At 32.7% G+C, this 47645-nt stretch carries 44 protein-coding genes and 2 pseudogenes; 33 read left to right on the top strand and 13 right to left on the bottom strand.

Annotated features, from left to right (window positions below; translation table 11 throughout):
- The 10 genes and pseudogenes from CG11_RS30715 to CG11_RS27250 form a co-directional block, all read left to right on the top strand.
- Positions 1-246 (top strand): annotated as a pseudogene (locus CG11_RS30715) (hypothetical protein); the annotation flags it as partial.
- Positions 247-272: 26 nt separating this feature from the next.
- On the top strand, positions 273-389 hold the full coding sequence (locus tag CG11_RS31100) for a tyrosine-type recombinase/integrase (protein ID WP_197043999.1): 117 nt from the start codon (positions 273-275) through the stop codon (positions 387-389).
- A gap of 205 nt (positions 390-594) precedes the next feature.
- Positions 595-1263, top strand: coding sequence for a hypothetical protein (locus CG11_RS27290; protein ID WP_052600082.1), 669 nt, complete (start codon positions 595-597; stop codon positions 1261-1263).
- Positions 1264-1572: 309 nt separating this feature from the next.
- The gene (locus tag CG11_RS27285) at positions 1573-2835 is read left to right on the top strand and encodes a PD-(D/E)XK nuclease family protein (RefSeq protein ID WP_197043998.1); all 1263 of its coding nucleotides are present in this window, start codon (positions 1573-1575) and stop codon (positions 2833-2835) included.
- A gap of 250 nt (positions 2836-3085) precedes the next feature.
- Complete coding sequence (locus CG11_RS27280) at positions 3086-3775, top strand: hypothetical protein (protein ID WP_052600080.1); 690 nt, start codon at positions 3086-3088, stop codon at positions 3773-3775.
- 346 nt (positions 3776-4121) lie between these two features.
- Positions 4122-4529, top strand: a complete 408-nt coding sequence (locus tag CG11_RS27275) for an RDD family protein (RefSeq protein ID WP_052600079.1) — start codon at positions 4122-4124, stop codon at positions 4527-4529.
- A 552-nt stretch (positions 4530-5081) separates the two neighbouring features.
- Entirely contained in the window at positions 5082-6626 is a 1545-nt protein-coding gene (locus CG11_RS27265) for a lipopolysaccharide assembly protein LapB (protein ID WP_052600077.1), read from the top strand.
- A gap of 281 nt (positions 6627-6907) precedes the next feature.
- Entirely contained in the window at positions 6908-7945 is a 1038-nt protein-coding gene (locus tag CG11_RS27260) for a hypothetical protein (protein ID WP_052600076.1), read from the top strand.
- 43 nt (positions 7946-7988) lie between these two features.
- Positions 7989-9515 carry a hypothetical protein gene (locus CG11_RS27255; protein ID WP_052600075.1) on the top strand — a complete coding sequence of 509 codons (1527 nt, stop codon included), beginning with the start codon at positions 7989-7991 and terminating at the stop codon, positions 9513-9515.
- Positions 9516-9520: 5 nt separating this feature from the next.
- Entirely contained in the window at positions 9521-10075 is a 555-nt protein-coding gene (locus tag CG11_RS27250) for a GNAT family N-acetyltransferase (RefSeq protein WP_052600074.1), read from the top strand.
- A gap of 935 nt (positions 10076-11010) precedes the next feature.
- Here the strand turns inward: CG11_RS27250 and CG11_RS27245 are convergent.
- Complete coding sequence (locus CG11_RS27245; RefSeq protein WP_052600073.1) at positions 11011-14580, bottom strand: T9SS type A sorting domain-containing protein; 3570 nt, start codon at positions 14578-14580, stop codon at positions 11011-11013.
- A gap of 517 nt (positions 14581-15097) precedes the next feature.
- On the opposite strand from CG11_RS27245, the gene CG11_RS27240 reads away from it, so the two are divergent.
- Entirely contained in the window at positions 15098-16261 is a 1164-nt protein-coding gene (locus CG11_RS27240; protein WP_052600072.1) for a site-specific integrase, read from the top strand.
- A 100-nt stretch (positions 16262-16361) separates the two neighbouring features.
- Positions 16362-17057 carry a hypothetical protein gene (locus CG11_RS27235; protein WP_052600071.1) on the top strand — a complete coding sequence of 232 codons (696 nt, stop codon included), beginning with the start codon at positions 16362-16364 and terminating at the stop codon, positions 17055-17057.
- Positions 17058-17141: 84 nt separating this feature from the next.
- Here the strand turns inward: CG11_RS27235 and CG11_RS27230 are convergent, their stop codons facing one another.
- Entirely contained in the window at positions 17142-17699 is a 558-nt protein-coding gene (locus tag CG11_RS27230; RefSeq protein ID WP_052600070.1) for a hypothetical protein, read from the bottom strand.
- 566 nt (positions 17700-18265) lie between these two features.
- On the opposite strand from CG11_RS27230, the gene CG11_RS27225 reads away from it, so the two are divergent.
- From CG11_RS27225 to CG11_RS27205, 5 genes are all read left to right on the top strand, one after another.
- Entirely contained in the window at positions 18266-18922 is a 657-nt protein-coding gene (locus CG11_RS27225) for a DUF4279 domain-containing protein (protein WP_052600069.1), read from the top strand.
- Between the two features lie 355 nt (positions 18923-19277).
- Positions 19278-19679 (top strand): hypothetical protein, encoded by a 402-nt coding sequence (locus CG11_RS27220; protein WP_052600068.1) that lies wholly within the window; start codon positions 19278-19280, stop codon positions 19677-19679.
- A 117-nt stretch (positions 19680-19796) separates the two neighbouring features.
- Complete coding sequence (locus CG11_RS30710) at positions 19797-19991, top strand: hypothetical protein (RefSeq protein WP_197043996.1); 195 nt, start codon at positions 19797-19799, stop codon at positions 19989-19991.
- A 286-nt stretch (positions 19992-20277) separates the two neighbouring features.
- Positions 20278-21213, top strand: a complete 936-nt coding sequence (locus CG11_RS27210) for a hypothetical protein (protein ID WP_156039941.1) — start codon at positions 20278-20280, stop codon at positions 21211-21213.
- Positions 21214-21414: 201 nt separating this feature from the next.
- Positions 21415-21678: a hypothetical protein gene (locus tag CG11_RS27205; protein WP_052600065.1), complete on the top strand. Its 264-nt coding sequence runs from the start codon at positions 21415-21417 to the stop codon at positions 21676-21678.
- A gap of 167 nt (positions 21679-21845) precedes the next feature.
- On the opposite strand, the gene CG11_RS27200 is transcribed toward CG11_RS27205, so the two are convergent.
- The gene (locus CG11_RS27200; protein WP_052600064.1) at positions 21846-22205 is read right to left on the bottom strand and encodes a helix-turn-helix domain-containing protein; all 360 of its coding nucleotides are present in this window, start codon (positions 22203-22205) and stop codon (positions 21846-21848) included.
- A 126-nt stretch (positions 22206-22331) separates the two neighbouring features.
- Here CG11_RS27200 and CG11_RS27195 point away from each other — a divergent pair, with 126 nt between their 5' ends.
- Both CG11_RS27195 and CG11_RS27190 read left to right on the top strand, forming a co-directional pair.
- Positions 22332-22919, top strand: coding sequence for an NAD(P)H-dependent oxidoreductase (locus CG11_RS27195; RefSeq protein WP_052600063.1), 588 nt, complete (start codon positions 22332-22334; stop codon positions 22917-22919).
- 1 nt (position 22920) lies between these two features.
- Positions 22921-23439: a redoxin domain-containing protein gene (locus CG11_RS27190; protein WP_052600062.1), complete on the top strand. Its 519-nt coding sequence runs from the start codon at positions 22921-22923 to the stop codon at positions 23437-23439.
- Positions 23440-23946: 507 nt separating this feature from the next.
- Here the strand turns inward: CG11_RS27190 and CG11_RS27185 are convergent.
- Both CG11_RS27185 and CG11_RS27180 read right to left on the bottom strand, forming a co-directional pair.
- Entirely contained in the window at positions 23947-24795 is an 849-nt protein-coding gene (locus CG11_RS27185) for an alpha/beta fold hydrolase (RefSeq protein WP_052600061.1), read from the bottom strand.
- Positions 24796-24815: 20 nt separating this feature from the next.
- Positions 24816-26099 (bottom strand): acetyl-CoA C-acyltransferase, encoded by a 1284-nt coding sequence (locus tag CG11_RS27180; protein WP_052600060.1) that lies wholly within the window; start codon positions 26097-26099, stop codon positions 24816-24818.
- Positions 26100-26192: 93 nt separating this feature from the next.
- Between CG11_RS27180 and CG11_RS27175 the strand changes: the two genes are divergently transcribed.
- Complete coding sequence (locus tag CG11_RS27175) at positions 26193-26642, top strand: helix-turn-helix domain-containing protein (RefSeq protein WP_052600059.1); 450 nt, start codon at positions 26193-26195, stop codon at positions 26640-26642.
- Positions 26643-27409: 767 nt separating this feature from the next.
- On the opposite strand, the gene CG11_RS27170 is transcribed toward CG11_RS27175, so the two are convergent.
- The gene (locus CG11_RS27170) at positions 27410-28819 is read right to left on the bottom strand and encodes a T9SS type A sorting domain-containing protein (protein ID WP_052600058.1); all 1410 of its coding nucleotides are present in this window, start codon (positions 28817-28819) and stop codon (positions 27410-27412) included.
- 213 nt (positions 28820-29032) lie between these two features.
- Here CG11_RS27170 and CG11_RS30275 point away from each other — a divergent pair, with 213 nt between their 5' ends.
- The 13 genes and pseudogenes from CG11_RS30275 to CG11_RS31095 all read left to right on the top strand — a co-directional run.
- Entirely contained in the window at positions 29033-29266 is a 234-nt protein-coding gene (locus CG11_RS30275) for a hypothetical protein (protein ID WP_156039940.1), read from the top strand.
- A 289-nt stretch (positions 29267-29555) separates the two neighbouring features.
- Entirely contained in the window at positions 29556-30656 is a 1101-nt protein-coding gene (locus tag CG11_RS27165; RefSeq protein WP_052600057.1) for a serine hydrolase, read from the top strand.
- 150 nt (positions 30657-30806) lie between these two features.
- A complete protein-coding gene (locus CG11_RS27160) occupies positions 30807-31856 on the top strand; it encodes a sensor histidine kinase (RefSeq protein ID WP_052600056.1) in 1050 nt (349 codons plus the stop codon).
- The gene (locus CG11_RS27155) at positions 31837-32604 is read left to right on the top strand and encodes a LytTR family DNA-binding domain-containing protein (protein ID WP_052600055.1); all 768 of its coding nucleotides are present in this window, start codon (positions 31837-31839) and stop codon (positions 32602-32604) included. Before CG11_RS27160 ends, CG11_RS27155 begins: the two co-directional genes overlap by 20 nt.
- Before the next feature lie 167 nt (positions 32605-32771).
- Complete coding sequence (locus CG11_RS27150; RefSeq protein ID WP_052600054.1) at positions 32772-33410, top strand: helix-turn-helix transcriptional regulator; 639 nt, start codon at positions 32772-32774, stop codon at positions 33408-33410.
- Between the two features lie 105 nt (positions 33411-33515).
- Complete coding sequence (locus CG11_RS27145) at positions 33516-35186, top strand: T9SS type A sorting domain-containing protein (RefSeq protein ID WP_052600053.1); 1671 nt, start codon at positions 33516-33518, stop codon at positions 35184-35186.
- 220 nt (positions 35187-35406) lie between these two features.
- A complete protein-coding gene (locus tag CG11_RS27140; protein ID WP_052600052.1) occupies positions 35407-36123 on the top strand; it encodes a hypothetical protein in 717 nt (238 codons plus the stop codon).
- A gap of 256 nt (positions 36124-36379) precedes the next feature.
- On the top strand, positions 36380-37147 hold the full coding sequence (locus CG11_RS27135; protein ID WP_052600051.1) for an energy transducer TonB: 768 nt from the start codon (positions 36380-36382) through the stop codon (positions 37145-37147).
- A 252-nt stretch (positions 37148-37399) separates the two neighbouring features.
- Positions 37400-37942: a hypothetical protein gene (locus CG11_RS27130; RefSeq protein WP_156039939.1), complete on the top strand. Its 543-nt coding sequence runs from the start codon at positions 37400-37402 to the stop codon at positions 37940-37942.
- Between the two features lie 24 nt (positions 37943-37966).
- Positions 37967-38362, top strand: coding sequence for a hypothetical protein (locus tag CG11_RS27125; protein WP_052600049.1), 396 nt, complete (start codon positions 37967-37969; stop codon positions 38360-38362).
- A gap of 120 nt (positions 38363-38482) precedes the next feature.
- Positions 38483-38986, top strand: a complete 504-nt coding sequence (locus CG11_RS27120; RefSeq protein ID WP_052600048.1) for a hypothetical protein — start codon at positions 38483-38485, stop codon at positions 38984-38986.
- A gap of 13 nt (positions 38987-38999) precedes the next feature.
- Complete coding sequence (locus CG11_RS27115; RefSeq protein WP_052600047.1) at positions 39000-39458, top strand: NUDIX domain-containing protein; 459 nt, start codon at positions 39000-39002, stop codon at positions 39456-39458.
- Between the two features lie 498 nt (positions 39459-39956).
- Positions 39957-40151: pseudogene (locus CG11_RS31095) on the top strand (integrase core domain-containing protein); the annotation flags it as partial.
- A gap of 23 nt (positions 40152-40174) precedes the next feature.
- Here CG11_RS31095 and CG11_RS27110 read toward each other — a convergent pair.
- The 7 genes from CG11_RS27110 to CG11_RS27080 form a co-directional block, all read right to left on the bottom strand.
- A complete protein-coding gene (locus CG11_RS27110; protein ID WP_052600046.1) occupies positions 40175-41446 on the bottom strand; it encodes an HlyD family secretion protein in 1272 nt (423 codons plus the stop codon).
- 2 nt (positions 41447-41448) lie between these two features.
- Complete coding sequence (locus CG11_RS27105; protein ID WP_052600045.1) at positions 41449-43659, bottom strand: peptidase domain-containing ABC transporter; 2211 nt, start codon at positions 43657-43659, stop codon at positions 41449-41451.
- A 24-nt stretch (positions 43660-43683) separates the two neighbouring features.
- Complete coding sequence (gene gwsS, locus CG11_RS27100; protein ID WP_052600044.1) at positions 43684-44754, bottom strand: grasp-with-spasm system SPASM domain peptide maturase; 1071 nt, start codon at positions 44752-44754, stop codon at positions 43684-43686.
- A gap of 116 nt (positions 44755-44870) precedes the next feature.
- Complete coding sequence (locus CG11_RS27095) at positions 44871-45059, bottom strand: hypothetical protein (RefSeq protein ID WP_052600043.1); 189 nt, start codon at positions 45057-45059, stop codon at positions 44871-44873.
- Complete coding sequence (gene gwsG, locus CG11_RS27090) at positions 45056-46045, bottom strand: grasp-with-spasm system ATP-grasp peptide maturase (protein WP_052600042.1); 990 nt, start codon at positions 46043-46045, stop codon at positions 45056-45058. Before gwsG ends, CG11_RS27095 begins: the two co-directional genes overlap by 4 nt.
- 4 nt (positions 46046-46049) lie before the next feature.
- Positions 46050-47228: a hypothetical protein gene (locus tag CG11_RS27085; RefSeq protein WP_052600041.1), complete on the bottom strand. Its 1179-nt coding sequence runs from the start codon at positions 47226-47228 to the stop codon at positions 46050-46052.
- Between the two features lie 79 nt (positions 47229-47307).
- On the bottom strand, positions 47308-47526 hold the full coding sequence (locus CG11_RS27080) for a hypothetical protein (RefSeq protein ID WP_052600040.1): 219 nt from the start codon (positions 47524-47526) through the stop codon (positions 47308-47310).
- Between the last annotated feature and the right edge of the window lie 119 nt (positions 47527-47645).

The following is a 47645-nucleotide window of genomic DNA, read 5'->3' as shown; positions in this document are numbered from 1 at the left end:
TTGGAGAATTATCAAAAGATGGCTCGGGTCTTTCGGGTGGATTTTGTCAATCAGCCTGATCTAGCACTGCAGCCAACTTATGCAGCTCGTATTTTGGTTTATGGCATGATGCAGGGTTCTTTTACGGGGCTTGCTTTGAAGGATTTTATTAATACAAAACGCCAGGACTTTTATAAGGCGAGGCAGGTGGTCAATCGTTTGGATCGGGCTGGGAGGATTGCTGAGTATGGGAAGTTGTTGACTTGAATTGAAAAAAACGAACTATATATACATTGAGACATAGTTCTACCACCCATTTATTGGAAAGAGGCGTCAATTTAAGATATATTCAAACCTTACTAGGACATAATTCCATTAAAACTACTGAAATTTTATACTCATATCTCTAAACAAAATTTAAAAAAAATTGCTAGTCCTTTAGATTTTTTAATAATTTAGGATATCTCTTTTTTAGAAATAAACACAATAGACTATTGCGTTTAGCAAGTAGTTATGCGGAATTATCATAAACTCAGTTTAGCAAAATTCAAATATTATTATTACCTTTCTTAATCTTGATTTTAGATAAAAATGGTAAATAAGACCTCTTGCTAAATGAAAAATCATATCCCACTAAGAAGATCTCAAAGAAACGAAATATTCGCAATTATTAAAGAGACAAAGTTTTCTCCTACTGACTTTGAATTCATTGAAAACTCAAATCAAAGTGCTGTTATAGAATATAAAAAAGAAAAGTCTAGGTATTTCTATTTTAAACTTATAAACCAAGCCGATGGAAAAGTTGACTGTACGTGTAGTCCAGGCCAGAAAGAATGGAAAGATAACTATTCTGCAAAAGACATCAATCATGCTATAAAAATCATAAAACTCTGGATAGATTGGCTTGCTAGTGAAACAATCGTTCCCGATGAATGGGAAAACTTAAAAGAACAGGTTGGGAAAGTAAATATGAACATCCCTGATTCCGATGAACCGTTTACTCCTGATGAAATTTTAAAATTATCAGAGGCTGTTAAAGAAATCAAGAAAATGATAAATGAAACCTCACTTTCTGAATTTCAAAAAACTGAATTATCTAAAGATTTAGACGAAAGTGTTGAAAAAGCCAATAGTGAAAAGTTTACAAAAAAAGACTGGAAAATGTTATTCATTGGGTTATTCTTATCTAATGCCACAAGATTGGCTATTGATGAAAGTACATTTCATGCTATTTGGTCTTTTACAGTAGAAATATTCAGCAGTCTACCTCCCTTACTAAATTAAACCTTTGCCTAATAAAATAAAACTCCGCATAACAATGCGCCGATACGACCATGCTAGATATGGGGCTAAAGCTAAAACCTCGGCTTTTGTGAGACACCGCAAAATCGTAGATTTTGCTCAAGGGAATGCTTATATTCATTGCGCATAACATTCGCACAGGCGTATGCGCTGCCGTTATCGATAATTTCCCTCTCCCAAAACTTAGATAGTGAACTACAAGGTAAAAAGCTAAAAATCCACTATATTCATCAAAAGTTAAAAAAATTGATTTGCAACAATACATTGATTCGTTTAATCAATATGAAAAACATGAATTCAAAAGCATACACAGAACTTTTAGATTTTTCCGATGAAATATTCAACTTCCTAAAGTTGAAAACGAAAAACAAGTCCTTTGATTACAATATCTTAGAATCCTTAAAAGTTAATGAAAATGCTCACAGCATAATTCTGTCCAACATCCTCCAATACCAAGACTTTGGCTTCTACACCTTTCTAAAATCTTTCTTTGAGTATCTATCTCTAGATCTAAAAGTAGAAACGCCGATTATTACATCAGAAGAGAGCAGAATAGATATTCTAATAAAAGATTCAGACTATGCTGTAATAATAGAAAATAAAATTCATTTTGCAACTGACCAAGAAGAGCAAATTGATAGATACATACAAAAGGTTCAACAGCTCAATTATCCAAAAGAAAAAATCTATGTTCTTTATCTTACCAGAAATGGAGGCTCTCCTCCTATTTCGAGTTTTTCAACGAAAAACAGAAAAATATTTGAATCTCGTTATTTCGAAATAAACTACATGAAAGACATTTTCCCATGGATAAAAGATGAAGTATTACAGAAATGTAGGATAAAAGATAAAATTTTTGTTAACTCATTAACTCTTTATTTAGACTATCTTGAGAGGCTTCTAAACATTAGAAAAAAAGACAAAAAAATGAATAGTGAAATAAAAAATAAAATCAAAGAAAAGTTAAGCTTGAAAGGTAATTTAAAAGAAGATGAGATTATTCTTTCAGAAAAACTTGAACAATTATCTCTGTTAACAAACCATATCAATGATTTGCTATATTCAATTACTGCAAAATTACGTAAAAATTTTATTGAGGACTTATATCAAAAATTAAACTCTCAAGGCAATGATTGGGTCCCTGTCAAACTTGTAAACAAAAAAGCAACTATTGAAGATGCAAATCATAAAAACTTTGGTTTCAGGTATCAAAAACACCTACTTCTACATAACCAAACAGAAGTAAAACTTTCAATTGAAATTCAAGATTTTAGAAAATTCATATGTGGTGTTTTTACTCATAACGATAGTGATTTAAAAGACTTTTTATATGCAAAATTTGAAGAAACGAAGCTTCAAAATAGAATAGACTCTTCCAGTAATTGGATCTTTTTAAAGTTAGATGAGTATGATTACAACTCAACAAAAATTGGTTGGAATGTATATGAAAATAGTTGGAATCAATTCTATATAGATGATATGTCTGGAGTTGTAAATACTTTTTATGATAATATATTAGAAGTTAAGAAGGTATGGGATGAACTCTGTAAATAAATGATTTGGAATCAAAATAATGACTATCGATAACAAAGCGCATATGGCTATCCTAGCAGGTTGGGCTAAAGAAAAAGGCAGAGCGTATGTCTAACACCGCAAAATCACAGATTTTGCTAGTACCACGAAGAAAAAATTACTAGCAAAATCTGTGATTTTGCTTCGGGAAAAGCTATATTGTTCAGCGCATAGCTTCTAGCACATCATATGCGCAGCCGTTATGCTCAATTGAACCCCACAAAACTCTAAAATGAATCGTTTAATTTACATCTTCTTCCTAATAGTTATTCAATTCAATATATCTCTAGCCCAATCAAAAGATATTGTCCTCATAATTGACACTATCGTTTTCCAAAATTCTAATCCAGGATTATCTTTTATCATAAATATTAAAAACCAAGGTTTTGGAGGATTCGGAGAAAGGATTGAAGAGTATGTATTAGCGGAAAGAAGACCTATGTATTACTCCAGGCTTAAAATCGAAAGTGATTCTGCAGAAATTGAAATACCATTAAACAAAGATGGAAGCTTCATCTCCTTAAAAAATAGCTTTTACTTTGAAGAAGATACAATCCATATTAAAAAATTTATCCAAAGAAATAGCTGTGTAAATGATACGACCTATATGAAAAAGAAATACTATAAATCAATAAATGGAGTATCAGATGAAAAATATTATCGATTAGAAAGAAAAGTACTAATTGATAAAAAGAAGAGATGTAAGCCTCCTAAAAAAGACTCACTATTCCTCACCATCAATCAAATAAAATATGAAGTAAAACTTAATCTGATAAAAGACTCGCTTCCCCAAATTATTTCTGGACATGGTTATAAACCTAAAAAATACAGGAAAACTAAAAAAGGAAAAGGTATCTATTTTCATTATCACAAAAGCACTCTCAGCTATTATGAACATGGCAAAATAGTATTAAAAAACTGAGCATAACAATGTGCACAGAGCAATAGCGAGTTTCGTGCTTAGCCATGAAGCTTATCTTTTACTTCTGGGGTCGCAAAATCTGTGATTTTGCGGAAGTCATCTGAAGCAAGATATCCGCAAAATCACAGATTTTGCTATATTGTGGGAGCTTGACGAAAGAGCGCTGCCCTTTCGCTACTGTCTATGCACTGCCGTTATCGACAAGCAAAACAAAAATTCTAAGCTATGAAAAAACATATAATAGAAAATCAATAAATTGTTTATCTCTAAAGCTAGCAAAAAATTGTATCAAGAATGAAAGTGTTTTGCTACAATCCTCTGAAAAAAAACTTAAAGCACATAAAACATGAAAGAAACTTCTAAAAAGAAACGCCTTATAAACTTTATAATCGATGTTTTTACTATTCTTCTCCTCTTAGAAACTACTCTTTATTTAGAAGTTTTTTGGGGGGCTGAAAGATTTTGGGGAATATTAAGATTGGCTCTTGTTTTTGGTGGTTATTACATACCGCTTGAGTATCTTTTTGGAAAAACTGTTGGCAAATATTTTACTAATTCGGAAGTAGTTAATTATGACGGAAGCAAAATTAGTATAAAAACTGCAACAATTAGATTCCTATGTAGGTGGATTCCATTAGAATTTACATCCTTAGCCTTAGGCTATGATTCTAAAGCTTGGCATGATACAATTTCAAAAACTTATGTTATTGATTCTGAAACATGCGATACTTCCCAAATATTGGACAAATTTTAGTGTAGATTAAGATGTTGTATCTTTATTTTTTTGGCAAGGGGAAAATTCTAGTAATATTGCTCGTTCTTGAAAAACTTCTATTCCCTCCCCCGTTTTTAAATTTGTGTGAAATTGTTACAAAATTTCTTCGTTTTTCTATCTTATTTTTTGCTTTTTTGTGCCCTAAAACTTTGGAAAAAACACTAAGGCAAATTACAAAAAAACTACCCCATAATTCTAAAACGTAGCTTTAAAAAAGCTTAAGCACAGTGAAATAAGATTAAAAGTGGAGTCATTATTTATTGAGAATTGCCTAAACTAATCCAATGGAACAATTATTATAAGAAGCCAGTCGATAACAAGGCGCATATATTCATGCCACGTTCCAGGAACAGCTTTATAAGAATGAACGCATGTAAAGCACCGCAAAATCTATGATTTTGCCACTAGACGAAAATAAAATTTACTGGCAAAATCATAGATTTTGCTCGGGGAACGACTATATTTAGTGGTGCATGACTTGTGTCACGCTATATGCGCAAGCCGTTGTCTTCAATAAAATCTAAAATTACCATGATCAAAAATATTATCTTAGTATTATTCTGTTCAATTTCCACAAACTCTTATTCCCAAAATTTATTGGATAGTCTTAATAATATTGCTTGTAATTGTCTATCAAAAATAACCTATGATAACAAAAATTTAGATAGAGATTCTCTCACCAATCAAGTGAATAAGTGTTTTAAACTAAAAGAAGTCCAGTATTTATATAAGAAAGTGATGGATAAGAAAAAAACAAGTCTTATATATGATACAAATCAAGAGCAAAAAATTATAGATTATGGTCTTAATATAACCACTGAACTAAAAAAAGATTGTGAAGCATTTAACATCATTTCGGGATTCATGAATTATCCATTAAATCTTCCGCCTGTCATGGAAGAAAATGATAATTGCCAAAAATATTTTACTGGATTATATAAATTAGAATCTTCTATTGCATTCTTAAATGACTCTATTTTAGTAGAAGTAAATGAAATAGACCAATCTATAGTCTATTTCAAACTAAACTCTCAAGAGGTTTGTATTAAAGTTGCAGATTATATAAAATCTGTCGGTACAATACCTCAATTTAAAGAGGGAGATAGAATGCAACTGTTTATCACAAAAATAGATTCTACCACACTAAATCTTGAATGTGCCTATAAAGGGGTTATTATACCTTTAGATTATAAAAAAATTAATAACATTGATGATTTTCATACTTTCTTCCTTTATCTCATAAAAGCAGAGCAATATGATTTAGCTAAAAAGATTATAAAAGTCCTACTATTAAGTGATTCTAATAATCCTGAATATTTATTTATTATGGCTAAAATTGATTACGAGATAGATAAATATAAGGCTTACAAAACAATAGAAGAAATACTATCTATTGAATCTAACCTTACTTCGTTAGGTGAAAAAATAAGCACCTATTATGTCGTAAAAAAAGAGAAAGAAAAAGCCCTTGAAATACTTGATAGACTTATTGAGCTTGACAATTCAAAAAGCAGCCCTAAATTATTAAAAGGCAAACTATATTTTCACTTACAAGAATATAGAACCTCAGAAAAAATACTTCATCAAATATTAAAACAATTCCCAAATCTTATTGATGCATATATTTTTCAAGCCCTAAACTATAAGTTTCTAAAAGAAGGAGATAAATTAGTTGAAACGTGTACAAAAGCTATTTCTGTAGATTCCAGTAATTCAATTCCTCTAGATATTATTTCGTTTCATTATTTGGAAAATAACAAGCCAGACTCAGCAATATTCTTCTTTAATAAAATAATAAACTTGCAACCTGACGATGCTACAATCGGTAGAGCATATAATAATCGGGCCTATGCAAAATATCAATTAGGTGAGTATGATAAAGCCATAGATGATATAAAAGAATCATTAGCTTATTTCCCAAATAATTGTTATACATACAAGAATTTAGCATTAATTCAGATTGCTCAAAATAAAAAAGAAACAGCATGCATTAATCTGAATAAAGCTTTAGAACTTGGATTTACAGAATTATATGGAGATGAAGTCCAGATATTGTTAAAAAATAATTGCAAATAAATACTGAAGACAACACGGCGTTATATGTCAATAATACAGTTCAGGGCTAAAGCTAAAGTTCAAGTGGCGTGTCTAACACCGCAAAATCGCAGATTTTGCTCTTGGGAATACTTATATTTCTGTTCGCATAACTTGTGGCACGTTATATAGCCAGACATTATGCTCAATTCAACAAAATTGCGACCTCAGGAATAAAAGCCATAGGAATTCAACACCCATTGCAATAAATATACATATATTGGTGTTTTGTATATTTTATTGAATCATAAACCAATTTTTTCATGAAAAAAAAGTTCAAAGATGTTAATAGTATAAAAGGCTTTAAACATCCTCAATATAGAAAGTTATTGAGGGAGTTTTTAGGCAAAAATACAGGGGGAATTTGTGAGTTTATTTTAAAATTGGATGCAGAGTTTAAGGAGACAGATCCCATGCCTTTTGTATACTTGGGAGAAACGCCTCAAAGTTGGAAAAACTTTAAAAAAGAACAAAAAGCAGAAAAAACGTTTGTAGCTGGGCGTTGTTTTGTTGAGCCTTTAGGCGAGGGATTTACGATCAAAATGTTGCCAGAAGTGGGCAAAGGTGCCAAAGATAGTACCATCAAAGCAGTAAATAAAGAACTCAAAAAATCAAACATCTATATTGAGTTTGTTAGTGAATTGCCTGATTTAAAGACGGTCTCTGCTGAAGCTGCTACGGCTAGCCAAGTACCAGAAGAAGCTCCATTAGAAATGATTGAAAATGGCATAGAGAAATATGCCAAACTCTATGTTCAGCCCCAAAAAAATAAGGAAAAAGTAGAAGAAAAAGATCAAGCACTAAAGCGTTTAAAACGTCTATGTCGTCAATGGAGAGCTGCCCATGCCAACGGAGCTGCTCAGAGTGAGAAACATGCTAAAATTGAAAAGACGGTTCAACAGTTTGAAGCCTTTTTCGAGAAGCGGAAAAAAGCAAAAGAAGGGGATGAAAGTGAGGTGGATGGTCTAAAAGCAAGGGAAGAAAAGCTCTATGCTAGAACATTAAAACACAGAAATGGCTTTTATCAATCGCTCTCTAGCGGGGATATTCGGGATGTTTCTATTATTGAAAACCATCTGGAGGATATGAAAGAGCGAATTAGTGAATGGACCAAATTTGTCAAAGAACACAATAAGTCGGAGTTTGGGGAGATACTCAAACAAATGGTAGCGGATTATAAAGAAGCTAGCAAGACCTTTAATCAGATTAAGGGAGTATTGGAACAATTCTTTAATCAAGTAGAGGGAAGCAACCTAGAAAATGCTACCCAATTGGCTGCTCAAATAGAGGAGAAACTATAATCCAACTTATTTTATTCAAAGGCAAATTAAAACCAAGATATAAATGCAAAATAATGATATAAATTTTTCGGAGGCAATTAGAGATATGATAAGGCATCAATTAGAGTCTATCACAGGAGCTAATGCGACTAATTTATTAAAGGTAGATCCTAAAACAAAAAAAAATAAAATAAAGGGCGTTTATCAAGAATTAATGATTCTTAAAGCGAAGATAGAGTCAATAATAGAGGTAGAGACAAGAACAGGGCTTTTAGACCGTTGGACGTTATTAGAAAATAGATATTTGGCATTGTGTGAAGCATTTATTCAAATAGGAAACTTAAGAAGTTTAAGAGAGGTTTTTGACCCATCAAAGGAGCAAATGCAAGCAATTCAAGGTAATGAAAGAGCTTCTGATTTGATGAATAGTTTGCGAGGGGTCTATAACGATTTGAATAAGTTAATTGAAGCTTATAATGACTATTATCGTGACCATATTATTGGTCGTTTTGATGATATAAAATGTGAAATGTGTATTGACGAAGCTAATGCCACTTATGTTGGTCTTTTAGATGGAGAATGGGTAGAATACAGGAGGGAGGCAGATGACACGATTACCTTCATAGCTCAGATATATGATTACAATAGAACCCAATCTTATAAAGAAGACGCTAAGCAACGTTTTGGAGAGGAGATCGACAGTAGCACCGCAGAAGATGCTGAATTAGTCGAAAACCGAATGGATGAGGTTGAGCGGGATATGATTGAAAAAATGGGTGATTTAAAAACATTCCCTCATGATGGTAAACACTTAAGAAAAAAGGATGGCTCAACAGGTATTTTAAAATCTGCCAAAGTAGATTCTTCCAATGGTGGAGCTGCAAAGTATGACTCGACAGATCCTATTGAGGTCAGAAAATTGGAACATTATGCTCGTACTTATGGTTGGGTGACAGCAGGCAATGAAAATATACATAAATTTCCGTTTGTTGTTGGCGCAGATAGGGGAGAAGAGACACAATGTGTGCGTATAGATGGAGATCATGGGCATCCTATTGTTGAGGATGATTCAACGATTAATACAGCTTTTTTATCTTATCTAAAGAAGGATTGGGAACATCAAGATACCCAAAAAAGTGAAGAAAGGCAAGAGGAGTTTAAGCGCTATATGAAGCGTATTGGATATGGAGGGTTATTTTTTAAATGGAAAAATTTTACTTGGGATTCGGCCATTGATGTTAATGGGGAATCGTTTATCGTTGGATCGGCTAGTGGGGAAGGATTGAATTGCCTTATTGATTCTATTCGTATTGCACTTGGTTTAAATACCTCCGCAGAGCGAATTGCTGAAATTCGACAGGCTTTGATTGATGCTGGCTTGGCGCAAGCAAATCAGTTTTTGTATAATGATCAGCGAGTTCTAGAAGAAATTTTAGTAGCGTTAAATCAAGATCCTAATGATGTGAATATCTTTTTTACACAGGGAAATTTAATGGATAATTGGACGTATAATTTTGGTGGGGGAACAACCATTTATATCCACAATGCCAATAATGTTCATTTTAGTCCAATGAGTAAAAATGATGCTTAGGAAAAATGCTTTATGAGGTTTATTTAAAAAAACTACAAGTGCAAACAGATGCTGAGCATCTATATCACCTTATTGCCACTTCTCAAACTGTACTAGAGGAGTGGCTTCCTTCTTGGGGCAAGATAGCTTCTATTGCTGCTTCAAAAGAGCATATTGCCCAGCATGAACAAAGTGATTTTTATTGGGGAGAAGAGCAGTATGGCATTTGGTTAAACCAACAACTCATTGGGCAAGTTAGTTTGCATAGTGGACAAATGGAAAATCAAACGGTCAAATTATCTTATTTTTTGGGGATAGGAGCACAGGGGAAAGGCTATATGACAAGGGCTTGTTCTTTGCTTATTTCCAAGGTCTTTGAAGAAGAAAAAATCCAGTCTGTTATCATTGAATGTGAGCCAAGTAATATTTCTAGCCAAAAACTAGCTAAGCGACTAGGATTTGAATGTTTGTCTTCTCATTCAGAGATCGTCTTATTTATAGTCCATCAGTCAGATTGGATCGTCCAGAAACATATTTCTTTGTACTTTCTTTGGTTTTTAGATGTAGAGGAGTCTTGTTGATAAATATCCATGTATGAAAAGCTTTATTTTTAAGATGAAGCCAGCAGCTGTACTTTACTTAAACCAGCTAGAGAAAGGGCTTTTTTATTTTGAATTTGATGTTGCTCTTAAACCTTTATATTTAAATTTCAAAGGCTATTTTTAAATGCAAAAATATACCAGAGGATTTGCCTACTGGCAATTAGCTATTTTAACATTAGCTGATGGACATCCTCTGAGATTCACTACTAAATATAAAAATGTAATGAAGTTGTTTTCTGATTTTAACATAAATCATTTCTCCAACTCATATGAAAAACTCCGTATTGATGGAAAATAGAGTAATAAAGCAGCAAAATATGCGCTATTACACATTTGTTATCATAAAAGCCAAAGCTTTATCAATTAAAATACGGGTAAAAATTATAAAAAAACAGGCTACAACAATTAGCGATCAAAATTAAGTGGGTCCATGAGACCCCACTAATTTTATCGTGTTGTTGCACTGAACACCCCGAGTACAGTTCGTAAAATAGCTCTTGTGTAATTTCAATAAATTAGCGCTTAGTCGCCCATTGTTCTAGAAGGCTCTTTTTTTGAAAAATAGATCCAATTCCATCCTTATTGATATCTTTTTTGCCATATTCATCGCTCTTTGGTTCTTGGTAAAATCATGTTTCCCCCCTTTTTCTTCCCATAAGGATATAGATAGCCCTCCTTGTTTATAGACAAGGTTTTTTAGAGTAGTCTACCAACTAACTTTTAAGAATTACTATCAAAAAGATGATTTTTTAGGAGCTTTCTTGCAATATTAATAAAAGATCTAACTACGAACTTATATTTTATTAAACCACGAATAATAACCGAACTTATAATGCCCCCAAATTTGAGAATAGTTACTAAAAAGGAGTCATACCTTCAAGACAAGACTCCTTCTGTATTGTAACTATTACTAATTAAAATTTTAGCACTTTTAAAATGATTTCTTCGTTATTATCCAAAACTACTTTTATAAAATAAAAACCTTGTCTACCCTCAATATTTAATTGAGTTGATTTTAATGATGAGAGTTTTTTTATCATTACCTGTTTTCCTGTAACATCCAAGATTTCAATAATTAGGTCATCATACTTTTTATCAAAAACTATATTAAATCCACCTTCAGTAGGATTAGGAAAAAGTACAACTTTATCGGTAGTTTTTTGCATGAATGATTGTGAACTTGTAATGACAACATTTATACATTCTGATGTATCAGAACAACCATTTACTTCTATAATAACTGCATAATAACCATTTGATAATGGCGTAAATAGTTGATTTGTTTCTCCAGGAATAGGAAGATTACCATTCTGACAATCTATCCATTGGTAATTATAGTTTCCTGTAGCTGCTAATAGTGAAATACCTGATTGAGTAACTAGAGTATCAATAACAGGTGGCAAAAGCAAATCAATTGATACAATACTATCACATCCCAAACTATTTGTTATTGTATCACTATATGCCCCTGGTATTGTATAGATATTTCCACTTGGTCCTGTAAAATAGGTTCCTTCACATAATGTACTTGATATATTTGCTGTTGTTACCGCAGATTGAACATTAAATAAAATAATACTATCACACCCTAAGCTATTTGTTATTGTATCATTATATATACCTGGAGTTCTGTATATGTTACCACTTGGTGCTATAAAACTATCACACATATCTACAAATATATTATTACTTGTAGTCTCTAATTTTGTAAAATCAATTGATATAATACTATCACACCCTAAACTGTTTGTTATTGTATCATTATATATACCTGTTGTTCCAAGTAAACTACCACTAGGAGTCATAAAACTATCACATTGACTAAGTGTAATACGACTATTAGTTGGAGGCAAAATAGACAAATTTAGATAAACAGTACTATCGCACCCTTCTAATGTTTGATAGATATGTAAATATGTACCTGTAGTATCATAACTGTTATTATTATATATATAGCTAGAACAAGACGAAATATTAATTATAGAGGAATAGACAGGCAAAGTATCCAATATGATATTATGTACAGTATTAGTAATTATTGGGTCATTAAAATCAAAATAAATCGCAGCACTATTACTTAATAGAGTACTATTAGGTATTGTTTGTAGTGGATAAACTTCAAAAATAATAAATCCATGACTATTGTTTTCATTAGTTGTAGAGTCTGGCAAATTAATCTTTTGAAATTCAAATCTTAAAACATTTCCTGGTAATACATGAGTAACTAATTTGGGATGACTTTTTCCTACTATCCGAACAGAATTTACATCCAATGCCCCTGAAAGAGTATCTAAGATGTTTATATCTATGGCAGGTGCATTCCCCGTATTTTGAAATTGAATAGTATATGTTAATTTTTTGTTTTTTTGCACATAACCAGAATTACAAAGACCTTTAGGGTAAACTCCTTTCGTGTTGGGATCGTAACTGTTCACCACATCGAAAGAATATTTTTTGTTATTATTGGTAACATCATTATCACCTAATTCAGGGCTCATTTTCAACAAAAGGCATATGTTATCACTTATTTGAGCATTTGTAGATGTCGTTACAAAAATCTCTGGTTGGAGGTGGGATGAATCATACATCAATGCATTAAAATTCCAAATTAATGTGTCACCATGAATAAAATCAGGGTTTATTGACGCACTATCGTAATTAACTAAAGGACTTAAAACTAACGATAACTGCCCATTTACAGGTTGACAACCATCATTAAATGCATCTAGCCAAATAGTTGTTGCCTGTCCTGGACGAAATCCTGTAGCTACCAAATTAGCATTTAAATCAAACAATGTAGACGTTGTTAATGAAGGACCATTCAATAGAACAGAACTAGTTCGGATGCACCCTAATCCATCCTCAACGGTCACAGTATAAACACCAGGAGTACTTATGGATAGTACTGAATCTACAGTTATAGCAGTAGTATTCCAAGTATAAATATGAGGCGCTACAGAACCTAATGCCTTAAATTGGATTAAGCCTAAATTTCCACAGGTAGCATCAATAATTGTATCTATAACTAGTCCCATACTTGAACAACTATCCTGAAGTATTTTCCCTATCGCAATATCATCACCTCCAGAACTAGAGATAGAAATATTTGTACCATCATTTTTAGGCCAATAAGTTCTACGCCTATAAAATCCGTTAGTATACAAAGTAGCATCACTGCCAATTGTCATATCCGTAGAGTAATAATAATCGACAGAACGAATATGTTGTACCCAAACAAAGTTTCCATTAGGATCTAATTTTTGAATAAAACCATCTGAGCCATAACTATTAAACCCATTATACCAAACTAAATTATATACTCCATAACTTGGGTCAAAATCGACTGTTTGGCGAAAAGAGCCTGCGGTGTAAATATATTCTGCAGAATCGACGACTATAGAGCTTGCAATATCATCTCCTACTCCTCCAAACGATCTTCCCCAGACAAAATTTCCGTTAACGTCTAGTTTTAGTATAAATATATCTTTCCCACCTTTAGCTGTCTGAACACTTGGTATTATTCCTGTGGGATTTAGATTCGTACTAGTATGAAAAGTCCCAACTGTGTAAATTTCTCCTGACTCATTAGCAACTATTGAAGGATTATCATTATTTACATTATAAGTTCCTGTTCCTTGGCTAAAATGATGCACCCAATTGTAGCCACCTATTGAATCTAGTTTTAATATAAAATAATCTACATTAATTGCTGTTATATTTTGAACTCCTACTCCTGGATCAAAATCTTTTGTACCTGAAAATTTCCCTAAAAGGAATATATTATCAGATCTATCTGTTGTAGTAGATATAATATCTAAACTCCCCACCTCATGAACATCATTAACATCACCATTCGGGGTAAGTTTTAATATAAATGAAGTAGCCCCAACATTATTTACACTAGGTCCAAAATCGAAATCAACTGTATCCGTTATTTCTCCCGAAACAATAATATTACCTTCAGTATCTAAAGTTACAGTTGGATTATATTGGTTGCCTAAGCTCGCTAATGCTTCCGCCCATAGAAAATTCCCATTAGAGTCTAATTTTTGAATAAAAATATTATTTACATTACTTCCCGAAGTAAGGTTATGCACCCCTGCTCCTGGATCAAAATCTTTTGTACCTTTAAAAAGACCAACACTTACGACATTTCCTTCAGAAGACACAGCCATATCAACAACTTCTAAGTCTGCTAATGAAATAGCTATACTTTTTGTCCAAATAATATTTTTATCATTATCTGATTTTGTAAGGACAAAACCATTTAAATTAGTTGCTCCTGCTCCTCCTGTATTATAATAAGTTGAATTGTGATAAATATTATTTGCTGTATAAATATTATCATGAGAATCTGTCCCTATAGCAACAGAATATTCACCATGAGCTCCTGAGCCTCCTAATCTAGCTACCCATTCAAAATGTTGGGCTATAACTATATTCTGAATTAATAAAAAAAATAATATAATATAGATTTGTTTCATGAGTTAAATATTAATGAAGATGTTTAAAATATTATTAGCTTTTAACAAGTTTATTTATGCCAATTTTACTCACAAAAATATTATTTTAAATAATGAACAACGAATACGGATAAAAAATAATACACAATATGCATCTTTATGTATTAAGAAATCCACCTACAAATACCTAATATTAAAGCCTATTAACAGCATGTTACTTTAGTACAAAAAGGAGATTTATTTTTTGCCCTACTTTAGTACCCGAAATAAAACAATTTTCTTATCTTATTCGTTCACAGAGTGATATAAAATGCATTACTCATACTGTTGTGGGCGCTACTCAGACTGTCAAAAGTCTACATTTAGCAGTATAAAACATAGGCTATATCGCTGTTTCAGCCGTTTAATGCTGCTTTTGTTTTTTGTTCGCTTTTCTCTCTTTTACATCTGTTAACATCTGTTTACAGGGCTTTTTGTTCTTCGTTTGTTCACCAAATAGAAGGCTTTTTCCGTAGCTTTCTATAAAAAAGAACAAACTATGATTCAATTTTCTGTTGTCCACAACTACAAAAACAAACTCCGAAAGAACGGAACTGGACTGATTCAAATCAGAGCTTACACAAAAGGCCAATGTAAATTCTTCTCTACTGGAATTTACGTTACCCCCTTTCAATGGAGCAAACGACTCAAGCAAGTTATTGATCATCCCAACACTTTTCAATACAATGCTGAAATTAGAAGACAAATTAATGCACTAGAAGCCTTTGCTTTGGATTGCATCAAAAAGAACGGCGTCATTACTATTAACCAGGTAGAAGATTTCTTTCGTTATGAAGATGTAGAGTCTTTTACTGACTTTTGGCGTTGCGAACTTGCTGCAGATACCAAACTATCTAAAGAAACGAAGGGGAAACACAAAGCTGCGCTCAATCATTGGACTGACTTTCGAAAAGATGTTCAATTCTCAGAATTGAATTTTAACTTGATTCACGATTTTGATACCTTCTTATATAAAAAGAATTTGCACACCAATACCGTATTCACACATCACAAACAAGTACGCAAATACATTAATTTGGCTATTAGTAAAGGAAGTTTTGAAGCGCATAAAAATCCATACTTAAAATTTAAGCCTAAAACGGTCGCTACTGAGCGCCTAGTATTGGTCTGGGAGGAAGTCGAGCGCCTAGAAGCCTTGAGTTTTTCTCCCAAAGAGTCTTATCTGGAGTTAATTCGAGATATGTTTTTGTTTTCTTGTTATACAGGTTTGCGTTTTTCAGATGCTTGTAATATTCAACACCAAAACATTGAACAGGAAAAAGAAGGTCTGCTCCTAAACATCATTGCCCAAAAGACAGGCAAGCAACTTTTACTTCCTTTGTACAAATTGCACTTGAAGAAACCTGAGCAGCTCATCCAAAAACATTTGATTTCTGGCGCAGCTCCTCATGTCCTAGTTTTTCATCAATATACCAATCAATATTTTAATCAAACGTTGAAATTGTTGGCGGCTCGTGCTGGGATTAATAAGGCAATTAGCAGCCATGTGGCTCGGCATACCTTTGCGACTCATTTAGCTTCTAAAATTCCATTACATGTTCTGAAGTCGATTTTACAGCATTCTAAGATTGAAACAACTATGATTTATTTGCACCTTTCCAATAAGGTGGTGAATGATGCTTTGGATGGGGTGGATTGGTAAAACTCATCTTTTAGGGTAGGTTAAATTTATCCTAAGTAGGGTAGCTTTATTCTTTTTCACAGCTACCCTAACTATTTTTGTCCACCTAAATAATAAATCTATGTTAATTATTATACTTCTTATGTCTTTGATGTTGTCTATCAATACTGTAACGGTAGGACAATCCACTAAAGTAGGAATTATTGATACTGCTTACGTCAATAAAAATATAGTATTGCAAACATGGATAAAAGAAGATTTACAAAGCCTTGTCGATTACCTAGAGGATTCTGTTCTTCTCCCTCAACGTAAAGAAATAGAAGATTTTTATCAAGATGTTTTAGAACAGAGTGATAGATGTGATTTGGGGGATCCTTTTCTCTTAGTTGATTTAGAACGTCAACTCCAGGAGTGGCAAATAACCTTTAACTCTTTGCTTCGGGCGTGTGATACTACCTTGATAAACTATGAGAAAAAATTGCTCAAGATAAAAGAGGATAAACTAAAACAAGCTGTTAATGCTTTGGTTGATGAAAATGAATTAGAATATATCGTTTATTCTGAAGGTCTGTTATTTTCTAATATTGAAGTAGATAAATATCATTTCTCAGCTCAGATTTCCATAAGACTGAATAATAACTTGGACTACGATGAATGGGAGCAAATGTCAACTGTTTTAAAGGATGAACTTATACAGAATTTGCATTCAAAAGGACACTTTTTATCTGTTAAAACCAGGCTATCCGACATTTATACTTATGCCTTACTTACAAAAATGTTCTTTGTTTTATGCCATTTCTACAATTCACCTAGATAAGCAAAAAGTAGGCAGTCCTCAATATTACGATAACCTAAAATCAAAACAACCATGATTGACCTACACCATCTGAATAATATAATACTAATATTTAACACTTACATTTATAGTATTTGACTCCAAAACATCCCTAAAATAATGAAGTGTAAACTCATACTCTCCTTTCTTTTTTCCTATCCAATTTAATTCTACTCTTCTTTTAAAGGTACTTCCTGGCATTATATCTATTTGCTCAGTATACTTTTTATACATCTTATACACTCCTGGATCCATATAATAAGACATAGTGAATTTATGCCATAGATAATCACCATTTTTCTCTTTTACAGAGATATTGAGGCTTAACGGAATTTTATTTTTAGCATAATTAAAGTTATACCAATAAGCTGTCCGATGTGAATCTGTTGGATTGTGAAATGTTATATCCAAAAAAGTAAGAGAATCATTTTCAGGAATGTATTCTTCGATTTTCAATACTAATCCTTTTGCTTCTTTTACATTAATCTTTATAGCTCTTTGGCGCTCTGTGCTATGCTCCCCAATATAGCAGGAATTCAATATTCCTGTGATGAGAATCAGTGGTGAAAAACGAATGATTTGGGAAAGGTTGATTGCTATGATATATATAATGGCTTTTTTCATGGTAGATAAGGTTTATAACTCAATATCAAAAATATCAAATTATTGCCAATTTTAACATACTTTTTCAGTCTAAAAAAATAAAGGATAAGCTTCAATGAAACTTACCCTCTATTATCTAAAATTAAGCTTAACGACTACTTTCGAGTTAATTTCAAATAATTTACTTTTGCAACAACTTCCTCTCCTTTCTCATTCGTGTATTTCATTTCTGCTAGGTGGCGACTGTCATCCAGACCAACAACAATGCCTTCTATTGAAATTCCTACAAAAAAGCAGCTTAATCCATAAGTTTCGATTATTATAAAATCCCGATAGAACAACTAAAAGCTCTAAATAAGGATTCCTCCTAATAAATGAAAATCTGTACATAACAATATGTTTATGTTCATGGGGGGCAGGGAATACCCTAAAATTCAGTCTTTGCTCTTGGGGGCGAAAAATCACAGATTTTTCGAAAAGCGTCAAAAAATTTATCCGCAAAATCTGTGATTTTGCTATATTGAGTACAGAATACGGGCGGGTTTTGCCCTTCTCTATGCCATAGACACTCACGTTCTGCTCAATAAATGAAAAAAGAAAACCAATATATCGAAAAGGCTATTGAGGAAATTCTCAATCCAAAATTTGAGACTACAAAGCAGTATCTCAAAGTCTGCGAAATAAAAATGGAGAGTGGAAAGCCGAAAGTCGCCAGAGTAAATGAAAATTTTTTCGAGAATAAAGTAGTAGTTTATATCGAAGTAAAAGACGAAAGATATTTCATAGAAATCCATTTAACGAAAGAACCCGAAATAGAAGTGGAATTCGTTTGGACAGAATCGGGACATAGAGTTTACCTGACGGCAACATCAGAAAAACTGTCATTTAAAGAACTTTCAAAATTCATTAGAGAGTTTAAGCCATTACAGGGTTGGTCAAAAGGAGATTTTAGAAAGAATGGAAAATTAAAATACGATTTCAGCCGAGTAAATTTCGAGCCGATAAAGAATGAAGCCTATGGGTTAGACGAAAAATTGGAATTGCTTCTTGATGAATTGGAAAAGGATATTGAAGGAGTTCTAAAACTTAGTGAAAATTCAAATGCATATATTTCAGTTTGCCGACATCAATACATAAGTGGAAATGCAGGAGTTGGATTTGAAATTGAGACAATAAATAGGTTGAATAAATTGAATTTAGGAATTGATATTGATACCTATATAATTGGAAATGAAATTAAATAAAAAGAAAAAATACTAAGCAGAACAACTGTATGTGTTCATGTCGGGTAAAAGCCCGCCACGAACATACACAAGACCGCTGTGCATCATTAAAAGCTAAAATTTCATGAAACCCTTTTTTAAACTTATGATTTTGCAATATCTAAATTATTATACAAAGCAAAAGAATATCCAAATGCTATATACCACCTACAACAAACAGTTGAAAAACTTTCTAAATCTTTTGGTTTATTAAATGGATTTATTGATGTAGAAAATTTTGAAAAGAAGATTTCTCACAATTCCGAAAAAATCTTCAAAAACCCTGTCTGAGAGCATCAGGGAGAACTAAAGAAATCAATAAAATGAAACCTTAAATATGAGAAATATAACAATTTTTTTAAATGTATTGATCCTACTAATATCATGCTCTAAAAAGAAAACTATTTCTAAGATTGGATACAAGGTTATTCAATATAAAAAAACTCTTTCATTTGATTTTACAGATGAAAGAGCGCACGTTTCAGGCTTCGTGGATTTTGTTATTGGAGAAACACTTCATGAATTAAAAATTAAAGACTCCCTTCGTTTGGAAGTAAAGCTTCCTGGACAAAATATTGTTATAAACTATCCTTATACAAAAAAACAAATACATAAAAATAGAGAGTTACATGAAAGCAAAGACAGTGCTTATATTAAAACTACAAGGTTTATCTTGGATAGTTTATCTGCTACTGAACTTGAAACTATAAGCCTTTTTGTTAAAAGTAATTACGAATAATTTGAACAAAAATATAGACTCCCTAATCTACCAAAGAAAATTCTTCCTATTACTCTTAGCTGCTTTCAAGAAAGGTTTGGACTCTCAACTGATGCATATTATCGGCTTCTAATGCTCATGATTTCAGAGAATATTCGTATAATTTATAGACCTAAAAATCCAATGCCTGAAGATGACAAAAAAAATCAATTAGGTATTTATTGGAACATAAAAAAACTCCTGTTGCTCTCATTTCCAAAACCTGACATAAAAGAAATAGAAGATAGTTATCTAAAGTATTTTGATAATTGGAAAATAAAGCAAGAACAGTAAAAAGAAATGAGAGTAGCCAACAATGTGTATATTTTTATGGTACGAATCGAGAATAAGCCTACAAGAATGAACGCATGTACAACACCGCAGAATCGCAGATTTTGCCACTAGATGAAAATAAAATTTACTGGCAAAATCTATGATTTTGCTTCAGGGATTAGCTACATTTAACAGCGCATAGCTTTCCGCACATCACATATACCAATGTTGCCTGTAAGCAAAATAGCCTGATTTATAAGAAATGTCACCTTCCTCAAGAAAGTGTGTTACTTTTAATAAAAAACCTATGAGCCTGAAAATTCCACTTCTATTCTTACTTACTTCGTGTATTTTTATACACATATCTTGCACGACTAGTGAAAAACATAATAATTCAGATGTGTTTAGAATTCCAGTTATCATAAACTCTGCACAACATCCTAAACCTGTTAAAAAGATATTCAAAGAAGATCAAATCACTTATGCGCGTCCTTTTCTATTTGGAATATATTCATTTAAAGATACTGTTGATATAAATAAAAAGTACTTTGATGAAAATATTAAAATTACTGATAAAAATAGAGATAGCTTAATCTATTCCTGGGGCTATTTCTCGCATGGAGATGACATAAAATATAAAGTATATGATACTGTAGATGTAAATGGGATTGATATCATCCCAAATTATTCTCAAGATGTATTTTTTAAAAAAGATTATGGCAGTCCAGATTCAATTTTATTTCCATATTACCCTGTCTATCTTGTTAATTACTCTCAAAGCCCAAAGTTGATTCGGGGAAAAGAGGGATATACCTATGGGATTCAGGAAGCATTTGATACAACTCAAGGAAATGATTGCTGGTATCCTATTGAAAGAGATGCAAACTTTGGTTGTGGAAATGGAGCTTTTGCAATTTTATTAAAACCAAAAGAATTTGCTATTGCCCTTTTCCAAAAATATGAAGGTTCACAAAAAACTAAAATGAGGGTTCGATTTAAGGCAAAGGAAAATCTTTATGTCAGTAAATCTTTTGAGGGAATCATAAATCCAAAGCAGTTCAATCTAAAAGACTCATTCTTGTTACGTGATTTAACAAATGCAAATAATCAGTTAAACATATTTACATCACAATTCTACCTTAGTCTTCCTAAAACATTCATTGAGTTGCAAAACGAATACTATGAAAAAAACAAGACAAAAATTATTGACTCTATGCGAAATGTAACAGGTCCTCTTGAATAAAAATGCTAGCAGGCAACAAAGTGTACAGAGCCATGCGAGAAAAAAGTACAATTTATACGGTTAACACATGTATAACACCGAAAAATCGCAGGTTTTGCTTTGAGATTAGTTATATCCATAGCGTACAGGGATAGACAGTCGTATTGTGGCTAATTAAAACTTGCCGAAAATGCAACATAAAAAAGATCTTCCTTGATATTTATGAAAACTTTACTAAACGATACCCTACTTTTTACAGTACTATCAGTCTTTTTAGGTTGCACAAATACTAGAATAACATCAAACTCTATTTTAGGTGATTACAGATATACTGTTTTTACACATCACAAGCAGGGTAGAAAATACATCAATTGGGGCATTAAAAACGACTTGTTTGATTTGGACTTATCGAATAAGTTGGTCAATGATGCTTGGGATGAGGGATTGGTAGGTTGTAACAAAATAAGTTGCTCTGTTGTTGGGTGACTTGTTTTGTTTTTAAGAACCCGTGTATACTCCGTGACAGAAGTCATGGAAATATAAATATAGTTGTTCTCTGAGCAAAACCTAAGGTTTTGCATTGTAATACATGCGTTTATTCTTCTAAGGTTATTCCCACAACGTGGCATAAAAACATGCACATTTATACGCTTTTATATTTCTATTATTCTACATTTTTCAAAGTTTATATCTGGATAACTTAATTCTGTCCAAGCGCTCAACATCTTTAGAGCAGGTAATAAGCCTTTTGCTTTTTTAGATAATGAATATTCAACACGAGGAGGTATCTCTGCAAATGATTTTCGATTAATTAATCCATCAGCCTCTAACTCTTTTAGTTGACTTGTAAGAACTTTTTTAGAAATAGTAGGAACTAATGCATACAATTTCCCAAATCGTAGAGGACCATTAGATAGTAAATATATAATAATGGGCTTCCATTTATTTCCAATGATATTCATTGTATGTACAAGAGTACACAAATTGGGGTTGTCAATATATTTTCGTGCCATAAGTTACTTTTAGGTTACCACTTCTTAGGTAGAGTTTTTAAACAATAGTTTCTAAAGTAAACTATTATTAGTTCCTTTATGAAATAAATGTAATGATTTTATAATAGAACTAGAAAAATCTTTAAAATGAAAAATGTATTTATTATCAATGGACATCAAAAATATCCTTTTTCAGAAGGTAAATTGAATGCAAGTTTGACAGAGAGGGCGGAGCTTTTTTTTAAGGAAATGGATTGTGAGGTACAAATAACGAGAATGGAAGATAGTTATAATGTTACTGAGGAGATTGATAAATTTAAGTGGGCTGATTTAGTATTTTTCCAGACTCCATTAAACTGGATGGGAGTAAGTTGGTCTTTTAAAAAGTATATCGATGAAGTTTTTTCAATGGGGATGATGGGCGAAATGTCAGAGGGAGATGGGAGAAGTAAAGCTGCTCCAAAAAAGAATTATGGAATGGGGGGGAAGTTGGAAGGAAAATATATGATTTCTGTTACTGCTAATGCTCCGAAAGAGGCATTTAACAACCCAGAAGAGTCTTTTTTTGGAGGAATGAGTGAGGACGATTTACTTCAACCAATGCATCTAAATTTTAAATGGTTTGGTTTAGAACCACTTCCAACATTTATGGCTTATGATGTAATGAAAAACCCAGCAATTGAAAACGATTTTAAACGTTTTGATTCTCATTTAGAAAATTCTTTTAAAAAATAGGATGATGCGACCAACACCGAAACAAAAAGCCCCAAGATTAAATTTTCCTTTAATTGATGGAGAGAAATGGAGTTTAGAAGAGCAGAAGAGTGAGAATTTTACATTGATAGTTTTTTACAGGGGGCTACATTGCCCATTGTGCAAGAAATATTTAGAAACATTAGAGAGTCTTTTACCTGAGTTTGAAAGTAGAGGAGTTGAGGTAGTAGCAGTAAGTATGGACACTAAAAAAAGAGCCTCCTTTTCAAGGCAAAACTGGGAAATATTTAATCTTCATTTGGGATATAATTTGAGCGAAGAGATGGCAAAGAACTGGGGGCTTTATCTAAGTCAAGGGGTAAAACAGGGCGAACCAGAAGTATTTAGTGAACCAGGTTTATTTTTAATTGATAATAAAAAGCACGTGTATTATGTAGGAATTAATAGCAATCCATGGGGACGACCATATCTTCCAACATTTATAAAAGCAGTAGATTATATTATATCTTCTGAATATCCAGCTCGTGGTGAAATCTTATAAAGGGGGGATATGCCTTGGAAAAGGAGGGTAAAGAAGCTAAGGTTGTGCAAAATCAAGCTCAGAAACATGCATTGGAGCAATGCTATTGAAGCTTGTTGAGAATGGGAATGCAAATATAAAGATGGCTTTTATTTGAATGGCCAATGTCAAAGTGATCCTATTGTTACTTCTTATGGTCAAATATTGAGGTCTAACTACCACGACGTGAATGGTTAGTCTATGCTCTCTTACTGATATAGAGGTTGCCTTTGGTAATAGAGGGCAACCTTTTGTTTTGCAATATGCTAAGGTTCAAACACAAATTTGTTGAAATTACACAGAGGCTATTTTACCAACTGTATTTCTAGTGTTTAGTGCAACAACACTAGAAAATTAGTGGTATCCTATGGTTAGTATAAAAACAGTAGCGGATATAAACGCTCTTATTTTTAGGTTAGTAAGATACTTAATTCAACATAAAAACGGTTCGGAAATAATCCCAAACCGCTATTCTTTTTATACAATGTTCTATGTTGTTTTTTCTTGACGACATAAAAACCTTTCAACTTGCCCGCCAAATTCATCTGGTAGTTGATGATGAAAAGCATGAGCAGCATTTGAATACAGAATTAATTGGCTATTAGGTATTTGTTTATACAGTAGAAAAGAATTTTTACTTGAAAAAGCTATATCTTCCTTTGCTCCAGCAACTAGAACTGGTTGGGAAATCGATTTTATTTTTTCAAAGTAATTTTTTTCACTAGAAAAGTAATTTTTAGTGGCTGTTCCCTGAGCAATCCAAGTTTCTGGTTGTGTTGGCTTAACTTTAGTCAAGTAGTTATCAATACGGGATAGTGATTCTTTAGTAGCATGTAAACCTTTTTGATCATCTGTAAAAAACACAGTTTGATGATGTTCAGGTTTCATATTGTAAACTTTAGTGGCCACATTCAAAAAGCGTTCTGTAGGATATTCAGTGTGTTCACTAGCGCCTAATCCAGTACCTACTAAAACCACCTTTTGAACAATTTTGGGATAATTCAAAACAAAAGCTTGGACTACGAGACCTCCCATGCTCCAACCGAGTAAGTTCACTTTATCATATCCTAAGAAGATAATAAATTCATACGCTATTTCAGCCATGCCTTCTATTGAATTTGGACTTGTACCAGAAGAGTTTCCAACACCAAGATTATCAAAGACGATAACTTTATTTTTTTTTGCAAGCCTTGTTATAAAGGCAGGATCCCAATCGTTAATTGTCCCTCGAAATCGATTGAAAAGTATTAGCGGTTGTCCATTTCCAAAGGTACGATATGCTATCGTTTCATTTTTAATAATTGCGAATTTAATTTCGCTTTTTAGGATTTCATTCATTTTTTCGAATTTTAATTTAATTATTTATCTAATATTAGTGCAAGACCATTTCCTCTTGCCGCACAAATTGAGACTAGCCCAGAACCTTTACCTTCCTGATTCAAAAGTTTTGAGAGGGTTGCAATTATTCTTGCGCCTGTTGCTGCAAATGGGTGACCGGTAGCTAAACTGCTGCCAACCATATTTAATTTAGAAAAATCAATTTCCCCTTTTATGGAGTCTAAATTTTGCTTGCTCCAAAATGGATCACCTAAACCTTTATTGTTCAATATTTTAATAGTTGTTAATGCCTGAGCAGCAAATGCTTCATGAATTTCAATAAAGGAAAATGAATCCAAATTTCTATTACTCTGTTTTAATGCTTTTTGAATCGCAAGTATTGGTGCTAGTAGTAGGTTTTGTTTATTGTTGATATATTCAATTCCAGCTGTAGCGGCAAAACTTAAAAAAGCTAGAATTGGATAATTATGTTTTTTTGCCCATTCTTCTGAGGCTAGAAAGATACCCGCAGCTCCATCCGAGAAAGGAGTTGAATTAGCTGCAGTAAGGCTTCCAGAGTTCAAATCAAAAGCCGGGCTTAAGGATCTCATTTTATTTAAAGAAGGGTTCTTTCTTAGTATTGAGTCTTCCTTAATTTGCCCGATGGGTTCAATCATATCTTCAATAAATCCACTTTGATATGCCCTTGTTAGCTTTTTGTGACTGTTAAATGCAAAATGGTCTTGTTCTTCACGCGTTATTTTATAATATTTAGCCATTATCTCAGCATGTTCACCCATTGAAAGACCAGTTTCTGGCTCATTATTGTTCGGGATTTCAGGGAGCATCAATTCTAAATTTCTCAGATTTTCTTTTGTAAAATCAGAAAGACTCAAATGTTGATTTAGAAATTCTTTTCTGAATAATTCATTTAATACTATTGGAGAATCACTTGCACTATCTGTACCGCATGCTATGCCATTTTCTATTTGACCTAATGCTATTTTATTTGCAATAATTATAGCTGCTTCCGCAGAAGTTGCACATGCTTTTTGAATATCAAATGCTGGTGTTAAAGGATGAATGTCAGTTTTTAGTAAAGATTCTCGTACTAAATTTCCTTGCGAGCTGTGTTTTATAACAGCCCCTCCAACAACTTCACCTAATATTTTATCTTTTAAAGCATACTTGTTGCTTATGGATTGAAGGGTAGTGGTCAAGAGTTCGTTTGCTGAATAGCTTTTCAAATATGTGTTAGCCTTACTAAACGGAGTTCTACTATGCCCTATAATAGCCACTCTTTTTATTAAATTATTTGTATTCATTCTATTATTTTCGTAACCAATTAATAAATAGTTTTATTTTAGAACTCAAATATATGTACATAAGTTCTAAAAAAGAACCCAGATAGTAAAAAAATGAAAAAATTTCAAAAAACTGAGACGAATAGATTGAATTGTCCAATTCAATTAACTGCTAACTTATTAGGTGAAAGATGGGTGTTGTTAATAGTTAGAGAGCTTTTTCTAGGCAACTCCAAATTCAGCGAATTTCAAGACAATCTGAAAATTTCTAAATCAGTTTTGACTAGCAAATTAAAAATGTTGGAAAATGCAGGTTTAATCGCGAAAAAAGAATACCAAGAAAACAACAAACGAGCTCGAAATGAATATTTCTTGACAGAAAAGGGAGGAGATTTAATCAAAATAATGAGTGCTATTTTAATTTGGGGCAACTCAAACTTGGTAGACAAAAATGAACCATTCCTCAAAATAGTAGACAAAAGTGGTGCTCCTGTTAAAATGACAATTGTTAATGAGGAAGGAAATTCCCTTAATTTAAATGACCTACAATTTATTTTATCATAGACCTTCTCCTATTTTGGAATGCCCTATAACTCTCTTATAAACACAATTGCGCGCAACCAATTATCTATGAATTGTTATCTAAGACCAAACTGGACAACAATCATCCTTTTATTTGAATGGTCAATGTCAAGGTAAGCCTATTGTTAGTGCTTAAGGTCAAGTAATTGGGACGAGCTACTACGGCTTGAATGGTTGGTCTAAGCTCTCTTACTGATATAGAAGGTTGTCTGGTGTTAGGCGACCTTTTGTATTGTTGTAGCATTCTAACATTGAAGTAATGATGATTTATTTCGATCTGCCTAGTAAGTTGGTGGATGATGTTTGGGATAAGGTGGTAGGAACATAGAAAACAAGTTGCTCTGTTGTTGGGAGACTTTTATCTTGTCCTAGTTGATGCAAAAGTATGAGTTGGCTCCAACCCAAATTCGGATTTGGAAGAAACAGTTGCAGGATGGTGCAGAAGATGTTTTTTAGAAACCAACATCTAAAAGGTCAGAAGAAGAAAAATATCTAATAAATTATTAATGAGCGGAAAATGCTCCTAAATATGAGATAGACTTCAGCTCAGTGTAAAAACGCCAAACCTATGATTTTTCTTATTCGGCTTAAAAATTTGCGAGCAAAAATCGTAGGTTTAGCTTAAGAACGGGGCTCTTACTGTTAAATGCTAGGTTCTCAGAACAGCATATGCATATGAAAGAGCCGTTACCTGCAATGAAAAAGTGCATATTATGATAATTAATAACACCCGCCCAAAGCTGTCCATCTTATTTATTCAAAACTAATTTCTCTTGAGAAATTAAACCCTTATTAGAATTTATCTTTAAAAAATAAATCCCTGAACTTAGACTTGATAAATTAAATATAGAGAGTCTTTTATTAACAGTATAATTAGAAACAAGCTGACCTATTGAATTATAAATTTCAAGCGTATAATTCATTGAAGGATTAAAATCTTTCATTTGCACGTTTAATACTTCATAAGTAGGATTAGGATAAAAATCTACTCGTTTACTCTTAATGTTATCTATTATAGAAACGGAAGTCAGTGCCAAATCTAAAGAATCAAAAACTACCACATATTGACTAGGAACATTATAAATTGTATAAGGAGGTTTTGCCTGAGCCAAAGTAACAATTCGACCATCACTTGCTTCTATACTTTTTGTTGCTGCTGCTGGTTTTGTTAAAGTATGTGTTCGACTCCACAAAGAATCTCCATTAGGACTCACAACAATCACCTTCAAATCATCACTAAAAGTTCCTGTTATAACATAGTTTCCTGAAGAGTGATGCAAAACATCGATTCCTTTCATAGGAAAAGTTCTTGTCCAGTCTGGTGTTCCAAAACTATCTGTCTTCATTACTGTAGTAGTACCAACTCCAGGAGCATAAGGATTGGAGGCAACTATTATAAAACTATCTTCATTCACCTTGCAAAAATCGTTAATATACACTGGATAAGTATTTGCTGTTTGCCATACAATATTTCCTCCTAAATCCAATCGATGCAAAGAATCATGTTGAAGTAACCAATAACCATTAATATTTTTTTCAATTCTACCTGGAGTTGAAAGCCCAGGAGGGAATGGAATTGTTAATAGCTGTCCATTAGGCAATAACTCTTTTATGGTATAATCATACATTGATCCTATTGTTATTGGATTTCTAGAACCTTGTACTGTTGTGATACCTCCTTCATCATTTTTTAGATAATTATCAATGGAGTTTTCACAATTATCAGTCATCACGTTAGTATTAAGTATTGAGCCACTTGAGGAATATCTATAGGTACAATAATCGTGAAATGGGATAGATTGACCTATAAACCCACACGTGTAATTTTGTCCAATGTTCCCTAATGTCAAAAAATCATTATTAGCACTCTCAATTACATTACACCTTCCATAATGACTATGGTCATGATAGCTAGTCCATACTGTATCTCCATTGAAATCAATACGAACTAAATATTTTTTTAATGTATAATTCTCAACGATTGGAGCTGTTAAATTAACATTCCCGACAATAAAAAAATCTCCGTTTTGAGTTTCAATAATATCGCTAGGATAATGATGATACAACGAATCCCACCCGTAATAATGGATAGTTTGCGCAAAAAGTAAATTTGCACAGAAAAAAAATGCTATTAAAAATTGTAATTTAAGCAAAACCATAACATATCATGTTTTAAGATGTAAAAAGTGTTTTCTTTAAGTATTCAAATTTATTCATTAAACGAAACATTTGAGTATGTTGTGATTTTGAATTTAAAATAAATAAAAGACAGTAGGTAACACAGCAATATATCGCCATAGGGGGAGTTTATGAACTGTCTAAAACTCATTCTCTGCCGATAGAGCTAATGCATAATTATTTAGCATCTTTAAATGAAGTTAATAGCAATAAAATTGGAGCGTTGGGTGCATGTGCTGGTGCTATGTATAGTATTACCAAGCTACACCAAGAAGTTTTTTAATGACATTGCCAAAGCTGACAAAAAATTATATTGGATGAATACTGAATTGGAATCGCCTTTTCACCAATTTAATTATTACGACCAAGATGTTGAAGTAAATGAGTCTATAGCACAAGCAAGTAATTGGTTCAGAGAAAAAATGTAAAAAGTACGACATATACTATGTAGCTCGGCATACTTTTGCTACAGATTTAGCTGCTAAGGTGTTGATTCATTAAACTTGAAAACTTCTTAATTAAACAGGGAATAACCCGCATTCGACAAAAGTCGGTTTACTAAAAAGTAAATCACTTCTACCTTTGTCTAAAACAAAATTAGGTAAATGGAGGCGTTAAGTAGGTGAGATGTTTTTTTCTTTTGTAAAAATATTCTTGAGGGATAGTAATCCTAAGTTTGTCTTATTTTATATACATTCAAAATATAAATTATACAACATGATTAAAACACAAAGTTTATTTTGGGGAATTTTCGTTATTTTATTGGTACTATCTAGTTGCAGAGATGAGTTTGATTTAGAAATTCCAAATGGTGCATCAGAACAAGAAAAGATTGAATTGGTTGATTCATGGCTTAGTAAACTACAAAAAGACCAAAAATTCAATGGTTCCGTATTACTTATAAGAGATGGGCAATCGATGCTTGCCAAAGGGTATGGTTTTACCAGTCACGAAAAAAATGAACAACTAACAGCCAATTCTTCATTTCGGCTTGCTTCGGTATCCAAACAATTTACTGCGGCTGGTATTATGCTATTAAAAGAGAAAGGAAGCATATCTTATGACGACTTAGTGTCCGAATATATTGAAAATTTCCCTTATGAAAAGGTCACCATTCGTAGCTTATTAAATCAATGTTCAGGTATTCCTGACATCTATATTGAGCTTGCGCTTGAGAATAAAGATAATATTAATGTGCTTACCAATCAGAAAGCCACCGAGCTGATCATAAATGAAAACCGTTCAGCGAAAAAAGAACCTTTTGAAAAGTTTGAATACTCGAATACAAATTATATCCTTCTGGCAAGATTGGTTGAAATTGTCTCTGGTAAAAGTTTTGAGGATTATATGAAGGAGGAGTTATTTGAGCCATTGGGAATGGAAAATACGAGAGTTTGGAATTTGCTCTCTGCAGAGACAGATTTTACAAACAAATGTGGCGGATTTAAGATTGAAGGTGGTGTTTATAAAGAAGTACTGCCTGATTTTGTGGATGGTGTTGCAGGTGATGGAGCCGTATTTAGTAGTATAAACGATTTTTTAATTTGGGATAAATTCTGGTATGAAAATGATTTATTAAGCAGCTCTAATTTGGCAGAAGCATTTAAAAAGCCACAATTGAATAATGGAAAATCATCGGACTATGGGTTCGGATGGGTTGTAACAGACGATGGTGCTTGGCACAATGGAGGTTGGCTGGGAGCACGTACTTATTACAGTCGAAACACTAAAAATGGAACAAGTATTGTCGTTTTAGATAACTCCTCTAATTCTGATTTGTATGAGATAGCAGAAGAGATAGGAAATATTTGGTTATAACCGATCATCAATCACATAGTAGCAGCGCAGCTAATCAACGAACTACTACTATCATAAGAGACAACATTTAATTAATAACACCTGCTTTGAATTGACCGGCAACACTTATAGTGTTGCCGTATTGATTTTCTAACCCAACCAGAATAAATTATGGCAGAGGAAAATTTACGATTGTACAAATTACAAAAAGGAGATAAGTTAATATTCATTTTGTTTTTCTGGATTTTTTCGCTTTTGCTAATTTTATCTAGCGAAGACATGGGAGAAAAATGGATATATGGTTTGTATACGGTTATGGTGTTTGTAGGGAATGCTGTTTTAGTTGTATATTTTATAGTGTTTAGGTGGTTAAAGCAACTTAATACTCGCAAGCATTATTTACTTCTTATCTTAAAAACGATTTTATTTACCGTTTTTCTATTGGCTTTTCAGGGGCTTGTATATTATTACTTTATTGAAGTGACGCCAGACGAAGAAGGTGTTACCTTAGGAGATTTTATAAATGTATCTATTATTATTTTACTACTGAGTAGTATACTGTTGGGAATTATTATGTTAAAAAAAGGAGTTGGATCTCAGATTCAGATGCTTAAAATCGAAAATTTGCAAAAGACTTATGAGTTAAAAGCCCTCAAAAAACAAATCGACCCTCATTTCTTGTTCAACAACCTCAACACCTTAGATGCTTTTATTGAAACAGATGTCGGAAAAGCCAAACCTTATATACAAAGGCTTGCTAAGCTTTATCAATATTTGATTAGAACGCAAGATGAAGATACCGTCAACTTAGAGGAGGAAATGAATTTTGCCAATGATTATATTTATCTTATAAAAGAGCGGTTTGGAGAAAATTATCAATTTAATATTATAAATAAAAGAACAAAAAAGGAAGAAAGGCTCATTCCGCCTTGTGCTATTCAAACAGTTTTTGAAAACATAGTAAAACATAATAATGCTTCGAGAGGCAAGCCTATTATCACGAAAATTATTGTGGAAGATGAGCAGATGGTCATCAGTAATAACATAAGATCTAAAGAAGAACTTGTTGTATCTTTTGGTGTTGGTTTAAGTAATTTACAATCTCGTTACCAAATACTTTGTAATCTTCCTCTAATCGTAGAAGTTGATGAAAATTATACCATAACATTACCTCTTATTCTAAAAATAAACGACCATAAGTATGAACGTTATAATAATTGAAGATGAAAAACCTGCTTTTAATAAACTTTCAAAATATCTTTTGGAGCATAGGGCAGATGCTCAGGTTTTGGAATGGTTTGACTCTGTGGAAGATGCCCTAAAAGGCAAAGAATTATTCGCTCAATGCGATTTATTACTTTCTGATATACAATTATTAGACGGAAACTGTTTTCAGTTATTTCAACAATTAAAAATAAATTGTCCAATCATCTTTTGTACTGCCTACAACAAATATATGGAGAATGCTTTTGAAACAAATGGTATCGCATACCTTATCAAGCCCTATTCTCAAGAAGCATTTAATAATGCAATGCAGAAATATGAACATTTTTTTGAACAAAAGAATACTGTCCAAACCAATAAAGACACCATCCATTTAATTGAAAAAATGTTTCAGCATAATAACAAAAGCTACAAACAAAGATTTAGCATAAAAAAGAAAAACGGGATTATCATTAAGAAGGTATCAGAGGCCTATTACTTTCAAGCTTCAGGAGATTTTTGCATTCTTGTAGATGTTAATGGAGAAAAACATATTGTAAACTATAAAATATCCGTATTAGAAAACTTGCTAGACCCTCAGTTATTTTTCCGAATCAATAGAAGCGAAATCGTTAACATTGAATATATTTTAAAGATTGAACCTCACTTCAAAAACAAGATGCAAATCCTTTTACCCAAGGGCATCGAGCTTTATACAAGTGGTGCTAGAACCCCTGAATTTAGACGGTGGTTGGAGGGGGAATGAATTTTGTGTAGGGAATAGCTATATTTAGATGTGCATGGTTTGCGCCACAGAATATACCTGAGTCGTTTTTTGTTATGCGGACAAAGGTACCTCAAAAAATATGGACTCAAGATTAGTTAAAGATTTTATTATCTTTGTAGTTTATTGTATCATTTCAAGGTGGAAGAATGCATAATAAATTAATTGACAGGGATTTAGATAGAGTGGCGCAAAGTATTGTTGGGGAGATGAAACAAAAAGGGTTAATTGTTCCCGAACAAATAGATTCTGATGAAACATTAAAAATTATTAACCAATCATCGTATATGGTTGCGATAGTTGAAGACGATTTTCTTAGTGCAACTTTAGTGAGTGATAATATGCTCACCAATTTTATGGGAACATCGTGCAACCGATTAACAGATTTTGACTTACTTTCATTTGTAACAACAATGGATTCTTCGTTATTTAATCATATCCCAAAAACTCGTGCTTTTTTTAAGAAAAATAAAAATACGCCCTATTTTTTTCAACTAAAAAATAAAGATTTTAACCAAAATACCGTTTGTTTTAATGGTGTCTATGTTCTTTTAATAGAAGAACCTACGCGTTATTTAGCTGTTGTTAAAAAAACAGACCATATTCCCCAAGAAACTCTCACGAAACAGGAACGAGAAGTTGCTTTACTTCTACAAAAAGGCTACACACGAAACGAAATTGCTAAACGATTATATATTAGTAATAATACCGTACACTACCACACTAAGAACATTTTTAAAAAACTTGGAATCAATAGAAAAACACTACTGCCTACTATAATTTTGTGATTTGCCTTAAAAAAAGTGTAAAAACTACCCAAATGGGTAGTTGATTGAGAAGCTTATTTCATAGACCTTTGCGAAAACTTTTTTTTAATTAAAAAATTATGCAATATGGCAAAAATTACATTTTTTTTATTAGCAATGATTCTTTCATTTTTAGGAATGAATGTGCAAGCACAACAAATACCTACGCAAGATTTAGTCGTAGAGTACCTGTTTGATAACAACCTTTTAGAAACGAGCGGAAGTTCCTATAATGCTGGAGCTTTAACATCAACAAATAGTGTTAATTATGTTCAAGGAATAGACGGAAATGACGCTGTGTCTCCAAATGGAGAAGTATTGAGCAATGTAGGAAATATTGCTTTTTCTAGTAATGTAAAGGAATATGTAGTAAGTTTTTGGTTCAAAGCAAATGCTAGTGCTAATACCACACCATTTAAGCTGTTAGAGTTAAAAGACCAAAATAACAGTAATATAGGCTTAACCGTTGAGGTAGCAAATAATGGCCAACAATTAAATGTTACACAAAATGCTAGTGGTTTAACTAGTCTGGGATCATTTAACAGTTTTTTAGGTTATTTAGACAATAATTGGCATCATATAGCAGTAAAACTTGTTTATTGGCCTGGAGGACAAAAATATTATTTACGTACTTATCTTGATAACGCAGAAATTATTGATGATCAAGCACAGGTTTCTTTAAGTAACGTTTGGGTTTTTGGAGGGTTAAATATTTATATTCCTTCACAAGTTATGGGAACAGGCATTGCTCAAGATTTGAAAATAGATAATTTCCGTTTTTACAAAGCTCCGATTACCCTAACACAAATAGCAGCATTATATAACGAAAAAAACAGCGGAGGTACTTGTGCAATTGTAAACATACCAGATGCTAACTTTAAAAATGCCTTATTGGAGCACGGAACAAATATTGTTGGAACAAACATTGGCATAATAGATACAGATGGTGATGGTGAAATTTGTCAAAATGAAGCACAAGCTTACACAGGATGGATTTATGCGCAAAATAAAGGTATCAGCGACCTTACAGGAATTGAAGCTTTTACTGCTTTAACAGGATTAAATTGTTCTGTAAATCAGTTGACTAATTTAGATGTTTCAGCAAATACTGCTTTAACAAGATTAATATGTGATGATAACCAGTTAACTAGTATAGATGTTACAGTGCATACCGTTTTAGATTACCTACAATGTGGACATAATCAGTTAACGAGTTTAAACATTTCGACTAATACAGCTTTAACACAGATATGGTGTCAAAATAATGGGTTAACTCATTTAGATATTTCAACAAACACAGCTCTAGAAGTATTAAATTGTAATAATAATCAGTTAACCAGTTTAAATGTTTCTAACGGAAACAATACCAACTTAATGAGTATGTCTGCGTTTAATAATCCAAGTTTAACTTGTATTCAACATGATGCTGGTTATACACCTGTACCGTGGTATCAAGGTAATGGTTGGCTTAAAGATGCTACTGCAAATTGGAGCTCAAATTGTAATGTTGTAGGTATTGAGGATATTGAGTCTTCTGAGAATATTTCTCTTTACCCCAATCCTGCAAGTAATATTGTAATGATTGAGATGGATAACCTACAATCGGTAAAAGTGGTCGATGTGCAAGGAAAAGAAGTGCTAAAAAGCACCAATAGCAAAATTGATATTTCTGCATTGAAAATAGGAATGTACTTTGTACAAATAACAAGCAACAATGGAACTATTGCCACTAAAAAGCTATTAAAAAATAAACTCTAGATTTTATTGGAAAATATTATTCAACATATAAAATAATTCGTTCGGTTGTTCCTTTTTAATAGTAAGGAAGAAATGACTGTAAAAAATAGTGTATATGCAAAAGGCGAAAAAGCATTAGTGATAGTTGCCTTTGCATATACACTTAATCGTTATCTGTAACAAAATAGCCGATTAGCTATAAAACTAAATTGACTACCAATTATCAAAATCCACCCATTTAATGACAAAAATTAGCTATCTCATAATTTTATTCTTTTTTCTAAATTTAGTAACCTTAACTGTGGGATGTACGAATAAAGAAAACATAAAAAAAGAAGCTAAAACGTTGTCCGAGGCTACAACTAAGTCTAAAGCTCCTGCCGTTCAAAATGTATATGATTTTAAAGCAGATTCAATAGGGTTTGACTCTCCTGAAGAAGTTGCAAAACAAGTTGTTGAGTTTTTACAAAATAGGGATACAGCCAAATATCTGAATGCAATCATTCCTCTCGAAGCTCAAAAATATCTTTTTTCTCAAAACTTTGAATATAGACCTGACATTAAAGATCAAGCTAAGTTTATGAAACTCCTCGAATCAAGATTTGAAAGGAGAATGAATAACTTTTTAATCAGATCGGAATATATTACAGAAATAATGGAAAGAGATAAAGGCTTCCAAATAAAAAATGCCACAATTGATACTATCACGATAGAGGAAGTACGAATAAAAAATTATGGTGGCTTTAATAGATTTATTGTTGGAAAATGGGCGGATGTCACTGTCAAAATGAAGTTTAATAGACAAGATTATTTCTTTGAAATTCCTCAAATAATAGAACTTAAAAACAAGTGGTTTTTATATTATCCTGAATATTATATCAGGACTAAAAGGGACTTAGAGTTTATTAAAAAGAGAGTTAAAGAAATCAATGCAAAAACTGATGAGTTTTGGTTATAGATAGAAAGGAAAATTTCTTATGTATATGACCATGTTAACTATGAGGTGAAAGCTCAATTCTTAGATTGGGTAAGACTCCGAAAAGCCTATAATTTTGCTGGCAGTTTAAAACAAAATATGAGCAAAATTGTAAATTTTGCTCTTGAGATTACTTATCTTCATTATACATAGCCCCTAAGATAGGCAAAGTGACCAATGACTGTAGTTTAAAATGAATTTGAACCTTAAAAGATAAAGTAGTATAAACCATGAACTTATGAAAAATAAAATGCTTATTTTTTCCATTATACTATTCTTTAATTTAAATACCTTTTCTCAAAGGTTATATTTTGAAGGTCTATATATGGCAGTTGTTGATTCAACAAGCTTGTCGAAGGAGAAAAAATACTTAAAATTTTATAAAAATAGAGATGTTGTAAGTGCAACATCTATAGGAACACCTCAGAAAGTAAAAAACTGGTTATTAATAGAAAGTGAGCATGTTTCTAAGGGTAAGTATAAAATCAAAAATGAATATATTTCCTTTTACTCAAAAAATAAATATGGCAAAGTAAAATATTCAGGGAAAATTAAGGCAAATGGCTCTTTAGAACTAAATAGCAAGAGTATGATAAATGGGCATGAAGCTCTTTACCTTTATAAATATATCGCTCCAAGTGAACTTCAAAAAGAGGAAAAAGTTGTAAACAAATCTCCTGTAAAAATATTTTCATATGAAGAGGTTGGTATAAAACCTAATTTTATTGGAGGAGAAGAAAAAATGTTACAGTTTATCCGTGAAAACTTATTATATCCGCAGGAAAGTATAAACAATAAAGTAGAAGGGGTTGTTTATGTCCGATTTGTTGTGGAAAAAGATGGAAAATGTTCAAATCCTGAAATCATAAAAGGATTAGATGAAAATTGCAACCTAGCTGTTTTAAAGATAATTGATAAAATGCCCCTTTGGAGCCCTGGAAAAGATAAAGGAGTGAGAATAAGGTGCTATTATGTTTTACCAATAAAATTCACTTTACCTCAATAAAAATAAAAGACTACAGCGATTAAGATTTATATCTTCATCTTATACTCAGATTTTATTTACTTTAAACAGACTCTCTACTATTATCCAATTTTTTAAGTGTTTTAATTCCTCTGATCAATCAGAATACTTAATTTGTATTTTGGCTTGCCTGATTTGATTTTGAGCCTTTCATATTCTGTGGATTTAAAGGTATAGCTTGAAGTGGGATTAAAACAACAGCTCATACTCGCAATAAAAAAAACAAAAATTCCCATGCTAGATTGGTTTAAAAAAGATAAAAAAACAACTAAAAAGGATACACTCATCTTTTTAAAAGAGTTAAGACTTCCTAAAATGATTTTAGAATTATTTATAGAATCAGACATTGCTAAAGAAAGTCCGTTGTCAAAATACTTTAGATTTCCATTTGAGCTATATGATATGGATAAAAAAAATCAAGAGGCTTGTCACATGAATATCTTTATACCGATTTTATGTGACATGAACTTTTACCAAATTTATGCTTATGATAAAATTAGAAAAGGATTCTTTACCTATGATATAGAAGCTCCTAATAAAGATTGGAGAAACGATGCACCAAGATATGCGTGGGAAGGAATTTTTATTCTTGATATTTTGTTTTGGTGGGAATGTGAAATACCAAATGAAGAAATTATTGCTTGGGGAGAAATGCTTAATTTAAAACATACCAAAGAAATACTCTGGAGTATTGAAAATGAATTAGAAAATTCTAAACCTGATACTACGAGAGGTTGGGAGAAAAGAATAATTAGAAAATTTAAATTTGATCAATAAATTCATGTAATTAAAACAAAAAAAATGGCTAGAGAACTTATCTTTAAAAAATCTGGAATGGATATTAAAAAAGCGATATCGTCTAGACTAACTTCTCTTCAAGAAAGACTTGACGCAAGAAATATAGAACTTGAAAAATTCTTGCAGCAACCTGAAAAAATTAGATCATATATTTTACGAAATACTCAATACAACTATGGTGGGCATAGACATGGATCTCCTAGTAGGCTATTTGGTAAAGAACATATTTCAGTTGAAGAAGTAGAAGAAATAAACCAAATGTGCAAAAGGATAATGGAGCTTGAAAATGAAATTAACAGTCTAAAGCTTGTTGCTAAACATCTTAATCATGATCAAAGTTTCGATTTAGGTTTTGAAGATCTAATAAAATATGGCTTTTCTATTGATGCTAAATTATAAACAAGAAAAGCATAGAAATACGAAAAAGAGACCAAGCAAACTAATTATTTTGCTACGGAAAAATATAAAAATTTTGTGCAAATGTTATCTGAAGATGAATAAAGATTTAAACTTTGAATAATGCCTAAATATCTACTATTTATCCTTGTGTTTTTTGTTAGTAAAGTATCTAATTGTCAAGTAGATACGGTTTTTGTTCTAAAGAAAGTATTAGAAGATAGTCAAACTATGATTGATGCTTTTCAAGCAAAAGATATTGATACTTTTATGGATTTTATACATCCTAAAATCATAGAGTTATACGGTTCTAGGGAAAACTTTAAATACGAGATGACTAAAGATTTACCATTGGAGATTATAGAAACAAAACTTTCATTTCCTAAAACTTTATTGGTTAATGAGTATAATTACCAATGTGTCCTTGAACAGAAACAAACGATTAAAGTTGATCTTCAAAAGATGTATACAATTAGTTCATTAGTTGGGATTTCTTATGATAAAGGCAAAACTTGGTACTTTATAGGAGTTTCAAAGAACTCATTTGAGCAACTTAAAAACACATTTCCAGAACTTGATAATAGATTAAATATTATGAGACAAACAGCCCCCATATTGATCGATTAACTATTTAGATTAAATGAAATTAAGCTCAGGTATTATACTTTATCGAAAAAAGAACCATAAAGTTGAATTCTTTCTGGTTCGCCCAGGTGGACCATTCTATAAGGAGCATCAAAATAACATTTGGACCTTCCCTAAAGGAGAAAAAAATGAAAATGAGTCTGAAGAAGAAGCTGCGAAACGAGAATTTAAGGAGGAAACGGGAATTGTTATAAATCAAGATATTTACCCATTGGGAAAAATAAAACTCAGAAAAGGAAAGTTAGTTTGTGCATTTTATTGTGAAAGAGATGTGAATCCACAATTAATCTCTAGTTCATTATTTGAAATGGAATACCCCAAAGGCTCAGGAGTAAGAAAGCGCTTTCCTGAAATTGCAGAAGCTAGATGGTTTATATTTGATGAAGTAAAAGAGAAAATTCATCCTAAATTACTCCCATTTATTGAACAGCTTGCCAAAAACTATATAGAATAGAGAAACGTGTGTGCTCACTCTCAAGTTTAACCATTTGTTGTATGGAATTTAAAAATAAGGCATTTTGTAACTGATTGTTAGGGTTTTAGTAATAATATTTATTTGTAAATATAAAATTTAATCAGTTTCTTAAGAAGAGAGAAACTACTAATTATCAATATAGCTGAATATGGGGAAGTGGCAATTTTTTTTTATCGCAATTTTATTACTTTTTGAGGGAAGTTCCTCAATTCATGCTTAGCATTAAGTATGAATATAGCCCGAATGGGGAGTAAACTTGTAGCTCCAGTGGACGGAGTCTGCTCAATTGAGTCGGTTTTAGGGCAAAATGAGGCTAAAAAGGGAGATAATAGAGTAAAAACGGCTTCATAAAGAAGAAATAAGCTTTTTTCAGCTAAAATCCAACTACATATCTAAATTACAATAATGCATCTTGCTTTTTGTGCAAAAATAAATGAGGCTGCCTGATTTTTACTTTTCAGACATCTCAACGGAAAAGTTGAACGATCTAATCTTACTGATAAGACGGAATTCTATCAACTAATTGATTATGTAGGTGATATTGGCATTAGGAAAATGTTTAAAGAGTGGGAGATTTTTTACAACTGCCACAGACCCCATGGATCTTTGAATGGTCAAACACTATTAGATGTACTAAGAAAAAAAATGGTTACTTTATATTTGTCATGCTAGGTTCTGATTGGCACAATTAAGTATCATCTTTCAATTACCTCCAACAATCCAGCAAAAACACGCTCCAATAAAGTATATTCCTTCGTTTGTACAGCAACTGTCACACTCATTTTTTGCTGCTTAGGAATTTTAATTCCATAATTGGTAACCCAATCTTGCGGAAGATCTAAAAGAATCTCATACTGGTTTTCAGTAGGAATTGGAGCAATTTTAGAAACCGTTGCAGACAATGTTCCATATTCTGCCGAAGGATAGTTACTAAAATAAACTGTTGCCTTTTGCCCAATGGCTATCTTCCCAATACCATTGGCATTCATTTTGGCTTTGAGGAATGACTTTTTTTGCGAGATAAGGGGCATTATGGTTACAACTGATTCAGTCGTTTTGATTGAACTTCCTGCTTGAAAGTTGCTACTAAGAACAACGGTTCCTGATGATGGAGCATGAAGGATATATTGCGTTTTCCATTGTTCGATTGTTGTTTTTAGAGCTTCTTTCTTTTTTGCAAATTCCGTTTCTAAGCGAAAGAAAAGATCGTGTCTTTGCTTGTTCGATTCTGGAATTTGAAGTTCAAGCTGCTGCACCTTTATCCTGTTAGAAATAATAGATGATTCCATTCGATGAAGTTCTCGTTCACTCTGCAAATACGTATTCTCTTTTTTCTCAAATTCCTGTTGGCTCATAACTCCATCTTGGAGTAATTGTTTAGAGCGTTCCAAGTCTTTCTTGACATTGCTTAATTCTTTTTCAAAAACTTCTTTTTGTTTTAATAAGGAAGCATTAAGAACCTTATTTTGCTTGATCTCATTGCGAACCCCTACAACTTGTTTCGTTGTTATGTCACTTCTCTTGGCATCCTTTATTTGTGTGTCTAAAAGAGCCAATTCTTGGTACAACGTATTAAGTTCACCTAATTCCTTAGAACGTAAATCTTCATTGACAATAGAGCGTGTTTTTTGCTGTAAGAGACTGTCTAATGCCAAGACAGCTTTCCAATCAGTCGTAGATTCTAAAACAAGAAGAGGACTGTCATACTCAACTGTGTCATTATTACCTACGAATAAGGTCTGTATGATTCCATTTTTTTGTGGAAATACATCAATAGGTGGGCGGTCTATATAGGTTATTGCTTCTGCTTGGAGTACATCTGGATAACGGATTATCGCTGTAATCCCTAAAGTAACGCTTAGAAAAATAAAAATTACAGTAATGCCCCAATAGGTAAGCCATCCTGGGGGATTTCCCATGGCTTGTTCTACTAATGTAAATTCAGATGATGGAGTGTTTTCTGGCATATTTATTCTTTGTTTGTTCCAACTTGTTCTACATCGAGTTGATTTTGAACTAACCTATAATATTTCCCTTGTTCTTGGAGCAATGATTTATGAGTACCTTGTTCTACGATCTGTCCGTTATCTAAAACCACAATTTGGTCCGCATTCATAACCGTACTCAGTCGATGAGCAACTACAATAACTGTTTTTGATTCAAGAAACCTATCAAGATTCTCTACAATTTTGCGTTCATTGGTAGCATCGAGCGAATTGGTTGCTTCGTCTAAAAAAAGCACATCAGGATTTTTGTACACCGCTCTAGCGATAAGAATTCGTTGTTTTTGCCCTTGTGATATACCGCTTCCTTTCGAGCCAATCATCGTGTTATACCCTAAAGGGAGCGAGTCTATCAGATCACTAATGTTCGCTACTTCTATAGCGTGATCGAGCTTTTGATAATCAATAGTGGTGTCGCTCTCTGCAATATTATGAGCAATCGTATCAGAAAAAATATACCCATCTTGCATAACGGTTCCACACAAGCTTCTCCAGTAGCGTTTATCAACGGATGATAACGGTGTTTTTCCAACCAGTATTTTTCCTTTTTGTGGCTCGTAAAATCCAAGGAGTAATTTTAATAAGGTTGTTTTTCCACTTCCACTTGCGCCAACAATGGCAGTTGTTTTTCCTGCGGGAATTCTTAAATTAACATGCTGTAAGACAGCAGATGAAATGGGATTGTAGGAAAAAGATACATCTTGAAGTTCCAACTCAATGCTATTGGGGAGTTGTTGTGTTTGAATGACGTCTTGCGTATTCTCGTCTTTCTCAGACGTAATTTCGCTCATTCGCTCCAAGCTGATTTTGGCATCTTGTGCAGCGTAGACAAAGCCTATGAATTGCTGAAAGGGGGCACTTAGTTGCCCCACAATATACTGTACCGCAACCATCATTCCCAAGGTCATTTCCCCATTAATAACCGCTGTAGCTGCTATAAAGGATATGAGAATATCTTTGAGTCTTGAAAAAAGTAAAACTCCAAATTCTTGGTACTGGCGTAATGCTAAGGATTTAGTTTGGACACTAAAGAGCTTGGCTTGAATTTCGACCCATTTCCAACGTCGTTTGCGTTCACTTCCTTGCAGCTTTATTTCTTGAACCCCGTTGATGATTTCATACAAAGCCTGTTGGTTTTCGGATGCTTGCTGAAAGGTCATATAATCCAACTCTTTTCGCCATTTCAAAAATCCCCACACCCATAATAAATAGAGGATAGAGAAGAAGAAAAAAACGGCAAAAATAAGCGTGTTGTACATCAATAAGATAGCCGAAAAAACGACAACGGTAACAATAGAAAATAACATATTGAGAATAGAGCCTGTTAAGAAAGATTCTACTCGATGGTTATCGCTGATTCTTTGGTACAAATCCCCGACATTTTTTGCATCAAAAAAGCCCAATGGCAGCCGCATCATTTTGGCCAAAAAATCAGCAATCAAATTGACGTTTACTCTACGACCAATGTTAAGCACAATCCAAGACTGAATAAATCGCACAAAAACTTGGCTCACAGACAAAACAAGTTGCGCAATGAGTACCAACCAGACAAAGCTTATATTTTGATTGTTGACACCAACATCTATCAAAGATTGGGTGAGAAAAGGAAAAATGAGTTGAAAGACTAATCCTGCCATCATACCCAATATAAATTGCAAAATGAGTCGCTTATAGGGCTTTATATATCCTATTAGATACCTCCATTTGGAGCTGTCTTGCTCTACCACATTTTCTTCATAGAAAGCAGGAGTTGTTTCGAGTCCTAGTACAATGCCTTTTTTTCCTCTATTACACCATCCTTTTTCAAAAAAAGATCGTTTTAATTTGAGTCTCCCTTCTGCGGGATCAGAAACCCATACGTATTTTTTGGAAATTTTGTAGACAACAACAAAGTGTTTTTGTTGCCAGTAGGCAATGCAAGGGAGAGGAAATTGCATCAGTCCAGGTACATCACCCTCTTTTGCATAGTTGAGCTGAACGGCAATAGTTCTGAAACCTATATTCTCTGCTGCTTCTGTAATACCCAACATAGAAACCCCTTCTCGTGTAATATAACTTTGCTCTCGAAGATACTGCAATGGAACAGATTTACCATGCCATTGTGCAATCATTTTGAGACAGGTTGGACCACAATCCATGGCATCTAACTGTTTGTAGAATGGGAATTTTAAGGGCATAGAGGAAGAAGAAATAAGATTGGATTAAAAAGTAGATTGAAGTTGATAGTATTCGATGGCTTTTTCTTTCAGGGGATTGGTACTCCAGTCTTCCCACTCACAGGTTTCAGGATTGTACCCACATTTTAATGGTGCAGCGTATACATCCTCTGGGTTTTCTAAATAGGCTCGACAATCGGTGCATATATGCCGAAACTCGCAGCCCTTGCATTTTTCAATTTCATCTTTTTTGATGTTCCATACTTTCGTGAAAGCTGGGTTTTGTATGACTTCTTCTAAAGTTGTGTCATTGATATGCCCAAAGGATTGTTGCATAGAAGGACAGTTCTTGATACGCCCTTGTGTGTCGATAGATATTTTTCGATTAAGACAGGTGTTATGGTGTTGGGATTCTGTGAAATGTTTCATATTAGGATTAAAATACCTAAATCCTACTAATCCACAGCAATTTGAAGACTTTACGGCTTTTGTTATCCAAAATATATCTAAAAATTCACTTTGTACCTCTTTATCTTCTGGGGCAGAAGCAAGAATAATACGTTGTACTCTTCGTTGATTTATAAATATTTGGTGGATTTTTTCAACAGTCCAAAAAGTACTGTACTGAATAAGTAATTCTATACTTCTAATACCTGTAAGCTCAAAGGAGGTTAATATGCTATTTATCTTCTCTAGGGAAATTGGATCAAAAAACCTAATCTCAACAGCCTTGACACCAAGGATATTCAAATCAACTCCAATGTTTTTAACATGATAAGTTGAAAGTTTATTTAAATCTACAATAGCATTTGAAATTTTGGCAGGATAATCATAATCCAAGGGCAATTTTGGAAAGAAGGAAATATCGTCTGTTTTGATGCCATACCCTTCTTCAATCAAATTCTCTAAAAAAAGATCAATACCTTTGTTATATTCATTATTAAACTGTTGTTTTACTTCATCTATACTAAGTTCTTCTTTAGACATAACTTCAAGTATATCAGCTAATAAAAGAGGTATCAACTTATATCTCAAATGTTGTAAGTCTGTAATAATTCCCCTTGAGATGCCTTTCACTATAATGCAATTAGCATATAGCATAAAATAGTTTTTCATAGTTTTAGATGAGTTAAGAGCATGAATGCTTTAATTTAAGAAACAACTAAAATAGCTAGCCAAGTATTAAGTTTGTTAATAATCGTTCTTCACTAAAATATCTTTAAGAAGTAACTTTATATAAAACGAGATATTTTTTTATAAAATGGCTTCAAAGGTACTCTAGTAGACTGATGTGCTTGAGTTTCAAAAATAATCCTAATTTTATTTTTATCTTTTGGTTTAAGTGTTGCTAAAGTTAAAGTTAAAGGTATTTTGGATGCTTTACCTTTGTTTATTCCCAATTCTTTAAAATGTTTTTTCATACTTTAGAGCTTAAAAAGTTAGCTATTTTGTGTTCGATATGGTAGTTGCAAGGATAAGAGGTCATACCAAATTGCCCGACTGGATTAACTTCTAGAAACACCCATCGACCGTCTCTTGTTTTTACAAAATCTAATGAACCACTGTTTAAATTCAGTGTTTGCATCAAAACCTCACATTTTTTTTCGATATCTATTGGCAGATTGTATGGAACTCTTCGGTTTGGTTTTGCATAGTTATACACCCTAAAGTCAATTTTAGTCTGCTCATCTTGCTGAGAAAAGATAGCCATACTATAAAATTGACCATTCATGTAAAATACTCTAAGCTCGTATTCCTTATCTAAGTACTCTTGACACAAAGAAGGGAATATAGCATGCTCTAAAGCATCTAAATCCTCCTTTGTAAGAATAGCTGTATATGGTACATAAACTTCATCTTCATTTACTGGAAGATGCGTTACATTATAAATAGCTTTTATTATTATTTGATAAGAATGTTTCTCGTGAAAGGTTTCAATAGCTTTTTTGGAGGTAGTTAAAATAGTATCAGGAACACTTAAACCAATATTACGAGCATGAATTAGAGTATTTATTTTATCATTTGTAGCTGTTTCATAGTAATTTAACCAGTCTTTTTCCAACCCTAATACCTCATAAACAGCACGCATAAAATAATGCATTTCTGTGAACATTGCTTTTCTGATTTCTTGCTCTAATTCATTATTCACAAGCTCTAATTTTTCTGGAACAAATCGAGCACTTCTTCTGAACCAAACTTTAGTGACCTCATTAGAAGCGATTAGCTTTTCTTGGGTTTTTGCATCAAAAATAGTTACAACTTGTTCTGAGTTTTCTAATTGAACCACGAAATGATACTTTTCACGTTCATCTATATTCAATCTAAAAAATTGTTGTTCTTTATATCCAAGCCAGTCAATAATGTCATTAGTAGACCAATCATCTACTACTGTTATTATTAAAATCATGCGATTATTTTATTTCTATCGTTTCTATAATTTTTTTTCCTGATCCTTCTAATATAGCTACATCATATTTTCCCTTTTCAGGAAAGAACAAGAGTGCTTTTCTATTTTTTTTGTGTAATTCAATAGCATCGGAAGGAACAGTTAATATATCTTTATCTTTAGTTGGAAAAACCAATATTAGTATTGGAAAAACTAAACTATCTTCTAACTTGATTCGTTTTCTATGGTATCGTTTATTATTATATAACCAAGATGGGCGTTCTTTTTTATATCTTGTTCTGGGATGAAAGAGAATCAGATCTGAAGCACTGTCTGAATACAAATTCTTCGTTTTTCTATGTTGCATAAAACTAGGACTAGGTAAATTTTTTATGCTTGCGTAGAATGGATGTTCACATGCCGTAGAGCTTTGTTCATTCATCCGAGTCTGATTTATAGTCAAGGGGTCTATCCCTGTTAATTTTTTAAATTGGTAAGCCATTAGACCACCATAGTAAGTAGTATCTTCTCGAATATGCCCTCCTCCTGCATGAATAATAATTTTAGCATCAGGATTTTTTGACAATACTTTTGCAATGCGCTTTGCTTGTGTTAATTCTCTTATTTTTACTGATACACGAGAGGTATCATAATCAAAAATAGTAAAACCTAATTTTAATGCCTCTCGGATCATATTAGCATATTGAGGATCTGCCACATAATACCCCATTCTTTTTGTAGGATAGCCTTTTTCCTTTAGTAAATTAGCATCTCTTAACCCTTCCAACCCCAGATGTGTGAACCCTCGTTTTTTAAGCCCTTTTAACAAGTTGGCTGTAAACAAACGATGTTGGGGGCTAGAATGATTCTCATTAATCATTACTACTTGTCTATCCTCTGATAGATGTAACAGGTGTTTTTCGGCATCAATAGGTTTGTAATCCTCTATGCTTCGTCCTGTTTCTTCTGGCATACTGTATGTAGTGGGATGGCAAATATTGTAAGTAGCTAAAGATTCTCTATTCAGACCAATAAAAGATAAATGTTCTGCAGCTTTTTCACATTTCCGCACTTTAGTAGAATCAAAGCAAGTCGAATATTTATCCTTTACTTGTAAATAAGTTGCATAGGCAAAGCCTCGTTTTTGCGAATAGGATGCTGTTGATAACAATAAACTTATTACTAAGAAAAAGCTTTCTTTCATAAAAAATTAAATTTTAATTGGGACAAATTGAGACAAGCAAATGTCATTTGACATTTGCTTGCAAATTAAAGCAAAACTTCTAAACACAGAAATCTGCTATTTCACCATCAGGGTCACAATCAGATAAAGGTAAATCCCCAGTATCTTGATAAGTACAACAATCCTCTTGTGCTGTCTCTGTGCAGCAAGGATCTCCATTACAAGTATCCGCAGCAGCAGGCCCTTGAACGGCTGTCGCACCTGTAACACTATTTGTACCTCCTTGCAGTTTTTCCAAATCTGCCTCATTTATTTCCATTGCTTTAAATTCATGGAACAATGATTCTAATTTATCATTAGAGTTAATTAGAAAAAGTTGACTATTCGCGCCCACACATGCGAGGACTTATAATCCCGAAAGGGGCTTTGTACCCTAAA

Source organism: Aureispira sp. CCB-QB1 (genome assembly GCF_000724545.1).
In the GTDB taxonomy this organism is placed as follows: domain Bacteria; phylum Bacteroidota; class Bacteroidia; order Chitinophagales; family Saprospiraceae; genus Aureispira.
This window is presented reverse-complemented; position numbering and strand designations above follow the sequence as displayed.

Coding starts and splice junctions, on each gene's coding strand:
- CG11_RS27290 (WP_052600082.1), top strand. CDS start 595: ATGAAAAATCATATCCCACTAAGAAGATCTCAAAGAAACGAAATATTC.
- CG11_RS27285 (WP_197043998.1), top strand. CDS start 1,573: ATGAATTCAAAAGCATACACAGAACTTTTAGATTTTTCCGATGAAATA.
- CG11_RS27280 (WP_052600080.1), top strand. CDS start 3,086: ATGAATCGTTTAATTTACATCTTCTTCCTAATAGTTATTCAATTCAAT.
- CG11_RS27275 (WP_052600079.1), top strand. CDS start 4,122: ATGAAAGAAACTTCTAAAAAGAAACGCCTTATAAACTTTATAATCGAT.
- CG11_RS27265 (WP_052600077.1), top strand. CDS start 5,082: ATGATCAAAAATATTATCTTAGTATTATTCTGTTCAATTTCCACAAAC.
- CG11_RS27260 (WP_052600076.1), top strand. CDS start 6,908: ATGAAAAAAAAGTTCAAAGATGTTAATAGTATAAAAGGCTTTAAACAT.
- CG11_RS27255 (WP_052600075.1), top strand. CDS start 7,989: ATGCAAAATAATGATATAAATTTTTCGGAGGCAATTAGAGATATGATA.
- CG11_RS27250 (WP_052600074.1), top strand. CDS start 9,521: ATGCTTTATGAGGTTTATTTAAAAAAACTACAAGTGCAAACAGATGCT.
- CG11_RS27245 (WP_052600073.1), bottom strand. CDS start 14,580: ATGAAACAAATCTATATTATATTATTTTTTTTATTAATTCAGAATATA.
- CG11_RS27240 (WP_052600072.1), top strand. CDS start 15,098: ATGATTCAATTTTCTGTTGTCCACAACTACAAAAACAAACTCCGAAAG.
- CG11_RS27235 (WP_052600071.1), top strand. CDS start 16,362: ATGTTAATTATTATACTTCTTATGTCTTTGATGTTGTCTATCAATACT.
- CG11_RS27230 (WP_052600070.1), bottom strand. CDS start 17,699: ATGAAAAAAGCCATTATATATATCATAGCAATCAACCTTTCCCAAATC.
- CG11_RS27225 (WP_052600069.1), top strand. CDS start 18,266: ATGAAAAAAGAAAACCAATATATCGAAAAGGCTATTGAGGAAATTCTC.
- CG11_RS27220 (WP_052600068.1), top strand. CDS start 19,278: ATGAGAAATATAACAATTTTTTTAAATGTATTGATCCTACTAATATCA.
- CG11_RS30710 (WP_197043996.1), top strand. CDS start 19,797: ATGATTTCAGAGAATATTCGTATAATTTATAGACCTAAAAATCCAATG.
- CG11_RS27210 (WP_156039941.1), top strand. CDS start 20,278: ATGAGCCTGAAAATTCCACTTCTATTCTTACTTACTTCGTGTATTTTT.
- CG11_RS27205 (WP_052600065.1), top strand. CDS start 21,415: ATGAAAACTTTACTAAACGATACCCTACTTTTTACAGTACTATCAGTC.
- CG11_RS27200 (WP_052600064.1), bottom strand. CDS start 22,205: ATGGCACGAAAATATATTGACAACCCCAATTTGTGTACTCTTGTACAT.
- CG11_RS27195 (WP_052600063.1), top strand. CDS start 22,332: ATGAAAAATGTATTTATTATCAATGGACATCAAAAATATCCTTTTTCA.
- CG11_RS27190 (WP_052600062.1), top strand. CDS start 22,921: ATGATGCGACCAACACCGAAACAAAAAGCCCCAAGATTAAATTTTCCT.
- CG11_RS27185 (WP_052600061.1), bottom strand. CDS start 24,795: ATGAATGAAATCCTAAAAAGCGAAATTAAATTCGCAATTATTAAAAAT.
- CG11_RS27180 (WP_052600060.1), bottom strand. CDS start 26,099: ATGAATACAAATAATTTAATAAAAAGAGTGGCTATTATAGGGCATAGT.
- CG11_RS27175 (WP_052600059.1), top strand. CDS start 26,193: ATGAAAAAATTTCAAAAAACTGAGACGAATAGATTGAATTGTCCAATT.
- CG11_RS27170 (WP_052600058.1), bottom strand. CDS start 28,819: ATGGTTTTGCTTAAATTACAATTTTTAATAGCATTTTTTTTCTGTGCA.
- CG11_RS30275 (WP_156039940.1), top strand. CDS start 29,033: ATGAAGTTAATAGCAATAAAATTGGAGCGTTGGGTGCATGTGCTGGTG.
- CG11_RS27165 (WP_052600057.1), top strand. CDS start 29,556: ATGATTAAAACACAAAGTTTATTTTGGGGAATTTTCGTTATTTTATTG.
- CG11_RS27160 (WP_052600056.1), top strand. CDS start 30,807: ATGGCAGAGGAAAATTTACGATTGTACAAATTACAAAAAGGAGATAAG.
- CG11_RS27155 (WP_052600055.1), top strand. CDS start 31,837: ATGAACGTTATAATAATTGAAGATGAAAAACCTGCTTTTAATAAACTT.
- CG11_RS27150 (WP_052600054.1), top strand. CDS start 32,772: ATGCATAATAAATTAATTGACAGGGATTTAGATAGAGTGGCGCAAAGT.
- CG11_RS27145 (WP_052600053.1), top strand. CDS start 33,516: ATGGCAAAAATTACATTTTTTTTATTAGCAATGATTCTTTCATTTTTA.
- CG11_RS27140 (WP_052600052.1), top strand. CDS start 35,407: ATGACAAAAATTAGCTATCTCATAATTTTATTCTTTTTTCTAAATTTA.
- CG11_RS27135 (WP_052600051.1), top strand. CDS start 36,380: ATGAAAAATAAAATGCTTATTTTTTCCATTATACTATTCTTTAATTTA.
- CG11_RS27130 (WP_156039939.1), top strand. CDS start 37,400: ATGCTAGATTGGTTTAAAAAAGATAAAAAAACAACTAAAAAGGATACA.
- CG11_RS27125 (WP_052600049.1), top strand. CDS start 37,967: ATGGCTAGAGAACTTATCTTTAAAAAATCTGGAATGGATATTAAAAAA.
- CG11_RS27120 (WP_052600048.1), top strand. CDS start 38,483: ATGCCTAAATATCTACTATTTATCCTTGTGTTTTTTGTTAGTAAAGTA.
- CG11_RS27115 (WP_052600047.1), top strand. CDS start 39,000: ATGAAATTAAGCTCAGGTATTATACTTTATCGAAAAAAGAACCATAAA.
- CG11_RS27110 (WP_052600046.1), bottom strand. CDS start 41,446: ATGCCAGAAAACACTCCATCATCTGAATTTACATTAGTAGAACAAGCC.
- CG11_RS27105 (WP_052600045.1), bottom strand. CDS start 43,659: ATGCCCTTAAAATTCCCATTCTACAAACAGTTAGATGCCATGGATTGT.
- gwsS (WP_052600044.1), bottom strand. CDS start 44,754: ATGAAAAACTATTTTATGCTATATGCTAATTGCATTATAGTGAAAGGC.
- CG11_RS27095 (WP_052600043.1), bottom strand. CDS start 45,059: ATGAAAAAACATTTTAAAGAATTGGGAATAAACAAAGGTAAAGCATCC.
- gwsG (WP_052600042.1), bottom strand. CDS start 46,045: ATGATTTTAATAATAACAGTAGTAGATGATTGGTCTACTAATGACATT.
- CG11_RS27085 (WP_052600041.1), bottom strand. CDS start 47,228: ATGAAAGAAAGCTTTTTCTTAGTAATAAGTTTATTGTTATCAACAGCA.
- CG11_RS27080 (WP_052600040.1), bottom strand. CDS start 47,526: ATGGAAATAAATGAGGCAGATTTGGAAAAACTGCAAGGAGGTACAAAT.